The sequence below is a fragment of the Variovorax pasteuri genome (genome assembly GCF_051216435.1).
In the GTDB taxonomy this organism is placed as follows: Bacteria; Pseudomonadota; Gammaproteobacteria; order Burkholderiales; family Burkholderiaceae_C; genus Variovorax.
Map to the genome: position 1 here is coordinate 1,226,447 of NZ_JBPJZS010000001.1, position 56,602 is coordinate 1,283,048.

Annotated in this window: 47 protein-coding genes and 1 riboswitch (2 of these 48 cut by a window edge); of the genes, 14 read left to right on the forward strand and 33 right to left on the reverse strand. The window is 68.8% G+C overall.

The annotated features are described in order from the left end of the window. The 3 genes from gluQRS to ACSFBM_RS05815 all read right to left on the reverse strand — a co-directional run. Nucleotides 1–380, reverse strand: the 5' end (the start) of a protein-coding gene (gene gluQRS / locus ACSFBM_RS05805; RefSeq protein ID WP_435483517.1) for a tRNA glutamyl-Q(34) synthetase GluQRS. It extends 523 nt beyond the left edge of the window; only the first 380 of its 903 coding nucleotides appear in the window; its start codon is at nucleotides 378–380; the stop codon falls past the left edge of the window. 7 nt (nucleotides 381–387) lie between these two features. Further along, entirely contained in the window at nucleotides 388–1,479 is a 1,092-nt protein-coding gene (locus ACSFBM_RS05810; RefSeq protein WP_435483518.1) for an NAD(P)/FAD-dependent oxidoreductase, read from the reverse strand. A gap of 119 nt (nucleotides 1,480–1,598) precedes the next feature. Next, a complete protein-coding gene (locus ACSFBM_RS05815; protein ID WP_435483519.1) occupies nucleotides 1,599–2,552 on the reverse strand; it encodes a LysR substrate-binding domain-containing protein in 954 nt (317 codons plus the stop codon). Nucleotides 2,553–2,715: 163 nt separating this feature from the next. Between ACSFBM_RS05815 and ACSFBM_RS05820 the strand changes: the two genes are divergently transcribed. The 4 genes from ACSFBM_RS05820 (at nucleotide 2,716) to ACSFBM_RS05835 (ending at nucleotide 5,555) form a co-directional block, all read left to right on the forward strand. Further along, nucleotides 2,716–3,417, forward strand: a complete 702-nt coding sequence (locus ACSFBM_RS05820) for a pirin family protein (RefSeq protein WP_435435778.1) — start codon at nucleotides 2,716–2,718, stop codon at nucleotides 3,415–3,417. A gap of 80 nt (nucleotides 3,418–3,497) precedes the next feature. Further along, on the forward strand, nucleotides 3,498–3,908 hold the full coding sequence (locus ACSFBM_RS05825; protein WP_435483520.1) for a DoxX family protein: 411 nt from the start codon (nucleotides 3,498–3,500) through the stop codon (nucleotides 3,906–3,908). 131 nt (nucleotides 3,909–4,039) lie between these two features. Continuing rightward, entirely contained in the window at nucleotides 4,040–4,591 is a 552-nt protein-coding gene (locus tag ACSFBM_RS05830; RefSeq protein WP_435483521.1) for a flavodoxin family protein, read from the forward strand. Nucleotides 4,592–4,631: 40 nt separating this feature from the next. Continuing rightward, the gene (locus tag ACSFBM_RS05835; protein ID WP_435483522.1) at nucleotides 4,632–5,555 is read left to right on the forward strand and encodes a pirin family protein; all 924 of its coding nucleotides are present in this window, start codon (nucleotides 4,632–4,634) and stop codon (nucleotides 5,553–5,555) included. Between the two features lie 126 nt (nucleotides 5,556–5,681). Here the strand turns inward: ACSFBM_RS05835 and ACSFBM_RS05840 are convergent, their stop codons facing one another. The 5 genes from ACSFBM_RS05840 to ACSFBM_RS05860 all read right to left on the reverse strand — a co-directional run bounded on the left by ACSFBM_RS05840 (nucleotide 5,682) and on the right by ACSFBM_RS05860 (nucleotide 11,023). Further along, nucleotides 5,682–7,250: a tripartite tricarboxylate transporter permease gene (locus tag ACSFBM_RS05840; protein ID WP_435483523.1), complete on the reverse strand. Its 1,569-nt coding sequence runs from the start codon at nucleotides 7,248–7,250 to the stop codon at nucleotides 5,682–5,684. Nucleotides 7,251–7,254: 4 nt separating this feature from the next. Next, on the reverse strand, nucleotides 7,255–7,785 hold the full coding sequence (locus ACSFBM_RS05845) for a tripartite tricarboxylate transporter TctB family protein (protein ID WP_435483524.1): 531 nt from the start codon (nucleotides 7,783–7,785) through the stop codon (nucleotides 7,255–7,257). Nucleotides 7,786–7,940: 155 nt separating this feature from the next. After that, a complete protein-coding gene (locus ACSFBM_RS05850; RefSeq protein ID WP_435483525.1) occupies nucleotides 7,941–9,551 on the reverse strand; it encodes a sensor histidine kinase in 1,611 nt (536 codons plus the stop codon). Then, nucleotides 9,496–10,218 carry a response regulator gene (locus ACSFBM_RS05855; RefSeq protein WP_435435786.1) on the reverse strand — a complete coding sequence of 241 codons (723 nt, stop codon included), beginning with the start codon at nucleotides 10,216–10,218 and terminating at the stop codon, nucleotides 9,496–9,498. Before ACSFBM_RS05855 ends, ACSFBM_RS05850 begins: the two co-directional genes overlap by 56 nt. 13 nt (nucleotides 10,219–10,231) lie before the next feature. Beyond that, nucleotides 10,232–11,023 (reverse strand): sulfurtransferase, encoded by a 792-nt coding sequence (locus ACSFBM_RS05860; protein ID WP_435483526.1) that lies wholly within the window; start codon nucleotides 11,021–11,023, stop codon nucleotides 10,232–10,234. Between the two features lie 62 nt (nucleotides 11,024–11,085). Between ACSFBM_RS05860 and dnaE the strand changes: the two genes are divergently transcribed. Together dnaE and ACSFBM_RS05870 are read left to right on the forward strand one after the other, a co-directional pair. Continuing rightward, nucleotides 11,086–14,604 (forward strand): DNA polymerase III subunit alpha, encoded by a 3,519-nt coding sequence (dnaE, locus tag ACSFBM_RS05865; protein WP_435483527.1) that lies wholly within the window; start codon nucleotides 11,086–11,088, stop codon nucleotides 14,602–14,604. Nucleotides 14,605–14,692: 88 nt separating this feature from the next. Next, on the forward strand, nucleotides 14,693–15,049 hold the full coding sequence (locus ACSFBM_RS05870) for a YgiW/YdeI family stress tolerance OB fold protein (protein WP_435483528.1): 357 nt from the start codon (nucleotides 14,693–14,695) through the stop codon (nucleotides 15,047–15,049). Here the strand turns inward: ACSFBM_RS05870 and ACSFBM_RS05875 are convergent. The 16 genes from ACSFBM_RS05875 to ribD all read right to left on the reverse strand — a co-directional run bounded on the left by ACSFBM_RS05875 (nucleotide 15,024) and on the right by ribD (nucleotide 35,506). Further along, complete coding sequence (locus tag ACSFBM_RS05875) at nucleotides 15,024–20,282, reverse strand: AAA domain-containing protein (protein ID WP_435483529.1); 5,259 nt, start codon at nucleotides 20,280–20,282, stop codon at nucleotides 15,024–15,026. The genes ACSFBM_RS05870 and ACSFBM_RS05875 overlap by 26 nt on opposite strands. After that, nucleotides 20,279–21,508 carry a SprT-like domain-containing protein gene (locus tag ACSFBM_RS05880; RefSeq protein WP_435483530.1) on the reverse strand — a complete coding sequence of 410 codons (1,230 nt, stop codon included), beginning with the start codon at nucleotides 21,506–21,508 and terminating at the stop codon, nucleotides 20,279–20,281. Before ACSFBM_RS05880 ends, ACSFBM_RS05875 begins: the two co-directional genes overlap by 4 nt. Before the next feature lie 92 nt (nucleotides 21,509–21,600). After that, on the reverse strand, nucleotides 21,601–24,141 hold the full coding sequence (locus tag ACSFBM_RS05885) for a TonB-dependent siderophore receptor (protein ID WP_435483531.1): 2,541 nt from the start codon (nucleotides 24,139–24,141) through the stop codon (nucleotides 21,601–21,603). A gap of 88 nt (nucleotides 24,142–24,229) precedes the next feature. Beyond that, nucleotides 24,230–25,282 carry a FecR domain-containing protein gene (locus tag ACSFBM_RS05890; RefSeq protein WP_435483532.1) on the reverse strand — a complete coding sequence of 351 codons (1,053 nt, stop codon included), beginning with the start codon at nucleotides 25,280–25,282 and terminating at the stop codon, nucleotides 24,230–24,232. Beyond that, complete coding sequence (locus ACSFBM_RS05895; RefSeq protein ID WP_435483533.1) at nucleotides 25,258–25,770, reverse strand: sigma-70 family RNA polymerase sigma factor; 513 nt, start codon at nucleotides 25,768–25,770, stop codon at nucleotides 25,258–25,260. Before ACSFBM_RS05895 ends, ACSFBM_RS05890 begins: the two co-directional genes overlap by 25 nt. 102 nt (nucleotides 25,771–25,872) lie before the next feature. Continuing rightward, a complete protein-coding gene (locus tag ACSFBM_RS05900; protein WP_435483534.1) occupies nucleotides 25,873–27,603 on the reverse strand; it encodes a peptidoglycan D,D-transpeptidase FtsI family protein in 1,731 nt (576 codons plus the stop codon). Between the two features lie 97 nt (nucleotides 27,604–27,700). After that, entirely contained in the window at nucleotides 27,701–28,666 is a 966-nt protein-coding gene (gene tolA / locus ACSFBM_RS05905; protein WP_435483535.1) for a cell envelope integrity protein TolA, read from the reverse strand. Between the two features lie 3 nt (nucleotides 28,667–28,669). Then, a complete protein-coding gene (locus tag ACSFBM_RS05910; RefSeq protein ID WP_435483536.1) occupies nucleotides 28,670–29,107 on the reverse strand; it encodes a biopolymer transporter ExbD in 438 nt (145 codons plus the stop codon). Nucleotides 29,108–29,122: 15 nt separating this feature from the next. After that, a complete protein-coding gene (tolQ, locus tag ACSFBM_RS05915) occupies nucleotides 29,123–29,842 on the reverse strand; it encodes a protein TolQ (RefSeq protein WP_435435797.1) in 720 nt (239 codons plus the stop codon). Further along, entirely contained in the window at nucleotides 29,839–30,297 is a 459-nt protein-coding gene (ybgC, locus tag ACSFBM_RS05920; RefSeq protein ID WP_435483537.1) for a tol-pal system-associated acyl-CoA thioesterase, read from the reverse strand. Before ybgC ends, tolQ begins: the two co-directional genes overlap by 4 nt. Next, nucleotides 30,294–31,499 carry a pyridoxal phosphate-dependent aminotransferase gene (locus ACSFBM_RS05925; protein WP_435483538.1) on the reverse strand — a complete coding sequence of 402 codons (1,206 nt, stop codon included), beginning with the start codon at nucleotides 31,497–31,499 and terminating at the stop codon, nucleotides 30,294–30,296. The genes ybgC and ACSFBM_RS05925 overlap by 4 nt, the downstream gene beginning before the upstream one ends. Then, nucleotides 31,496–32,050, reverse strand: coding sequence for a transcription antitermination factor NusB (gene nusB / locus ACSFBM_RS05930; RefSeq protein WP_435435800.1), 555 nt, complete (start codon nucleotides 32,048–32,050; stop codon nucleotides 31,496–31,498). Before nusB ends, ACSFBM_RS05925 begins: the two co-directional genes overlap by 4 nt. Further along, nucleotides 32,047–32,511, reverse strand: coding sequence for a 6,7-dimethyl-8-ribityllumazine synthase (gene ribH / locus ACSFBM_RS05935; RefSeq protein WP_435483539.1), 465 nt, complete (start codon nucleotides 32,509–32,511; stop codon nucleotides 32,047–32,049). The genes nusB and ribH overlap by 4 nt, the downstream gene beginning before the upstream one ends. A gap of 6 nt (nucleotides 32,512–32,517) precedes the next feature. Continuing rightward, nucleotides 32,518–33,672, reverse strand: coding sequence for a bifunctional 3,4-dihydroxy-2-butanone-4-phosphate synthase/GTP cyclohydrolase II (gene ribBA, locus ACSFBM_RS05940; RefSeq protein WP_435483540.1), 1,155 nt, complete (start codon nucleotides 33,670–33,672; stop codon nucleotides 32,518–32,520). After that, nucleotides 33,669–34,334 carry a riboflavin synthase gene (locus ACSFBM_RS05945; protein ID WP_435483541.1) on the reverse strand — a complete coding sequence of 222 codons (666 nt, stop codon included), beginning with the start codon at nucleotides 34,332–34,334 and terminating at the stop codon, nucleotides 33,669–33,671. Before ACSFBM_RS05945 ends, ribBA begins: the two co-directional genes overlap by 4 nt. Before the next feature lie 44 nt (nucleotides 34,335–34,378). Then, nucleotides 34,379–35,506 carry a bifunctional diaminohydroxyphosphoribosylaminopyrimidine deaminase/5-amino-6-(5-phosphoribosylamino)uracil reductase RibD gene (gene ribD / locus ACSFBM_RS05950; RefSeq protein WP_435483542.1) on the reverse strand — a complete coding sequence of 376 codons (1,128 nt, stop codon included), beginning with the start codon at nucleotides 35,504–35,506 and terminating at the stop codon, nucleotides 34,379–34,381. A gap of 169 nt (nucleotides 35,507–35,675) precedes the next feature. On the opposite strand from ribD, the gene pilV reads away from it, so the two are divergent. From pilV to ACSFBM_RS05980, 6 genes are all read left to right on the forward strand, one after another. Beyond that, nucleotides 35,676–36,260 (forward strand): type IV pilus modification protein PilV, encoded by a 585-nt coding sequence (gene pilV / locus ACSFBM_RS05955; protein ID WP_435483543.1) that lies wholly within the window; start codon nucleotides 35,676–35,678, stop codon nucleotides 36,258–36,260. Then, entirely contained in the window at nucleotides 36,238–37,218 is a 981-nt protein-coding gene (locus tag ACSFBM_RS05960) for a PilW family protein (protein ID WP_435483544.1), read from the forward strand. Before pilV ends, ACSFBM_RS05960 begins: the two co-directional genes overlap by 23 nt. Further along, a complete protein-coding gene (locus tag ACSFBM_RS05965) occupies nucleotides 37,215–37,892 on the forward strand; it encodes a pilus assembly protein (protein ID WP_435483545.1) in 678 nt (225 codons plus the stop codon). Before ACSFBM_RS05960 ends, ACSFBM_RS05965 begins: the two co-directional genes overlap by 4 nt. A gap of 158 nt (nucleotides 37,893–38,050) precedes the next feature. Continuing rightward, nucleotides 38,051–41,437 (forward strand): pilus assembly protein, encoded by a 3,387-nt coding sequence (locus tag ACSFBM_RS05970; RefSeq protein ID WP_435483546.1) that lies wholly within the window; start codon nucleotides 38,051–38,053, stop codon nucleotides 41,435–41,437. Next, nucleotides 41,434–41,859, forward strand: a complete 426-nt coding sequence (locus ACSFBM_RS05975) for a type IV pilin protein (RefSeq protein ID WP_435483547.1) — start codon at nucleotides 41,434–41,436, stop codon at nucleotides 41,857–41,859. The genes ACSFBM_RS05970 and ACSFBM_RS05975 overlap by 4 nt, the downstream gene beginning before the upstream one ends. Then, a complete protein-coding gene (locus ACSFBM_RS05980) occupies nucleotides 41,847–42,440 on the forward strand; it encodes a GspH/FimT family pseudopilin (protein ID WP_435483548.1) in 594 nt (197 codons plus the stop codon). Before ACSFBM_RS05975 ends, ACSFBM_RS05980 begins: the two co-directional genes overlap by 13 nt. A 7-nt stretch (nucleotides 42,441–42,447) precedes the next feature. On the opposite strand, the gene nrdR is transcribed toward ACSFBM_RS05980, so the two are convergent. From nrdR to ACSFBM_RS05995, 3 genes are all read right to left on the reverse strand, one after another. Next, on the reverse strand, nucleotides 42,448–42,891 hold the full coding sequence (nrdR, locus tag ACSFBM_RS05985) for a transcriptional regulator NrdR (protein WP_435435811.1): 444 nt from the start codon (nucleotides 42,889–42,891) through the stop codon (nucleotides 42,448–42,450). A gap of 21 nt (nucleotides 42,892–42,912) precedes the next feature. Continuing rightward, complete coding sequence (gene glyA / locus ACSFBM_RS05990; protein ID WP_435483549.1) at nucleotides 42,913–44,157, reverse strand: serine hydroxymethyltransferase; 1,245 nt, start codon at nucleotides 44,155–44,157, stop codon at nucleotides 42,913–42,915. 41 nt (nucleotides 44,158–44,198) lie between these two features. After that, nucleotides 44,199–44,323, reverse strand: a riboswitch (ZMP/ZTP riboswitch). Nucleotides 44,324–44,355: 32 nt separating this feature from the next. Then, nucleotides 44,356–45,192 (reverse strand): lytic transglycosylase domain-containing protein, encoded by an 837-nt coding sequence (locus ACSFBM_RS05995; RefSeq protein WP_435483550.1) that lies wholly within the window; start codon nucleotides 45,190–45,192, stop codon nucleotides 44,356–44,358. A 596-nt stretch (nucleotides 45,193–45,788) separates the two neighbouring features. Here ACSFBM_RS05995 and ACSFBM_RS06000 point away from each other — a divergent pair. After that, a complete protein-coding gene (locus ACSFBM_RS06000) occupies nucleotides 45,789–49,625 on the forward strand; it encodes a DUF748 domain-containing protein (RefSeq protein ID WP_435483551.1) in 3,837 nt (1,278 codons plus the stop codon). Between the two features lie 198 nt (nucleotides 49,626–49,823). After that, the gene (locus ACSFBM_RS06005) at nucleotides 49,824–52,694 is read left to right on the forward strand and encodes a DUF349 domain-containing protein (RefSeq protein WP_435483552.1); all 2,871 of its coding nucleotides are present in this window, start codon (nucleotides 49,824–49,826) and stop codon (nucleotides 52,692–52,694) included. An 86-nt stretch (nucleotides 52,695–52,780) separates the two neighbouring features. Here the strand turns inward: ACSFBM_RS06005 and ACSFBM_RS06010 are convergent, their stop codons facing one another. The 6 genes from ACSFBM_RS06010 to ACSFBM_RS06035 all read right to left on the reverse strand — a co-directional run. Beyond that, nucleotides 52,781–53,365 (reverse strand): hypothetical protein, encoded by a 585-nt coding sequence (locus ACSFBM_RS06010; protein ID WP_435483553.1) that lies wholly within the window; start codon nucleotides 53,363–53,365, stop codon nucleotides 52,781–52,783. Nucleotides 53,366–53,457: 92 nt separating this feature from the next. Beyond that, on the reverse strand, nucleotides 53,458–54,249 hold the full coding sequence (locus ACSFBM_RS06015) for a M90 family metallopeptidase (RefSeq protein ID WP_435483554.1): 792 nt from the start codon (nucleotides 54,247–54,249) through the stop codon (nucleotides 53,458–53,460). A gap of 17 nt (nucleotides 54,250–54,266) precedes the next feature. Next, nucleotides 54,267–55,043 (reverse strand): UDP-2,3-diacylglucosamine diphosphatase, encoded by a 777-nt coding sequence (locus tag ACSFBM_RS06020; protein ID WP_435483555.1) that lies wholly within the window; start codon nucleotides 55,041–55,043, stop codon nucleotides 54,267–54,269. Between the two features lie 33 nt (nucleotides 55,044–55,076). Then, nucleotides 55,077–55,589, reverse strand: coding sequence for a peptidylprolyl isomerase (locus tag ACSFBM_RS06025; protein ID WP_435435820.1), 513 nt, complete (start codon nucleotides 55,587–55,589; stop codon nucleotides 55,077–55,079). 26 nt (nucleotides 55,590–55,615) lie between these two features. Continuing rightward, a complete protein-coding gene (locus tag ACSFBM_RS06030; protein WP_435483556.1) occupies nucleotides 55,616–56,221 on the reverse strand; it encodes a peptidylprolyl isomerase in 606 nt (201 codons plus the stop codon). Between the two features lie 76 nt (nucleotides 56,222–56,297). Then, nucleotides 56,298–56,602, reverse strand: the 3' portion of a protein-coding gene (locus ACSFBM_RS06035) for a tetratricopeptide repeat protein (protein WP_435483557.1). It continues 286 nt past the right edge of the window; 305 of the gene's 591 nt are visible here — the last part of the coding sequence; the start codon falls outside the window, past its right edge; its stop codon occupies nucleotides 56,298–56,300.

Sequence of the window (56,602 nt, forward strand, 5' to 3'; positions counted from 1 at the left end):
GGGTAGACACGCTCGCCGTGCCGTTCAGGTGTCTGGCCGAGCCTGGCCAGCGCCTCGCCGATGTCCTTGCGCGAGCAACCGCAGGGGTAGGCCAGGCCACGCGCCTGCAAGGTGGCCAGTGCGGCCTCGTAGCGCGCGGTGCGCTGCGTCTGCCACACGGGGGTTTCGTCGGGCAGCAGGCCGCAGGCGGCCAGTTGCTGGAGGATGTGCTCGCCCATGCCGGGCAGGCAGCGCTCGGTGTCGGCGTCCTCGATGCGAATCAGCCAGCGCGCCTGCGGGCCGCGGGCGCGCACGTCGAGCCAGCTCGCAAGCGCAGCCACCAGCGAGCCCGCATGCAGCGGCCCGGTGGGCGAGGGCGCAAAGCGGCCGGTCTCCCCCATTCCGCCATCAGATCACTGCGAGTGCCAGCGACAGGCCCGAGAGGAACGCGTCTTCCACGCGGTGGCCCGTGCACCAGTCGCCGGCCACGCCGATGCGTGCCTTGGCATCCCACAGGTGGGTGGTGCCCACCGGCACCTGCGTTTGCGCTTCGTTCCAGCACACCGCCTGGGCATGCGAGGGCGTGGCATGGATGCCGGTGATCTCGGAGAAGGCGCGCAGCAGCTTGGCCTCGATGCGCGCCGGTGCGTCGCGCAGGTGCTCCTGCGACCAGGCGGCGCTGGCCTGCAGCGTCCAGCGTTCGATGGATTCGCGCCCGGGCTTGGACGATTCGCGCGCCAGCCATGCCACGCGGTGGTGGGTGCTGCGCGCCGCATTCCATTGCGGGCCGAGGTGCGACATGGTGGGCTGGTTGGCCTGGGGGTAAGCAACCATCAGCGTCCAGCAGGGAGCGATGCGCACCGGCTCCACCTTGCGGCTCAGCGTGGCCGAGAGCTTGCCGTCGCCCAGCAGCGCGCGGGCGCGCGACGGCGGCACGGCCAGCAGCACGGCGTCGAAGCCGGAGTACACGTGCTGGGAGTCTTCCGCGCCCGCGGTGCGCAGCTGCCAGCGCTTGGGGTCGAGCGCATCGGGCTCGATCTGCGTGACCTGCGTGCCGGTGATCAGGCTGTCGCCCAGCGGCTTGGCCCAATGGGCCACCAGCGCGTGCATGCCGGGCTGGGCCACCCAATGCGGTTCGAGCGAGGGCAGGGCGGCCTCGGCCACGCGGCCGTGGGCGTCGAGCACGCGCACCAGGTTGGCGCTCCAGCGCCTGCACACGCCGGGCGCGGCCTCCAGCGCCAGTGCAAAGCGCGGATCGCGCACGGTGAAGTACTGCGCGCCGCTGTCGAAGCGGCCGAAGGGCGTGTCGATGCTCGCCATGCGCCCGCCGGGTGTGGCGTCGCGTTCGAACAGCGTGACCCTGTGGCCGGCTTGCACCAGCGTTCGGGCGCAGGCCACCCCTGCGATGCCGGCGCCGACGACGGCGTAGTGGCGCGGGGTGGCTGGGGTTCGGTGGCGGTCGGCCGGCTTTGCCGACTGTGCTTTGGCGCGAGTGGTCATGAAAGACTCTTTTCTTCTGGAGGGAATGCGGTTGGATGTGTCCGCACTCTACATCGGTCCGGCAGGGGCTTCGCCTGAGGGCACACCCTTAGCGCGGCCGCGTGGAATCTGCGTCATCCTTATCGACCCCGGTGCCGCTCCAGCAACGCACGCCGCGTGCCTTCATGCTCGAACTGCGCGAGCCACCATTCGAGCGCGCGCCCCGGCTTGCCCGCGCTGCGCACCCGCCATGCGCAATGCATGGAGCCCAGCGGCGCCTTGCGCTCGGTCTTCAGCTCGACCAGGTGGCCGGCCTCGATGTAGGGCCGCGCCATCGGCTCGGGAAGAAAGCCGCCGCCCAGCCCATGCAACTGCGCCGCGATCTTGGCCTGCATGCTGGGCACCGTGAGCACGTCCTGCCCGCCCATGAGGTTCACCGTCATCGGCGTTCCATGGCGGGCCGAGTCGGCGGCCGCCACTGCGCGGTGCTGGCGCAGCACCGCGTCGCTCAGCGGCTGCGGCAGGCGCGCCAGCGGATGGTGCGGCGCCACGGCGTAGACGAAGCGCAGCTCGCCGATCAGCCGGCTGCGGATGCCGGTGGCGGTGAAGGTCAGGCTCGCCGCGTCGATCACGGCGCCGATGGCCAGGTCGGCCTCGCCGCTGGTCAGTGCCTCGATGGTGCCCAGCAGCGTCTCGTCGCGCAGCTTGAGCCGCGTGGGCGGCTCCAGCGCGAAGAAGGCGGTGGCCAGGTCGAGCAGCGGGTCGCGCGCGATCACGCTGTCGACCGCGATGGTCAGCATCGGCTCCCAGCCGGTGGCCACACGCTTCACGCGATTGGCCACCGCGTCGATGTCGCTCAGCAGGCGCTCGGCCTCGCGCAGCAGCTCGGCGCCGGCCTCGGTCACCTTGGCCTGGCGGGCGCTGCGGTCGAACAGCAGCACGTCGAGCGCGTCCTCGATCTGGCGCACCCGGTAGCTCAGCGCGCTGGGCACCAGGTCGAGCGCGCGGGCGGCGGCGGCAAAGCTGCCGGTGGCGGCCACGGTCTGCAGCATCGACAGGGCGTCGGGGGTCAGCACATCTCGGGGGCTGGGCATGGCGGCTCCATTGATCAAATTATTTGAATGGTGCCATCAAACCGCAGCGTCTTTTCGAAGGGGGTGCGGGCCTAAAGTTCTTTACATCCGCTGCGCATCCGGCGCGGCATGCAAAGAAGGCCCGGACAGCCCCCACTGGGGCAGGGCCGCCAAGGAGTTCACGATGTTGCAAGTCCGTAAATCACAGGAACGCGGTTATGCCGACCATGGCTGGCTGCGCTCGTTCCACAGCTTTTCCTTCGCCGGCTACTACGACCCGGCCCACATGGGCTTCGGCAACCTGCGGGTGATCAACGAAGACCGCGTGGCGGCGGGCGCCGGTTTCGGCACCCACGGCCACAAGGACATGGAAATCATCAGCTACGTGCTGTCGGGCGAACTGGCGCACAAGGACAGCATGGGGAACATCGAGTCCATTCCGCCCGGCGACGTGCAGCGCATGAGCGCGGGCCGCGGCGTGATGCACAGCGAGTTCAATCACAAGAAGGACGAGACCACGCACTTCCTGCAGATCTGGATCCAGCCGAACGTGCACGGCATTGCCCCGGGCTACGAGCAGAAGGCGTTCAGCGACGCCGAGAAGCGCGGCAAGCTGCGCCTGGTCGCCTCGCCCGACGGCAGCGACGGCTCGGTGACGGTGCATGCGGACGCCCGCCTGTACGCCGGCCTGCTCGACGGCGAAGAAAAGGCCAGCCTGGCGCTCGACCCGGCGCGCAAGAGCTACGTGCACCTGGTGCGCGGCGAGCTCGAAGTGAACGGCCAGAAGCTCGTGGGCGGCGACGCCGCGATGCTCGAAGGCGAGTCGCAACTGGCACTGGGCGCGGGCAAGGACGCCGAAGTGCTGGTGTTCGACCTGGCCGCCTGATTCCCCCTGCCGGATGCCTCGCGCACCCGGCTTTTTTTCCTGTTCCCTTTCACATTTCAACAACCGAGGAGTTTTCAACCATGGCAACCACCACCAACCACCCCCTTGCTGCAGCCCAGGACACACTGGCGCTCGTCGGCCGCATCCTGATCGCCACGCTGTTCATTCCTGCCGGCTTCGGCAAGCTGATGGGCTTCGCGGGCACCGTCGGCTACATCACCAAGGTGGCGGGCCTGCCGCTGCCCGAGGTGGCGGCAGCGATCGCGATCATTGTGGAACTGGGCCTGGGCATCGCGCTGCTGGTCGGCTTCAAGACGCGCTGGACGGCGCTGATCATGGCGATCTTCACGGTGGCCACCGCACTGTTCTTCCACAAGTTCTGGGCCGACGCGACGCAGAATATCCAGTTCTTCAAGAACATGGCCATCGCCGGCGGCCTGCTGTCCTTCGCAGCCTTCGGCCCGGGCCGCTTCAGCATCGATAGAAACTAAGCTCTCCCCCAGGCGTCGCGCACTGCGTGTCGCTTCTACTCCCCCCTCGCCGGGGGCAACACCGGAGGCCCGGCAAAGCCGGTTCCTCGGTGTTGCGCGAAAAGCCCCCCACATCCATTCAGGAGCTCACCATGGCAAACATCGTCGTCGTCTTCCATTCCGGCTACGGCCATACCCAACGCGTGGCGCAGGCCGTGGCGGACAGTGCCGGTGCGCAGCTGCTCGCCATCGACGCCGACGGCAACCTGCCCGAAGGCGGCTGGGAAACCTTGGCCGCCGCCGACATGATCGTCTTCGGCTCGCCCACCTACATGGGCGGCGTGAGCTGGCAGTTCAAGAAGTTCGCCGATGCGTCGTCCAAGGTCTGGTACACGCAGGGCTGGAAGGACAAGCTCTTCGCGGGCTTCACCAACAGCGCGACGATGAACGGCGACAAGGTCACCACCATGACCTACCTGTGGACGCTGGCGATGCAGCACAGCGGCATCTGGGTCAGCATGGGCATCCTGCCGACCAACAACAAGGCGGCCACGCGCGACTCGATGAATTACGTGGGCGGCTACGGCGGCCTGCTGACGCAGTCGCCGTCGGATGCGAGTTCGGCCGAGATTCCCAAGGGCGACCTCGACACCGCCCGCGCGTTCGGCGAGCGCATTGCCGCAGTGGCAACATCACGCGGGTAATTCGATACCCAGTCCATACCCAGCCCTCACGGAGAACACGATGACCGACGCCACCCAAGACCCCCAGCTGCTCACGCCGCACGACAAGGACCTGGGTGGTGGCTTCAAGGTGCGGCGCCTGCTGCCCGCGGCGCAGCGCCGCTCGGTCGGCCCCTTCGTGTTCTTCGACCATTTCGGCCCGGCCACCGAGCAGCCCGGCAGCGAGCACGACGTGCGGCCGCATCCGCACATCGGTCTCTCCACGGTCACCTATCTCTTCAAGGGCGCGATGATGCATCGCGACAGCCTGGGCAGCGTGCAGGAAATCTTGCCCGGCGCCATCAACTGGATGACCGCCGGGCGCGGCATCGTGCACTCCGAGCGCAAGCCCGAGCGCCTGAAGGCCGACACCTACGTCAACCACGGCCTGCAGCTGTGGGCTGCGTTGCCGCAGGCGCATGAAGAAGCCGAGCCCAGTTTCGAGCACACGCCGGCCGAGGCGATTCCCGAACTGGTGGTACAGGGCGCGGATGTGCGCGTGCTGGTGGGCGAGGCCTTCGGCGCGCGCTCGCCGGTGAAGACGCTCTCGCACACCGTGTACCTCGACATCGCGCTGCCCGCGGGCGGGCGCTTCGAATTGCCTGCGCTGGCGCCCGAGCTGGCCGTGTACGCGGTCGATGCCGACATTGCCGTCGACGGCGAGCCGGTTCCCGCGCACACGATGGCCGTGCTGTCCGACGGTCAGGGCGCGGTGCTCACGTCGACCACTGCGGCGCGGCTGATGGTCATCGGCGGCGCGCCGCTCGACGGCCCGCGCTACATCACCTGGAACTTCGTCTCCAGCCGGCGCGAGCGCATCCTCGAAGCGGGCGCCGACTGGGCTGCGCAGCGCATGGGCCATGTGCCCGGAGAGACCGAATTCATTCCGCTGCCGGGCAAGCCTTTCGGCGTGCGCGAGCCGGACACGGGCACCACGCCGGTGTAAGTCCGGTAGGACCCGGTGTGACCCCGGTCTGACACCGCGCGGTTCGCGCAGACGAAAAAAAGGGCCCGACGCATCGGGCCCTTTTGTTTTTGCGTGGCGCGAAGAGCGCCACGCGGGATGAGCGGATTACTCGTTGCCGATCGCCACGGTTTCGGAGGGCGACGCACCCGACGGGGCCTTCGGCAATTCGATCACCGCATTGCGCCCACCGCGGGCACGCCAGGCCGAGAAGCCCACGCCGGCCAGCAGCAGCACGCACAGGCCGATGAAGGTGCCGCTGATCGGGCGCGTCACGAACACCGACATGTCGCCTCGCGAGAGCAGCAGCGCGCGGCGGAAGTTCTCTTCCACCATCGGCCCGAGCACGAAGCCCAGCAGGATGGGCGCGACCGAGAACTCCAGCGACATCAGCAAGGCGCCGACGATGCCGAACACCAGCACTTCCCAGATCTGGAACAGGCTGTTCTGCGTGCTGTACACGCCCGTCGCAATGAAGAACATCGCGGCCGGGAACAGGTACTTGTAGGGCACCTTCAGCAGCTTCACCCACACGCCGATCAGCGGCACGTTCAGCACCACCAGGATCACGTTGCCGATCCAGAACGAGGCGATCAGGCCCCAGAAGATGTCCGGATGCTCGGTGATGAGCTGCGGGCCGGGCTGGATGCCCTGGATCAGCAGCGCACCCAGGATCAGCGCCATCACCGCATCGCCCGGAATGCCCAGGCTCATGGTCGGGATGAAGTCGACCTGCGTCTTCGAGTGGGCCGAGGCCTCGGGGCCGGCCACGCCTTCGATCATGCCGGTGCCGAACTTGTTCGGCGTCTTCGACACCTTGCGCTCCAGCGCGTAGGCGATGAAGGTGGTGATGGTCGGGCCCGTGCCGGGCATGGCGCCGAACACCGTGCCGACGATGGTGCCGCGGATCATCGCGGGGAAGGCGCGCTTGAGCTCTTCCTTGCTCGGGCGCATGTCGCTCAGCTTGAGCGTGCCGGTGTCGCCGATGGCCTTCATGCGGTTCACGTTGAGCAGGAAGTCGGCCACGCCGAACAGGCCCATCGAGATCGCCACCAGCTCCAGGCCGTCGCTGAGTTCAGGCAGGCCGAACGCGAAGCGGAAGCTGCCGCTGTTCACGTCGGTGCCGACCACGCCGCACAGCAGGCCGAAGAGGGTCATTGCCACGCCCTTGAGCGGGGAGCCGCGCGACATGGTGGAGCCTGCCAGCAGGCCCAGCATCATGATCGAGAAGATCTCGGTGGGGCCGAACTTGAACGCGATCTGCACCAGCAGCGGCGAGGCGAAGATCATCACGATGATGCCGACCGACGCCGCGAAGAACGAGGCGATCATCGTCACCCCGAGCGCGACGCCTCCCTTGCCCTGCTTGGTCATGGGGTACCCGTCGAGACAGGTGACCGCATGCGGCGGGTGCGAAGGCATGTTCATCAGGATGGCGCCGATGGCACCGCCGTACTGCGAACCGTAGAAGATGCCGGCCAGCATCAGGATGGCGGGCACCGGGTGCATCACGTAGGTGAGCGGCAGCAGGATCGAGATGGCCTGCAGCGCGCCCATGCCCGGCAGCACGCCGATCAGGTTGCCCACCAGCACGCCGAAGAAGGACCACATCAGGTTCGAGCCCTGGAAGGCCACGCCGAAGCCGAACCACAGGTCGTGTAGCGATTGACCGATCATGATTTCAGCCTCCCCACTGGAACAGGGGGAGCTGCAGCTTGAGCGCCCACCAGAAGACGACGACCGCGATGAAGCACATCGCGAGGGACAGCAGCAAGGCCTCGGTCAGCGTGTTGTCGCGGTCGCCGAGCGCCGAGATGAACACGATGGCGAAGGTCGCCGGCAGCAGGCCGCCGTACTCGCCGAACAGCAGGAACGCGAGGATCCCCAGGATGATGCAGACGCCGCCGCGAATGTCGGGCATGCCGCCCGGGTGACCGTGCGAGGCGGCCTCTTCGCTGGCACCGGTGGCGGGCTTGTCGCCGCGCGCCGAGACGGCGATCAGCAGGCCCGTGAGCGCCAGCAGCGCGCCCAGCGCGACCGGGAAGAAGCCCGGTCCCATGTGCGCGAGCTCGCCCACGCGGTAGCCGATGCCGGCATAGACAGCGGCCAGGCCGATGACGATCAGCAGGGCGCCGCCGTAGTAGTCTTTCTTGAATTTCGATGCGGGCCGAAGCGCGTGCGAGGCCGGATTTTCACCGAGCGGGTGCTGCATAAGTCTCCTTCGTTGGGAAGGAGCGCAGTCTAGGAATCGAGGCTTTCAATCCCCTTTCGGAGAAGTCTCAAACGCCTCGCCGACCCCCAAAATACGTGTAATCACGTACCGCCGTATCCGGTGAAACCCTTGCAAAAACGGGCTTCGCGAGCCGGTCAGAAGGCGTGCAGCGGCAGCCGAAGAATGGCGCGCAGTCCGCCGCCCGTTGCGCTTTCGGGCATGTCCGCGCTGTCGAGCTCGATCTCGCCGCCGTTGCGCCGCGCATAGCTGCGCGCAATGGTCAGGCCCAGGCCCGCGCCGTGCGCGGCACCCGCGCCCACGGACGCATCGCGATGGAAGCGTTCGAACACGCTGTCGCGCCGCTCGGGCGGAATGCCCGGGCCGCTGTCGCACACCTCGGCCAGCGCGTGGGAGGCTTCGCGCCGCACGGTCACCGTGATGTTGCCGCCGCGCGGCGTGTACTTGATGGCGTTGTGCACGAGGTTGGCCAGCACCTCGTGCAGCTCGGCGGCGTTGGCCGCCACGGGCAGCACGGGCGTGTCGTCCGCGTCGTCCGCCTCGTCGGTGCCGTCGGCGTCGTCGTCAGGGGCGGCGGTGTGTTCGGCGGCGGTGTCGCCGCGCGCGTCGACCCAGCCCAGGTCCTGGTCGTTCTCGCGCGCCAGCGGCAGGTATTGCAGCACCACGCCGCGCGCAATGGCGTTGAGGTCGACCACGGCCGGCTCGGCCGGCGCGACGTCGTCCTCCGTGGTGGCATGGGCCAGCGCCAGCAGCTGCTCGCTCAGGCGGCGCGTGCGCGACAGCTGCGCCACGATGGCGTGCAGCGACTCGCGCATGCGTGCCGGGTCGGTCTCGCGCACCGCGTAGCCGGCCTGGATCGACAGGATGCTCAGCGGCGTGCGCAACTGGTGCGAGGCATCGGCCAGGAACTGCGACTGCTCGGCCACCATGCGCCGGTGGCTCGCGATGTGGTGGTTCACCGCGTCCACCAGCGGTGCCACTTCCTGCGGCACGCCGCTGGCGTCGAGCGGCTTCAGGTCGTCGCGCGGGCGCTCGCGCAGCGAGCTGCGCAGGCGGTCCAGCGGGCGCAGCGTCCAGGCCACGCCCAGCCACACCAGCAACGCCATCACCAGCACCATGCGCGTGTCGCGCAGCAGTTCCTGGCGCAGCGATTCGGCCTGCGCGTCGGTGCGCGGGCCGGTGCCCTCGGCCGCCTGCACGAGCACGCTGTACGACACGCCCGGGTGCACGTGGTCGTACACCGTCTGGCGCAGCGCGGCCACGCGCACCGGGTGCTTTTCGTGCACCGCGTCGTAGAACACGGGCGTGCCGTCGGGCGGGCGCTGCTTCATGTGTTCGGGTGGGCGGGGCAGGCCCGGCACGCCCATGAGCGTGGTCTCGGGCGAGTTCACGTCCAGCGTCTCGCCCTTGGGAATGCGCTGCACGCCGACATGCAGGTACTTGTAGCGCAGGTGCGTCGACTCGAACATCGCCTGGATCGAGAAGGGCTCCTGCACGCGCACGCTGCCGTCGCTGGCCACCACGATGCCGTTGGCCAGCGCCTGCACGGGTTCGAGCAGGCTCTGGTCGTAGGCGACCACCAGCGAGTCGGTCAGGGCGTGGTAGTCGTTCCAGCTGTCCAGCGCCAGCAGCGCGACCATGCCCGGCAGCAGCAGCGCGAGCAGGCGCGCGCGGATGCCGAAGCGCTGGGGCTCAGTCGGTGTCGGCGAGGTCGGAAGAGAGGGGCGCACGGGGGGCTGAGGATCCATCGGCAATGCTCTCGAGCATGTAGCCCAGGCCGCGCACGGTGACGATGCGCACGTCGCTGTCGGCCAGCTTGCGCCGCAGCCGATGCAGCACCACTTCGATGGCGTCGGGCCCCGCGGTGCTGTCGTTGGTGAACACCTTGGCGAACAGCTGCGGCTTGCCCACCGGCGAGCCGCTGCGCATCAGCAGCGCGGTGAGCGCGGCCTGCTCGCGCGGCGTGAGCGACAGCAGCGTGCCGCGCAAGGTGAAGGCGTGGCTTTCGCTGTCGTACGAGAGCGAGGCGCATTGCAGGCGCGGGTGCTGCTTGCCGCGGCTGCGCCGCACCAGCGCCGCGAGGCGCGCCTCGAGTTCGACCAGCTCGAAAGGCTTGGTGAGGAAATCGTCGGCGCCCAGGTTCAGGCCGCGCACCCGGTCCTGCAGGGCGCTCTGCGCGGTAAGGATAAGCACCGGCGTGCGGTCGTCGGCATTGCGCATGTCGGCCAGCACACTCAGGCCGTGCTTGTCGGGCAGGCGCAGGTCGAGCACGATGGCGTCGTACTCGGTGCCGGCCATGAAGGCCTCGGCCGTGCGCGCGTCGGGCGCGTGGTCGGCGACGAAGCCGCTCTGGGTCAACGCCCGGATCAGCCACGAGGCCATGTCCAGTTCGTCTTCCACCAGGAGGATGCGCATGGGAGGCTGCCGGTTATTTCTTCAGGCCGAGATTCAGGTCGACGTCTTCCGACGCGCGCGCGCTGGCGTCGGCCGCGCGCGCGCTCAGGTCGGGCGCCAACGCGCGCCGGCCGTCGAACACGAAGCAGTCGCCGTGGTAGTGCGCACCGCCCACCTGTTCGAAATATTTCAGGATGCCGCCTTCGAGCTGCAGCACATGCTCCACGCCTTCTTCGCGCATCAGGATCGCCGCCTTCTCGCAGCGGATGCCGCCCGTGCAGAAGCTCACCACCGTCTTGCCCGCGAAGTCGGCGCGGTGCGCCTTGAGCGCGGGCGGGAATTCGGTGAACTTGGTGATGCGCCAGTCGATCGCACCGTCGAAGCTGCCCTCGTCGACCTCGAAGTCGTTGCGCGTGTCGAGCAGCGCAATTTCACGGCCTTCGTCGTCATGGCCCTGGTCGAGCCAGCGCTTGAGCGTCGGCGCGTCCACGCCGGGCGCACGGCCGACCGAGGGCTGGATGGCGGGGTGGTCCATGCGGATGATCTCGCGCTTGAGCTTCACCAGCATGCGCCGGAATGGCTGGGCCTGCGACCAGCTTTCCTTGGCTTCCAGGTCGGCAAAGCGCGCATCGGCGCGCAAATGGGCCAGAAAAGCCCGAACGCCGTCGGCGGCGCCGGCCAGGAACAGGTTGATTCCCTCGGGCGCCAGCAGGATGGTGCCCATGAGGTCCAGGGCCTGGGCGCGGGCGCGCAGGTCTTCACGCAGCACGGGGCTGTCGTCTATGCCTACGAATTTGTAGGCCGCGATATTCAAAATCTCTTGCACGGGGGGCGATTGTAGGGATCGTTAACTCACATGGTGGAGGGAGTGCTTTCTACAATGGACCGATGTTTGTTCACCTGCGCCTGCACACCGAATTTTCCGTCGTCGACGGCACCAACCGCATCGACGAAGCCATCAAGGCCGCCGCCTCGGACCACCAGCCCGCGCTGGCCATCACGGACCTGAACAACCTGTTCGGGGCGATCAAGTTCTACAAGCAGGGCCGCAGCAAGGGCGTCAAGCCCGTCATCGGCGCCGAAGTGTTCGTCGACGGGCTGGGCAAGGAGCCCGGCGCGCTCACCCGCATCGTGCTGCTGGTGCAGAGCACCGAGGGCTACCTGAACCTGTCCGAACTGCTCGCGCGGGCCTGGACGCAGAACGTCAGCCGCGGCCAGTCGCAGGCGGCCTGCAAGCTCGAATGGATCGAGGAACTCTCGGGCGGCTTGATCGCCCTGTCGGGCGCGCAAGCCGGCCCGCTCGGCCAGCCCCTGCTGCAGGGGCAGGAAGAGCGGGCGGCCGAACTGGCCCTTCGGCTGGCCGGCCTGTTCCCGCACCGCTTCTACATCGAGCTGCAGCGCGCCGGCCGGCCCGAGGACGAGCCGCACGTGATTGCCGCCGTGAAGCTCGCCGCCCGCCTGAAGCTGCCGGTGGTCGCCACGCACCCGGTGCAGTTCGCGGCCCGCGAGGACTACGAGGCGCACGAGGCGCGCGTGTGCATTTCCGAAGGCGAAATTCTGGGCAACCCGCGCCGCGTGCGCCGCTTCACCGACGAGCAGTACTTCAAGTCGAGCGCCGAGATGCAGGCGCTGTTCGCCGACGTGCCGAGCGCTCTGGCCAACACGGTGGAAATCGCCAAGCGCTGCAACCTGACGCTGGTGCTCGGCAAGCCGCAGCTGCCGGACTTTCCGACGCCCTTCATCGCCGACGGCGTGCGCATGCCGATCGACGACTTCTTCCGCCAGGAGTCTTTCGAGGGGCTCGAAGTGCGCCTGGCGCACCTCTACCCCGACGCAGCCAAGCGCGACGCCGAACGTCCGCGCTACGTTGAACGCCTCGAGTTCGAGATCAACACCATTTTGAACATGGGGTTCCCGGGCTACTTCCTGATCGTGGGCGACTTCATCAAGTGGGCCAAGGAAAACGGCTGCCCGGTGGGCCCGGGCCGGGGCTCGGGCGCGGGCTCGCTGGTGGCCTACGCGCTGAAGATCACCGACCTGGACCCGCTCGAATACAAGCTGCTGTTCGAACGTTTCCTGAACCCCGAACGCGTCTCGATGCCCGACTTCGACATCGACTTCTGCCAGGGCAACCGCGACCGCGTGATCGACTACGTGAAGGACAAGTACGGCCGCAATGCCGTCAGCCAGATCGCCACCTTTGGCACCATGGCCGCGCGCGCGGCCATCCGCGACGTGGGCCGCGTGCTGGACATGAGCTACATGTTCTGCGACGGCATCAGCAAGCTGATTCCGAACAAGCCGGGCATGTCGGTCACGCTGCAGTACCCGCCCGAGAAAAAGATCGAGGGCGACAAGAACAACTACGCCATCGAGATGGAGCCGCAGCTCGCGCAGCGCATCGAGAAGGAAGAAGAAGTGCGCATGCTCGTCGAGCTGGCGCAAAAGCTCGAAGGCATGACCCGCAACATCGGCATGCACGCCGGGGGCGTGCTCATTGCGCCGGGCAAGCTCACCGACTTTTGCCCGCTGTACCAGCAGCCCGGCAGCGACTCGGCCGTGAGCCAGTACGACAAGGACGACGTCGAGGCCATCGGCCTGGTGAAGTTCGACTTCCTGGGGCTGGCCACGCTCACCATCCTGGAGATCGCCAAGGACTTCATCGTCGCGCGCCACAAGGGCCAGGAGAATTTCGCGTTCGAGAACATTCCGCTGAAGGACGCGGCCACCTACCGGCTGTTCTCCGAAGGCAAGACCGAGGCGGTGTTCCAGTTCGAATCGCGCGGCATGCAGGGCATGCTGAAAGACGCGCGGCCCACGCGCCTGGAAGACCTGATCGCGCTGAACGCCCTGTACCGCCCGGGCCCCATGGACCTGATTCCCAGCTTCGTGGCGCGCAAGCACGGCCGCGAAGACGTGGAGTACCCGCACCCGGCCGTGGCCGAGATGCTGTCGGAGACCTACGGGATCATGGTCTACCAGGAGCAGGTGATGCAGACCGCGCAGATCCTGGGCGGCTACTCGCTCGGCGGCGCCGACCTGCTGCGCCGCGCCATGGGCAAGAAGAAGCTCGAGGAGATGGCCGAGCACCGCGAGAAATTCCGCGCGGGCGCGCTCTCCACGCACGGCATTCCGCAGGACAAGGCCGACGAAATCTTCGACTTGATGGAGAAGTTCGCGGGCTACGGCTTCAACAAGTCGCACGCCGCTGCCTACTCGCTGCTGGCGTACCACACGGGCTGGCTCAAGGTCCACTACACGGCCGAGTTCTTCTGCGCCAACATGACCGTGGAAATGGACGACACGGACAAGCTCAAGCTGCTGTTCGAGGACGCCCAGAAGAACTTCGGCATCACCTTCGAGCCGCCGGACGTGAACCGCGGCAACTACCGCTTCGAGCCGGTCACCGACAAGGTGATTCGCTACGGCCTGGGCGCCGTGAAGGGCTCGGGCCAGCTCGCGGTCGAGGCCGTGGTGCGGGCGCGCGAGGAGGGCGGCCCGTTCAAGAGCCTGTTCGACTTCTGCGTGCGCGTCGACCGCCAGCGCATCAACAAGCGCACGGTCGAGGCGCTCATCAAGGCCGGCGCCTTCGATGCCATCCAGCAGAACCGAGCGTCGCTGATCGCCTCGGTCGACCGCGCCTTCGAATTCGCCAGCGCCACGGCCGCCAATGCGGCGCAGGTCGACATCTTCGGCGACGCCGAACACGGCTCGGCCAACGCCGAGCCCGACCTGGTCGACGCCACCCCCTGGGGTGTGAAGGAACGGCTCACGCTCGAAAAGACGGCCGTGGGCTTCTACCTGTCGGGCCACCTGTTCGACGAGGTCTCGCACGAGGTGCGGCGCTTCTGCAAGCGCGAGATCGGCGACCTGCTCGACAGCCGCGACCAGCAGGTGATCGCAGGCATCGTGAGCGACTTTCGCGTGATCAACGGCCAGCGCGGCCGGCTGGCGATCTTCAAGCTCGACGACAAGTCGGAGTCCATCGACGCCACTGCCGACGAGGCGCTCATCAATGCCAACCGCAACACGCTGAAGGACGACGAACTGGTCATCGTCAGCGGCAAGCTGCAGCCCGCGCGCGGCGGCTTCGAGGCACGCTTCCAGGTGCAGCAGGTGTGGGACCTGGCCACGGCGCGTTGCCGCTTCGGCAAGTTCCTGCGCGTGGCGGTGAACGGCAAGGCGCCCGACATCGCGCGGCTGCTGAAGGACTTTCCGCCGCGCAAGGAGCAGACCGAAGTGGGCGACCTGATCCAGGGCCTGCCGGTGCGCCTGTCGATGGCGCGGGGCGGGGCGCAGGTCGAGCTGCAGCTGGGCGAGCGCGCCAAGTTCTTCCCGACCGACGCGGCGCTGGCCAGCTGGACCGCGCAGGCGGACGCAGGCAAGGCGCTGATCGTCTACGACTGATCAAGGGCTTCGCCGACGTGGGCCCATTCGAGGGCTCGCTACGATCCTTCCTGTCTTTGCAATCCCGAAGTTCAAGGAGGAACTCGCCATGAAGAAATCAACCCTCGCATGCACGCTGGCCTTGGCGCTGGCGCTGCCCTTCGCCGCCTCGGCACAGTACGTCGGCCCGAGCTCGGTGCCGGCCATGACCGTGAAGCAATTGCTCGACACCGGCAAGGACGACCAGCACGCCACGCTGCGCGGCTTCATCGTCTCGCACGACGGCGGTGAGCACTACACCTTCGCCGACGACTCCGGCCGCATGAAGGTGGAGATCGACGCCAAGCATTTCCCGCCCGGCGTGAAGATCGACGACAAGGTGCGGGTCGAAGTCAGCGGCGAGTTCGACAAGGACCTCGTCGGCAAGGCCGAACTCGACGTCAAGCGCCTGAGCGTGGTGCGCTGACCCTGGCTTTCTCCAAGGCCTGCTCGACCTGCTCGAGCACGGCCTCGGGCGCATGCAGCCAGTCCTTGGCCAGCACCTGCATCACCTGCCAGCCGAAGGCATCGAGGATGCGGGGTCGCGACACATAGCGCTCCAGCACGTTGCGGTTCTCGTAGTGCGTGGCGGTGTCCACCAGGATGCCCAGCGCATAGTGCGTGCTGCCGTCCACGCGCACCGCCAGGTCGCAGCGAAAGCGTGACTGGCCCACCTGTTCGTCGACCGCATGGCCGCGTGCGCGCAGCGCCGCGGCGAGCTGCACCGTGACATCGTCCGCGCGCCCGTGCCGCGCCACCGGGCTCGCGCCGCGCGTGAGCGGGTTCATGCCTTCGAGCACGCGCCGCGCGGTGTCCGCATCGCCGCGCGACAGGCACTCCGCATAGCGCAGGAAGTTCTTCAGCGCCGCCGCGCCCTCGTTGTGGTCGTTGGTGATCGCCTCGTGGCTAATGGTCGAGACCACCGCCATGTGGTGCTTGGCGCGGCTGAAGATCACGTTGAGCCGCTTCTCTCCGCCGCGCTGGTTGATGGGGCCGAAGTTCATCAGCATGCGGCCCTCGGGGTTGGGGCCGTAGCAGATGCTCAGCAGGATGATGTCGCGTTCGTCGCCCTGCACGTTCTCCAGGTTCTTGATGAACAGGCCGCAGAACTGGTCGTCTTCCTCGCGCACGTACTCGGCTTCGAGCCGGGCCGCGAAGTCGGTGTCGGCCGCACCCAGCGCGTTGAGCTCGTCCTCGATCTCGCCTTGCTGCGCCTCCGAGAACGCCACGATGCCCAGGCTGCGCCCGGTTTCGCGCCGGAGCAGCTCGCGCACCAGCTGCGCGATGTGGCGCGCCTCGCCGTCGTTGATGCGGTTCTCGTACACCGCGTCGGTCACGCGGTGGAAGCTGATGGCGCGCGAGAGCAGGGCATCGACGTGCGCAGCCACCGATTCGTTCGACGGGCTGCGCGACTGCACGAGAATTTCGCCGCGCTCCGGCGCGGGCAGGCTGCGGTCCGGAATGGTGTAGAGGTTGCCGGCGTAGAAGGCCGCGTTCGAGAAGCCGATGAGCGACTCGTAGCGGCTGCGGTAGTGCCAGGCCAGCAGCGTGGCCGGCAGGTTGCGCGCGCCTTGGTTGAGCAGGCTGTCGGCGTCGAGCACGACCGCGATGCGGTCGCCTTCGCCGCTGTCATCGCCGTCATCGCTGTCCCCGCCGTGTACCGACACGGTGTCGTCCTCGGGGTCGCGGCTGGACGAGAAGAAGCTGGTCGGCGGCAGTTGCATCTCGTCGCCCACCACGATGATCTGCGGCGCGCGGTACAGCGCGGGCACGGCTTCTTCCACCGGGATCTGGCTGGCCTCGTCGAAGATGACCACGTCGAACAGGTCGGCCGCGAGCGGCAGCGTGTCGGACACCGACAGCGGGCTCATGAGCCAGATGGGCTTCATGTCGCGCACCACGCGGCCGGTGTCGCCGCTGGCCAGCTCGCGGATGGCCTTGTAGCGCATCGTCTTGCCGAACTCGTGCTCCAGCTCGCGGCGGCCCGCGTTGTAGCTCTTCTTGAAGAGCTTGCCGTCGGCGTCCAGCTGGCTGGCGGGCAGGGCGCTTTTCTGCACATGGTCGCGGAAACGCTGGCGCACCGCGGCGGCCAGCGTGCGCGCGTTGCGCTCCAGCAGCTGGCGCTCGGCGTCTCCCAGGCGCTGCGCATGGCGCGCGAGCGCGGCGCCGTCGAAGCGCGGCAGCCAGCGCTCGGTGCGGTACACGCGCTCCAGGCCTTCGCGCGCCACGGCGAACTCGATGGCGTCGGGTGGCAGCGGCAGTGTGCGCAGCGCGGCGGCCACGGCGGGGTCGGCATCGGCCAGTTCCTGCAGCGGCACGATCACGCCGGGCAGGGCATCGGCCTGCTCGCGCAGCGTGCGGGCCAGCGCTTCGAGCGCGTTCAGGGGCTGCGCGCCGGCGTCCTGGAGCAGGTCGCGCCACAGGGCGTCGAGGGTGTCGGTGCGCGCGCCGGCCGCGGCGAGTTTCTCGACGCTGCGGCTGGCGCCGGTCGCGGCTTCCGTGCGCAGGTGCACCTGGAACGCCGCGCGCAGGCTGGTGCTGTCGTCGATGCTGCGCATCTCCTGCAACTGCTGCGCAAAGGCTTCGGGGTCGGTGCAGCCGTAGCCGGACTCGATCTGCGCAAGCTGCTTGTGCAGCGCGGCGCGAGCGCCGTGCTCGGCCAGCAGTTCCTCGAGCACCTGGCTGGGCTGTGGGCGCACCGCATGCGCTGCGAAGTCGTAGCGGCGCTTCAGTTCACCGGACAACCGCCACCACGACGGCTGCAGCCAGCGCAGCAGCGAGCCCTGTTGCGCGCGCGCCTGTGCGAGGCCGGCCTCGGTGTCGCCGGGCGAGAGCTTGTCGCGCCAGTGGCCGGAGCGCTGCAGCGCGGCGTCGAGGGCCTGCTGCAGGCTGCGGCGCTCGGCCAAGGCCGTGGTCCACGCCAGGCTGCTCGGGTGTGCGGCGTCGAGCAGCGTGAGCTGCCCGCGCGCGGCCAGCGCAGCCACGCGGCGCGCGTCGGCCACCACGGCCAGCGCATCGCGCCACAGCGCCTGGTCGTCGGCCAGCGGCGGCCATGCGTCAACGAGCGCCTCGCGGCATGCGCCGCTCTGGTCGATGGCGCGCTCGCTGAGTTCGACCAGCCGCGCGAGCGGCTTCTCCTGCTTCAGCAGCGAGGGCGCCAGCTGCGCGAACACGTGCTGCGCCAGGCTGGGCGCGCCCAGGCTTTCGGTCACGGCCAGGTGCAGCCGCGACACCAGCTCCGCATGCTGGCGCCATGCCGAGAAGGCGGGCAGGGCTTCGGCCTGCAGCGGCGTGAGCGCGGGGTCGTCGGCCTTCAGCGCGATGAGCCGCGCCACCAGTTCGCGCAGCGTCACGGCGATGTGCGCGGGCACGTCTCGCATGGCGGCGTCGAAGCGTTCCAGCGCGCGCAGGTCGAGGTCCATGGCGTCGAGCACCTTGGTGCGCTCGGCCGACTCCTGCGCGAGCGCCTCGGGCGCTTCCAGCCATTGCTCGTAGGTCTTGCGCAGGTTCTGCACGAAGGCCTTCTTGTCGCCCTGCGAGTCGTGGATCATGCAGCAGAGCTCGTCCAGCCCCTGCTGCCGCAGGCGGTGGAACACCACGTCGATGGCGGCCCGTTTCTCGCAGACGAACAGCACGCGCTGGCCTCGGCCCACGTAGTCGGCAATCAGGTTGGTGATGGTCTGCGACTTGCCCGTGCCCGGCGGGCCTTGAATGATGTAGCTGGTGCCGGTGCGCGCCAGCGCGACGGCGGCGGTTTGCGTGGCGTCGCCTTGCACCACCGGCCACTGGGCGGCCAGCGGCAGGGCGGGCGGCGCCTCGGCATCGACCTGGCGCGGCTGCAGCGAGAACACGCGGTCGAAGGCCTCGCTCGCGATGTCGCTTTCGGCCAGGCCCGAATAGTCGCGCACCAGCGACATCTTGCGGTGGTTGAAGTTGCCCAGCGTCACGGCCGTGAGGTCGATGTCCCACTGGTACGGGTTGCCGGTGCTCTCGCGCAGCTGCAGCGTGGTGCGTTCGGTTTCTTCCGCCACGGAGGCGGCCATCTGCGGGGCGCGCGGCTGCGGGCGGGCGCCGACGGCGTCGCGCACCGGCAGGGGCACCGGACGCACGCGCGCATGAAAGAGCTGCAGGCCGAGCGGGCGGAAGTCGTCCTGCGCGTAGCTGAAATCTTGTGCGGCCACCGGCACCGCGGACGCCGTGCGCACGCGCGCGCGGCGCTTGAACTGTTCGAGCCGCTGGCGCGCGCGCTGGTGGATCACCGCGATTTCGGGCTGCTTCACCAGCCGCAGCTGCACGCCGGGCTCGCTCTGCGCAATCTGCGCCGAGAGCTGGGCGTGGAACTGCTCGATGGAGGTTTCGCGCAGGTCCACCGTCTCGGGCAGCACGATGCCGTAGAGCTGGCGCAGGTGGTGCCGCAGCGTGGGGTTGACCTGCGCCTCGCTCGTGGCGGCTTCGAGCAGGTACTGGTCGCGCACGCCCTTCTTGCGCGAGAGTTCGACCGGCAGCATCAGCAGCGGCGAGGCGATGCGCTCGGCCTGCTCGGCGCCGCCGGCAGCCCCTTCCTTCAGGTTGTGCCAGCGCAGGAAGGCGATGACCAGCGACATCTGCGAGAAGCCGTACTCCGAGCGGTCGCGCCGCGCCTCCTGCAGGATGCGGTCGAGCGCGCCGGGCAGGTAGGGCTGGTCCTCGAAGCGCAGCCAGCGCGCCAGCGGCACGGGGTCGCAGCTGGCGATGTCGGCGGCGAAGCGGCCGTCCCACACGCAGAGCTGGTCGACACGGATGCTGTGCATGTCGACCACCAGCGGCACGCTGGCAATGGTGAGGTTCACATGCGCCTGCGTCGGCTTGAAGTACAGCAGGCGGTTGCGCCGCGACAGGTCGAACAGGCGGTCGCGCAGGTGCAGCTGGATGGCCTGGCGGCGCTGGCTGGCGCCGTTCTTCGCGGGGGCGATGCGGTCCAGCCCCAGCCCGAGGTTCAGGTCCAGCGGCTGGTCGCGGTAGGTTTCGAGCCGGCGGATCACCGAGGGCAGGTCGCGCGCGCGCTCGTGACGGTCGAGCGCGGTCATCTCGAAGATCACGGCGGCCACCACCGGATGCAGGCGGCGGTTCAGTTCGAACAGGTTGCCCCGGTGCGCGGCGAAGCGTGTCAGCTCTTCGCCGATGGTGAAGTCCAGCCCGCAAGAGAGGCTGGCCAGCACCTGGCCCAGGCACAGGATGTCGCCGAGGGCGTCGTGGTGCGCCAGGCGCAGCTCCCACGCGGCGTAGCCGGGCAGGTACGCAGGGCGCGTGGGCACGGCGTCGGGCCCGGCATCGGCCATGACCGCGAGGTTTTCCACCGAGAGGCCGTCGTCGGCATCGATGGTGACGCGCGCTTCGCCCACCACGCGCAGCACCGACGCGGCGGGCTGCTCCAGCGGTGCGATGGCTTCGAGGTTGCGGCGCGGGTCCGCGCCCTCGGGGTGCGCGAGCACCAGCGCTGGCGCATCGGTCACGCGGTAGGCGAACACGTTGCCGAGCGCGGCGACCTTGCCTTGCTCGTGCAGCACGGAAACTTCGCGCAGCAGCGGCAGCACGAGCTTGAGCACGTCGTCGGTCTGCAGGCCGCCGTGGGCATCGGCGGTGTCCAGCAGCTGCAGAAGGGGAGCGGGGGCGGTGGTCATGCGGCGGCGGCCTGCTGGTGTTGGGTGGAGGCCTTGTCGAGCAGGGCGGTGGCGTCGCGCTTCACGCGCGTGAGGCTGCGCTTGGGAAAGCGCAGGTCTTTCACCACGCGCTGTTCGAGCGGCTCGGCGCAGCCCAGCGCTTCGGCCAGGCCGAGCGCGGCGGCGAGCGTGACGTCGTCGAGCTCGGGGTCGGCCGCGACGAAGTCGACCAGCACGCTGGCCAGGTAGTCGTGCAGCCCGGCGGGCACCGGCTCGGGCGGCGGCATGGCCGACGCGGGCGGCGCGAAGTCGGGAAAGAAGCGGCGCGCATGCGCGAGCAGCGGCTCCGACTGCAGGTACGCACGCTGCAGCAACTGCGCGATGGCGCCGCGCGTGAGCGCACCCACGCGCTGCTGGCCGAGCATGTCGAGCGTGCCCAGGTCGAGCGGGCCTTCGAGCGCGGTGGCCAGCCAGTCTTCGGCGTCGTGCTGGCGCTCGGTCCACAGGCGCATGGCGCGGGCGCGCACGAACACCTCCGGGTGGCTGGTGCCGCGCGTCTGCGTGGCCGGGTCGGCGCAGATCTCCTCGGCCTGCGCCAGGTAGCTTTCGACATTGACCTGCGTGAGGCCGGTCTCGATCTTGATGAGCGCGCTCACCGCGGGCTCGAGCGCGCCGCAGGCCACGCAGCCGCCGCGGTCGGCGAAGGCCTCGGTGTACAGCGCGTAGCGCCGCGCGGCGTGCAGGTGGCTCGCATCGGCACGCGGGTCGGCCGAGGCGGCGTGCAGCAATCGATCGACCACGTGGTACTTGCCGCCGTCGCGCGCCCACAGCAGGTAGTGCGCGAGTTCGTGGCCCAGCACGGCCTGCAGTTCGGGTCCCTGCAGGCGCTCCAGCAACGGGCCCGAGAGCACGATGTGCGCCTCGCCCGGCACGAAGTGGATCGCGGCATTCATCGCGCCGTCGCGCGCTTGGTAGAGCGTGATGCTCGCCGTGACGCCCAGGCGCTGCGCCGCGAGCCGGGCGTGCGCGTGCAGCTCGGGATGCGCCGTCGCGTCGAGCCGGTACGAGTTGCGCAGCAGTTCGGCGCGCACCGAGGCAGCGTGTTCCTCGCGTGCCTCGGCCGAGGCGGCCCAGCGCCAGACCTCGGGCTCTTGCGCCTGCAGGTGCGCGGCCAGGGCCTGCTGGTACGGCAGCGGGGTCAGGTCTTCGAGGCGGACGGCGGGTGTGGATGCGGAGGTGTCGACCATGTCTGGAGCGCCGGTAACAGTGAGTTGCCGACGATCCTAAACGAGCGGCCCACGCCCTCCGTTCCCCGCCTTGTCCTTGCCGCGCCCTGCACCTACCAGCTGTAGCCGGCCGTCACGTACACGCTGCGGCGCTCGCCGTAGTAGCAGCCGGTGGACGAGAGGCAGGTGGCCACGTAGGTCTTGTCGGCCACGTTGGCCACATTCAGCGCCAGGCGCACGCCCTTCCATGCGGGCCGCACGCGGCCCAGGTCCCAGCGCACCGCCGCGTCGAACAGCGTCACGCCCGGAATGCGGAACTGGTTGGCGTTGTCGCCGTAGGTGGCGCTGGTATGGCGCACGCCGCCGCCCACGGTCAGGCCGGCCAGCGCTTCGTTCTGGAAGGCGTACTCCAGCCAGAAGGCGGCCTGGCGCTGCGGCACGTAGGCGAAGCGGTTGCCCTGGATGCTGACGCCGGCCGCGTTCGGGTTGGCGCGCGTCACGCGGCTGTCGGTGTAGGCATAGGAGGCGATGGCGTCCAGCCCCTTGAGCACCTGGCCGCGCGCCTCGAGCTCCAGCCCGCGCACGCGCACTTCGCCGGTCTGCTCGCTGAACGAGCGGCTCTGCGGGTCGGGCGTGAGCACGTTCTGCTGCGTGAGTTCGTACGCCGCCGCGGTCAGCAGGGCCTTGGAGCCCGCGGGCTGGTATTTCACGCCCACCTCGGTCTGCTTGCCGGTGGTCGGCTGGAACACGTTGCCCAGGCGGTCGGTGCCGGCCGCGGGCTGGAACGAGGTGGAGTAGCTCAGGTACGGCACCACGCCGTTGTCGAAGCTGTACATCAGCGCGGCGCGGCCGGTGAACTTGCCGTCGCGCTGGTCGGCGGTGGCCAGGCGGCGCGGCGTCATGGTGAGCGTGCGGGTGTCCGTGATGGCGCGGTCCTGCCGCCCGGCGAGCACCAGGCTCCAGCGATTCCAGTGCATCTGGTCCTGCAGGTAGAAGCCGCTCTGGCGGCGCCGCTGTTCGATGTGCGTGGCCACCGAGGGCACCTGGCCGCTGTCGCGCCCGTACACCGGCAGGTAGGCGTTGAACGGCGTGGTGATGATGCGCAGGTTGGTCTCGTCGAACGAAGATTTCTCGTCGGAATAGTCCACGCCCACCAGGGCGGTGTGGCGCACCGGGCCGGTCGTGAAGTCGGCCTGCACCTGGGTGTCGACCGTCATGAGCTTGGCGGTCTCGGGAAAGGCCCACGCATAGCGCAGCAGCGACGACGGGTTGCAGGCGGCCAGGCAGAAGGCCTGCACGCGCTGCGTGTACGCGTCGACCTTGCCGTAGCGCAGGTTCTGGCGCAGCGTGAAGGTGTCGTTCAGCTTGTGCTCGGCCTCGTAGCCGACGAAGTGCTGGCGGTTGTTGAAGCGGTCGTAGCCGGGCTCGCCGACGAAGGCGCGCGTGGGCAGCGCGGCGTAGCGGCTGGTGTCCAGCGTGCCGGCCGAAGGCAGCGCGGGCGCGCCGCCGCCGCCGGGCGAATCGAGCGTCTGCCAGTGGGCCATCAGCGTGATGCGGGTGGCGTCCGAAGGGCGGAAGGTGAGCGACGGGGCGAAGTAGCTCTTCTTCTCCGACACGTAGTCGTAGGCGGTATTGGCTTCGCGGTGCAGGCCGACCAGGCGGTAGCTCCACACGCCGTCGTCGTCGATGGCGCCGCCGAAGTCGAAGGCCGTCTGCCGGCGGTTGTGGCTGCCGAGCTGCACTTCGACCTGGCGCACGGTTTCCAGCGTCGGGCGCTTGCTCACCATGTTCACCAGGCCGCCGGGCGTCGACTGGCCGTAGAGAACGGAGGACGGTCCCTTCACCACTTCCACGCGCTCCAGCCCCCAGGGCTCGATGCGCGGCTGCGAGTAGCCGCGCGCGCCGAAGGGCAGGCGCAGGTTGTCGAGGTAGCGCGCCGGCGGCGTGAAGCCGCGCAGCGTGAGCCAGTCCAGCCGCAGGTCGGTGTTGCCGTACTGCGCGACGATGCCGGGCGTGTAGCGCAGGCTCTCGACCAGCGTGGTGGCGCCTTGCGAATCCATCTGGTCGCGCGTGACCACCGAGACGGACTGCGGGGTTTCCAGCAGCGGGGTGTCGGTCTTGGTGCCGCCGGTGCTGCGTTGCGCCACGAAGCCCTTGCCCGGGCCCTTGCCGCTTTCTTCTTCCGCGTTGGCGGTGACGGTCACCGGCGCGAGCGAGCCCGCGCGCTGGCCCGTGACGCGCACTTCCGACAAGGTCTCGGAGGTCTGGCCGCGCTGCAGCGCATACACGTTGCCCGCGCCGCGCACGGCCTGCAGCCCGGTGCCGGCCAACGCCATGGCAAAGCCTTCGTCGACCGTGAAGCGGCCGCGCACGCCGGAGCCGTTCAGGCCGGCGGTCATGGCCGCGTCGCTCGACAGCAGCACGCCGGCCTGGCTCGCGAACTGGCTCAGCACGGTGCCCAGCGGGCCGGCGGGAATGGCGTAGTCGCGCGACGCGGCGGGCTGGGGCTGCGCCTGTGCCATGGCGGGCAGGGCCTGCACCGCGGCGACCACGGGCAGCAAGGCCGCCGCGCCACGCAGCGCCCGCGCTAGCTGCCGGTTGGTGCGTGGACGGGAGGGGCGGGAAGAAGGGCGGTTCGGCAAGGGCGCGGGCATGGCGGCTTTCGGGCAAAAAGGAGGTTGGTACTTGTCTTGCCAACCGGCGCCGCCAAAAGGGAACCCGCCCGCCGAAAAAATTCTTGAATCAGCGCTTCGGCGCGTCCGGCGCCGCCTCGACCACCGTCCACCACGGCGTCGGCCGGCGCACGCGCACCGGCAGCGTGGCCTGCAGCGCCGAAAGAATGCGCTCGGTGTCGGCCAGCGGGTAGGCGCCCACGATGCGCAGGTCGGCCACCTCGGGCGCGCAGCCCAGGTAGCCCGGCCGGTAGCGGGCCAGCTCGGCGATGAAGTCGCCCAGGCGCATGCCGTCGGCCACGAGCATGCCGCGCGTCCAGTCTTCGGCGTAGCCCGCCACGGGCTCGGGGGCCTCGACGCGGTCGGCAAAGAGGCGGGCCTGCTGCCCGGCCACCAGCGTGAGCGACTCGCCGCCCTCGCTCGGGCGCGAGGCGACGGCGCCTTCGAACACCGCGAGCCGCACCGCGCCGCCTTCTTCGTGCCGCACCGCGAAGCGGGTGCCCAGCGCGGTCAACCGGCCCTGCGGCACGTCGACGACGAGCGGGCGGAAGGGGTTCACGGGGCTGGCGTCGTCGTGCCCGCTGGTGACCAGCACTTCACCCTTGTAGAGCACGATGCGGCGCAGGCTCGGCGAGAAGTCGACGTCGAGTGCGGTGGCGGTGTTGAGCCACAGGCGGCTGCCGTCGGCCAGCACGAGCTCGCGCCGCTCGCCGGTGTCGGTGCGGTGGGCGGCGACCCAGCCTTGCCAGGGCAGGTGGCGCGAAGCCATCCAGCCCGCGATGCCCGCCACCGGCAGCAGCGCCAGTGCGCGCAGCACCGAGCGCCGCCGGCCGGCCGTGGCCGTGCCGCGTTCGAGCGCCCTGCGCGCCGGCAGGCCGGACAGCGCCCTGAACTCGCCCGAGATGCTTTCCACGCGGTGCCATGCGGCGCGCTGGCGCGGGCCGGCATCGAGCCACGACTGCCAGCGGCGGCGGTCGGCGTCGCTCACGGCGGTGTCGTGCAGCACGGCGAACCATTCGGCGGCCTGTTGCAGGTCTTCGAAGGCCGGTGCCTGGGACGGTGCGGGTACCGCGTCGTGCGGCGGGAGGCCCAGGCTCCTCATGAATTCGTCAGCAGCAGGCATTGCAGCATGGCCTGTGCCATGTATTTCTTGACCATGCGCTGCGACACCTTCAGCTGCGCGGCGATCTCGGCGTAGCCCAGACCGTCGAGCTGTGCCAGCAGGAAGGCGGTGCGCGCCTTGGGGTTGAGCCTGTCCAGCATGGCGTCGATGCGGCACAGCGTTTCCAGCGCCAGCACCCGTTCCTCGGGGGAGGGCGCGAGCGGTTCGGGCAACACGGCCACGGCCTCGAGCCAGGCGCGTTCGATGTCTTGGCGGCGCCAGTGGTTCACCACCACGCCATGCGCCAGCGTGCGCAGGAAGGCGCGCGGCTCGTTCAGCACCTGCGCGTCGCGCGACACCATCAGGCGCACGAAGGTGTCGTGGGCAAGGTCGGCCGCGCACGACGCGCCGCCCAGCCGCCGGCGGAACCAGCCCAGCAGCCAGCCATGGTGTTCGCGGTAGATCGCATCGATGGATGCCGGCTCGGACGGAAGCGGAAGGACGGACACGGGACGGCGGCGGAACGCGCGAAGATGAGAATAGTTCGCATTCTATCCATCTGCCTACGTTCGATCTACTGCGGGCCACATCGGCCCGCCCTGCTGCCGCGCTCAGTGCGCCATCGGCGCCACAGCCAGGTCCGGCACCACGTTCAGGATGCGCAGCGTCTGCTGCACCACCTGGCTGAACACCGGCGCGGCCACCAGGCCGCCGAAATACTTGCCCGCGCCGGGCTCGTCGATCATCACCGCGACGATGATGCGCGGCTTGTCGATGGGCGACATGCCGGTGTACCAGGCGCGGTACTTGTTGCTCGCATAGCCCTTGCCGACCTGCTTGTGCGCGGTGCCGGTCTTGCCACCCACCGAGTAGCCCTGGGTCTGCGCGAGCGGCGCGGTGCCGCCGGGCGCGGCGGCCAGATGCATCATCTGGCGCACCTCGCTGGCCACCAGCGGCGAGAACACCTGCACACCGACCGGCTCCTCGCCGGTGTTCTTCAAGAGGCTCACCGGAATCACCTCGCCGTCGTGCGCGAAGGCGGTGTAGGCGTGCGCGATCTGGAACAGCGACGCCGACAGGCCGTAGCCGTACGACATGGTGGCCTGCTCGATGGGCCGCCACGACTTCCACGGCCGCAGCCGCCCCGTGACCGCGCCGGGGAAGGGCGTCTGCGGCTTCTGGCCGATGCCCACGGCGGTGAGCGAGTTCCACATCTCCTGCGCCGACATGCGCTGCGAGATCTTGGTGGCGCCGACGTTGCTCGATTTCTGGATCACGCCCTGCACCGTCAGCACGCCGAAGTTCTCGTCGTCGTGGATGGTCGCGCCCGACACGGTGATGCGCCCCGGGTTGGTGTCGATGATGGTGTTGGGCGTGACACGGCCCAGCTGCAGCGCGGTGGCGACGGTGATCGGCTTCATGGTCGAGCCGGGCTCGAACACGTCGGTCATGGCGCGGTTGCGCAGCTGCTCGCCGGTGAGGGCGTGGCGGTCGTTGGGGTCGTAGCTCGGGTAGTTGGCCATGGCCAGCAGCTCGCCCGTGCGGGCGTCGACCACCACCACGCTGCCCGCGCGCGCCTTGTTGGCGACCACGGCGTCGCGGATCTTCTCGTACGCCACGAACTGCACGCGGTCGTCGATGCTCAGCTGGATGTCGTGGCCGGCGGTGGGCGGCACCTGGTCCTCGGTGTCCTCCACGATGTGGCCCAGCCGGTCCTTCAGCACATGGCGCGAGCCCGACTTGCCGGCCAGCTCGTTGTTGAACGCGAGCTCCACGCCCTCCTGGCCGATGTCCTCCACGTTGGTGAAGCCGGCCAGGTGCGCCGCCGCCTCGCCCTCGGGGTACTGGCGCCGGTAGTCGCGGCGCAGGTAGACGCCCTTGATGCCGAGCGCGGCCACCTGCTTGGCAATGGGCTCGTCGACCTGGCGCTTGAGCCAGACGAAGCTCTTGTCTTCGTCCTCGAGCTTCTTGTCGATGTCCTTCAGCGGCATGCCGAGCAGCTTGGCGGCCTGCTTGAGCTTTTCCTGCGTGGCGGGGTCGTCGCGCTCGATGTCTTCCGGAATGGCCCAGATGCTGGGCGCCGGCATGTCGGAGGCCAGGATCAGCCCGTTGCGGTCCAGGATGCGCCCGCGGTTGGCCGGCAGCTCCAGCGTGCGCTGGTAGCGCACTTCGCCCTGGTGCTGGAAGAAGTCGTTGTTGAAGATCTGGACATAGGCGGCGCGGCCGGCCAGCAGCAGGAAGCCGAAGGCGATGCTGGCCACGATGAACTTGCTGCGCCACACGGGAGTGGGGCTGGCGAGCAGTGGACTGCTGCCGTAGCGGATGCGGCCGTTGGGATTCATGAGCCCTGATTATCGAGTTCCGGGTGACGTGCAAGTCACCCGGAAGGGCCTCGTTTTCTTAGCTGCGCGTTAGACGCGAGCCAGACGCGCGCAGAGATCAGCGCTTGGGGCGCAGCGACACGATCAGCGACGGGAAGATGCGCCCGTCGGTGTCGCGCGGCAGCTTGTCGGTCTTGCGCAGGCCGCGCTCGGCCGCGTCGTCCCAGCCCGGCAGGCCGCTCGACTTGCTCAGCTTCACGCCGACGATGGTGCCGTCGGGCGCCAGGCTCACCTCGAACTCCGCGGCCGGATTGCCGTTGACGGTATCGGCATCGGGGAATGTGATGTTCGGCCGCACGGCGGCGGCGATGCGACCGGCATAGCCGCTGGACGGCCCGGACGTGCGCATGGCCGTGCCCTTCGCGTCGTCGGCGCCGCTGGCGCCCGCAAGGCCCTGCATGCGCTTGAGCGTGGCGGCACGGTCGGCCGCGGCCTGCTTCGCGGCGGCCTCGGCCTTCTTGGCTTCGGCCTGCTTGGCCTCGGCTTCCTGCTGCTTCTTCTGGTCGGCGAGCTTCTTCTGCTGCTGCTCCTTCAACTGCGCCTGCTTCTTGTCGGCCTCGTCCTCCGCGCGCTGCCTGGCTTCGAGCTCCTTCTTCTTTTGCTCCTGCTGCTTTTCGAGCTCGCGCTGCTTCAGTTCCTTTTGCTCCTTGAGCTTCTTCTCACGCTCCAGGGCAATGTCGGGCGCTTTGGGCGCGGGAGCGGGATCGGGCGCCTTGGCCACCGGGGGCGGAGGAGGCGGCGGCGGCGCTGGCGTTGGCGCCGGTGTGGGAGCAGGTGCGGGCGGTGGCGGCGTGGGAACCGGGGCGGGCGCCTGCGGTGCCTGCAGGCGAGGCGCGGCCTGCTGCACCGTGGACGACCACAGCTCCGCATCGACAGCGCCTTCGTCGGCCTCGCTTTTCCAGCGCACGCCCCAGGTGAGCGCGGCGATCAGCAGGCCGTGCGCAATGAGGGCCAGCACGATGGCGCGCGGCGTGCCGCGCTGCGGCGGCGGCGCGAACTCGGGGCGATCCAGTGCGAGCGACATGCCTTATTTGCCGCCCGTGGTCGTGACCGACAGGCCCACGCGCTCGACGCCGCTGCGCTTGAGCTGGTTCATGGCCTTGACCACGGTCTCGTACTTCACCGACTTGTCGGCGCTGATGACCACCGGACGGTCGTTGTCGCCGCCCTGGGCCTGCTTGGCCACGGCGCCGATCTGGGTCATGGGGATCGACGTGCCGCCGGTGCCGGTGGACGGGTCTTTCTTGATCTGCACCTCGTCGTCGCTCTTGATGACGATCTCGATGGGCTTGTCCGGCTGCTTGTTGGCGCGGTCGACCGTGGGCAGGTTGATCACGCTCGGCGTGATGAGCGGGGCGGTGACCATGAAGATGATCAGCAGCACCAGCATCACGTCGATGAACGGGACCATGTTGATCTCGTTGATCGTGCGGCGTCCTCGGCCCCGGGATGAAACGGCGGGCATGCGTTGCGCCTCCGCTCAGCGGTTGGCCGGAGCCACCGACGACGCGCCGCCCGCGCCCGGGTTGGACGACAGGTTGCGCTGCAGGATGTTGGAGAACTCCTCGATGTAGGTCTCCAGGGCGATGGCGATCTTGTCGATCTCGCGGGCGAAGCGGTTGTAGCCGACCACCGCCGGAATGGCGGCGAACAGGCCGATCGCCGTGGCCACCAGCGCCTCGGCGATGCCGGGGGCCACGGTGGCCAGCGTCACCTGCGTGAGCGCGGCCAGGCCGGTGAAGGCATGCATGATCCCCCAGACCGTGCCGAACAGCCCGACATACGGGGACACCGAGCCCACGGTCGCCAGGAACGAGAGGTTCTGTTCGGCCGCGTCCAGCTCGCGCTGGAAGCTTGCGCGCATGGCGCGGCGGGCGCCGTCGAGCAGCGTGGGGGCGTCGGTGACGTGGCGCTCGCGCAGCTTTTGATATTCGCGCATGCCCGAGGCGAAGATGCGCTCCATGGGGCCGGCGAACTTGGCGTTCTGCGCGGCCGAGGCGAACAGTTCGTTCAGGCTGGTGCCCGACCAGAACTCACGCTCGAAGTCGTCGTTCAGTGCGCGCATGCGGCGCAGCGAGAAGTACTTGCGGATGATCGCTGCCCAGCTGGCGATCGAGACGATCACCAGCAGCAGCACGACCAGCTGCACCACGAAGCTCGCGTGGAGCAGGAGATTGATGATGGAAAGATCTTGGTTCATGGCTTGATAGGTTGAGTCATGGAGCCGCTGTAGCGCTCGAGGGTTCCCGTGACTTGTTTCGGTATGCGCGCTGGACGCAACGTGGCGGCATCCACCCAGCCGATGCGGATCGTGCCTTCGCACAGCAAGACAGGCGCCTCGGCACGTGTTCGCTCTTGCTCTGTTTTTGATAGCACGCGCTGACCGATTATCAACGACGCAGTGCCCAATTGTTGGAGATCGGCTGTAACCAGCAGTTCGTCGTCGAGCCGGGAAGGGCGGTGGTACTTGAGCTGCGTTTCGCTCACCACGAACTGGCCGCCTGTGTCCTCGCGCAGCCTGCGCTGCTCGATGCCCAGGGAGCGCAGCCACTCGGTGCGGGCGCGCTCCATGAACTTCAGGTAGTTGGCATAGAACACGATGCCGCCGGCATCGGTGTCTTCCCAGTAGACGCGGATCGGGAACGCGTAGCTCATTGCGCCTTGTGGTCAGCCCGGTCGGCCATGGCGCGCAGGCGCTCGATGGCTTCCCGCAGGTGCGCCATCGAACTGGCGGTGGAAAAGCGCACGAACTTCGCGGTTTCGGCCGTGCCGAAGTCACGCCCCGGCGTGATGGCGACGTGGGCGCGCTTCATGGTCTCGAAGGCGAAGTCCCAGCTGCCCGAGATGCCCAGCTTTTCAGCGAAGCCCGTGCAGTCGGCCCAGGCGTAGAAGGCGCCGTCGGGCACCACGGGCACGTTCAGGCCCAGTGCGTCGAGTTGCGGAATGAACCAGTCGCGGCGCGCCTTGAACTCGGCGCGGCGGCGTTCGTACTCGGCAATGCTGGCGTCCTCGAAGCAGGCCAGCGCCGCATGCTGCGACACCGTGCTCGCGCAGATGAAGAGGTTCTGCGCCAGGCGCTCGACCACCGGCACCAGCGCCTCGGGCACCACCAGCCAGCCCAGGCGCCAGCCGGTCATGTTGAAGTACTTGCTGAAGCTGTTGATGCTGATGACGTTGTCGTCGATGGCCAGCGCGGTCTGCCCGAAGGCGTCGTCGTACGACAGGCCGAGGTAGATCTCGTCGATCAGCGTGATGCCTCCGCGCTGCGACACCACCTCGTGGATGCGGCGCAGCTCGTCGGGCGCGATCGAGGTGCCGGTCGGGTTCGACGGCGACGCGAGCAGCACGCCGCGGGTCTTGTCGGTCCATGCCGCCTTCACCTTGTCGGCGGTGAGCTGGAAGCGCTCTTCGGCCGTGGTCGGCACCAGCACCGCCTTGCCGTCCGCCGCGCTCACGAAATGGCGGTTGCACGGATAGCTGGGGTCGGGCATGAGGATCTCGTCGCCCGATTCGATCAGCGCCAGGCAGGCCAGCTGCAGCGCGGCCGAGGCACCGGCGGTGACGACGATGCGCCGTGCCGGCACATCCACATTGAAGCGCTGGCGATACCAGCCGCTGATGCGTTCGCGCAGGAGGTCCAGGCCGGTGGCCTGCGTGTACTGCGTGGCACCAGCGCGCACGGCGCGCAGGGCGGCTTCCTGCACCAGCGGCGGGGCGGTGAAGTCGGGCTCGCCGATGTTCAGGAAGATCATCGGCCGGTCGGTGTGGGCGACCTCGCGCGCCAGGGCGCCGGCCGCCTTGGCCACCTCCATCACGTAGAACGGCTCGATGCGCTGGGCGCGCGTCGAGATCCTCACGGGCGTGCCTTGCCCGACGCGCGGTCGGTTTCCACTTCGAGGGGACGCAGCTGCGGCGCCAGGCCGTTGAGCACGGCGTTCACGTACTTGTGGCCGTCGGTGCCGCCGAATTCCTTGGCGAGTTCGATGCACTCGTTGAGCACCACGCGCCAGGGCACGTCAAGGCAGTTCTGGAACTCGTACACGCCGATCCACATCACGGCGTGCTCCACGGGCGAGATCTCCTCGAACTTGCGGTCCAGCAGCGGGCGGATCAGCGCGTCGAGCTGCTCGGCGCCTTCGATCGAGCCGTGCAGCAGCGCGTCGTAGTGCGCGGCGTCGGCCTTGTGGAAGCCCGCGAGGTCGCGCGTGAAATGGTCGATGTCCGTCGGGTCGTTGCGGCCCACCAGGTGCTGGTAGAGCGCCTGCAGCGCGAACTCGCGCGCGCGGCTGCGGTTGGACTTGGCCGAAGCCTTGCGCGCACCCGTGCTGGTGAGGCCGACGCGCGACTGGCGCGGCTTGTCGCCTGCGGCGGTGACGGGCTTGAGGGGCTTGGAGGTGTCGTCGGTCATGAAAGGGTGGCCAGCAGTCGCGCCATTTCGACCGCCACGCGGGCCGCGTCGCGGCCCTTGTCGGTCTGGCGGGCAACGGCTTGCTCTAGGTTCTCGGTGGTGATGATCGCGTTGGCGATGGGCAACTTGTAGTCGAGCGAGACGCGGCTCACGCTCGCACCCGATTCGTTGGCCACCAGCTCGAAGTGGTAGGTCTCGCCGCGGATGATGCAGCCCAGCGCCACGAGCGCGTGGTAGCCGCCGCGCTCGGCCAGCGCCTGCAGGGCGATCGGCACTTCGAGCGCGCCGGGCACGTGCAGGTGGTGAATGTCGGATGCGCTCACGCCGAGCGACTCGAGCTCCGCGAGGCAGGCCGCGGCCAGCGCATCGGTGATGTCGGCATTGAAGCGCGCCTGCACGATGCCGATGCGCAGCCCTTTTCCGTCGAGCGGCTTGCTCTCGCCCTTGTTTGCACCTTGCATGGTTGTTCAGTCCTTCGTGAGATAGCCGGCAATTTCGAGGCCGTAGCCCGCGGCCATGCTCGGCATGCGACGCGGCGTGCCCAGCAGGTTCATCTTGTGCACGCCGCATTCGCGCAGGATCTGCGCGCCGATGCCGTAGCTGCGCAGGTCCATGCGGCCACGCTCGGGGGCTTGCGCGGGGCGCGCGGTGCCGTCGAACTGCGCGAGCAGCTCGCTGCCGGTTTCGCCGCAGTTCAGCAGCACGGCCACGCCCTTGCCCTCGGTCGCGATGTGCGAAAGGCTGGCGTCCAGGCTCCACGAGTGCAGCGAGCGATTGATTTCGAGCGCATCGAGCACCGACAGCGGTTCGTGCACGCGCACCGACACCGTGTCTTCGGGTGCCCAGGTGCCGCGCACCAGCGCCAGGTGCACGCCGCGGCTGGGCTTGTCGATGAAGGCGTGGGCCGTGAAGGCGCCCCAGGCGGTCTGAATTTCACGGCAGCCGACCTTCTCGACCAGCGATTCGACGCGGCTCCTGTGCTCGATGAGCGCGGCGATGGTGCCGATCTTCAGGCTGTGCTCGGCCGCGAAGGTCTGCAGGTCGGGCAGGCGGGCCATGGTGCCGTCTTCGTTCATCACCTCGCAGATCACGGAGGCGGGCGAGCAGCCGGCCATGGCGGCCAGATCGCAGCCAGCTTCGGTATGGCCGGCGCGCATCAGCACGCCGCCGTCCACCGCCTGCAACGGGAAGATGTGGCCGGGCTGCACCAGGTCGGCGGCCACGGCGTTGGGCGCCACGGCGGCCTGCACGGTGCGCGCGCGGTCGGCGGCCGAAATGCCGGTGGTCACGCCTTCGGCGGCCTCGATGGACACCGTGAAGGCGGTCGAATGCTTGGCGCCGTTGCGTTGCACCATCGGCGGCAGCTGCAACCGCTCGCACATCTCGCGCGACAACGTCAGGCAGATCAGGCCGCGGGCATGGCGTGCCATGAAGTTGATGGATTCGGCCGTGATGTGGTCGGCCGCGACGACGATGTCGCCTTCGTTCTCGCGGTCTTCCTCGTCCACCAGGATCACCATGCGGCCGGCGGCGAGCTCGGCCACGATTTCCTCGACCGGCGAGATCGGGGCGGGGGCGCGCGCGGCGCGGGGAGCGCCGATCGGCGTGACGGAGGCGTTCATTCGGCTGTGTCCTTGGAATACGTGGAAGCAGGGGGCACCAGCACGCCCGCCTGGAGCATGCGCTCCACGTAGCGCGCCACGGTATCGATTTCGAGGTTGACCTTCGAGCCGGCCTTCAGGCCGCCGAGGGAGGTGTTCTCGACGGTGTGCGGGATCAGGTTGATGCTGACCTCGGCGCCGTCGGCGATGTCGCTCACGCTGTTGACGGTGAGGCTCACGCCGTTGATGGTGATCGAGCCCTTGTAGGCCAGGAAGCGGGCCAGCGCGGGAGGCGCGACCACGCGCAATTGCCAGCTTTCGCCGACCGGCTCGAAGAAGCTCACGCTGCCGATGCCGTCCACGTGGCCGGACACGATGTGCCCGCCCAGGCGGTCGCTCGCGCGCAGGGCCTTCTCGAGGTTGACGCGGCCGCCTTCGTCGGTCAGGCCGGCGGTCTTGTCGAGGGACTCGGCCGAAATGTCGATGGTGAACTGCTGTCGCTCGGGGACGAGCGTGGTGACGGTCATGCAGGCGCCGTTGAGCGCGATGCTGTCGCCGAGCCCGACGTCATCGAGGTAGCCGTCAGGCACCGCAATGCTGAGTCTTTTGCCGTAGGAGGAGGAGGTGCCGAGGTCGTGAATGGCGGCGATGCGCCCCACGCCGGTGATGATTCCGGTGAACATATCCCCGCATTTTCGCAGAGAACGAGGCCTGTTCGGGGTAAACGCTAGAACGCGTCCTTTCCGGCTACCCGCGCCACCACGCGCAGGTCGGGTCCGAGCAGGTCCACCGACTTGAATTCCAGGGGCACAACGCCTGCCAGCGAGGTGAGCGGGCCGCCCGCATGGATGTGGCTCGCGATGTCCATGCCGCTGCCGATCAGCTTGGGCGCCAGGTACACCAGCAGCTCGTCGACGCAGCCTTCGCGCAGCATCGAGCCATTGAGCTTGTGGCCCGATTCGACGTGCAGTTCGTTCACGCCGCGCGCCGCCAGGTCTGCCAGCAGGGCCGGCAGGTCGACCTTGCCATCGGCGTTGGGCAGGCAGGTGACGGTGGCGCCGCGGGCTTCGAGCGCCGCCGCCTTTTCTTCGTTGCGGCTGGCCGCGTAGATCCAGACCGGGCGGCCAGCTATGAATATGTGAGCATCGGGCGGTGTCTGGAGCCGGCTGTCCACCACGACCAGATGCGGCTGGCGCGGGGTGTCGACCAGGCGAACGTCCAGCCGCGGGTTGTCTTCCAGCACCGTGCCGACACCGGTCAGCACCGCGCTGGCGCGGGCGCGCCAGGCGTGGCCGTCGGTGCGGGCGGCCTCGGCGGTGATCCACTGGCTCACGCCGTTGTCCAGGCCGGTCTTGCCGTCGAGCGAGGCAGCGACCTTCATGCGCACCCAGGGCTGCTTGCGGACCATGCGGCTGAAGAAGCCGATGTTGAGCTCGCGCGATTCGGCCGCACCCGGACCGACCTCGACCTCGACGCCCGCCGCGCGCAGTCGCTCGAAGCCCTGGCCCGCGACCAGCGGGTTCGGGTCTGCCAGCGAGGCGACCACCCGGCGAACGCCGGCCGCGATCAACGCGTCGCAGCACGGGCCGGTGCGGCCGTGGTGCGAGCAGGGCTCGAGCGTGACGTACGCCGTCGCGCCTTCGACCGAGCGGCCTTGCGCCGCGGCGTCGCGCAGCGCCATCACCTCGGCATGCGGGCCGCCGGCCTTTTGCGTGTGGCCCTGGCCCAGCACGCGGCCTTCAGCGTCGCACAGCACGCAGCCCACGCGCGGGTTCGGATCGGTCAGCAGCAGTGCCGACGTGGCCAGGCGCAGCGCGGTCGCGATGTGCAGGGCGTCTTGTTCGTGAGAGGGCATGAGGGCTCGAGCGGAAGAAGTTGGCAGCGGTGTGGCTGGATCATACGAGCGGCATTCGAACGCGGACGAACGGTACGCGCCGCGATGCCGGTGCCCGCTTAGGCTCGGTTTTCGATGGCGCGAAACAGAGGCGACCCAAGTTGCACACGCGCAGGGAGGACATCGGCCTATGGCTTCAAGAAAGCATTTCAGCGCGGGCTTTTCGCTCGTGGAGGTACTCGTTTCCATCGTGGTGTTGAGCATGGGATTGCTCGGCGCCATGGGCATGCTGATGGCGGCCGCCCGCACCAGCAACGAGGCGGCAACGTTCACGGCGGCCGTCAACCTCGTGCGCGACCTGTCGGAGAAGGCGCGCATGAACAAGGGCGTGGCGGCGAGAAACGACGCCGCGAACGCCTATCTGCTGGCGCACTGGACCGAAGCCACGGCGCCAGCAGCCGCGGGGCCGTCGTGCGCCACGGTGGGTGCGCCTTGCAAGGCCGCGCAGCTTGCCGCCTGGGACCTGCGCGAATGGAAGCAGCGCGTCGCCGCCGGGCTGCCCGATGCGCGCGTCAGCGTGTGCTTCGACGAGGCGCCGTGGAGCGAAGCGGCGGGTGCCTATGTGTGGCCCTGCAGTCATACCGGCCGCAGCGTGGTCGTCAAGCTTGGCTGGACGCCGCGCGGCACGGCGGTGACCGGGCAGACGACGCCCGCGCCCCGGCTGGTGATGCAACTGGTGCCAGGTGCGTCCGATGACGGCCAGGTCGGTTCCTGAGTCCGCACGGCGCGCGCGCCACTGCGGCGTGGCGCTCGTCGAACTGCTGGTCGCGATGGGCCTTGCGCTGTTCGTGGTGCTCTGCGCCACGGCCGCATTCGTCGGCAGCAAGCAGCTGTTCACCGCGGATGCCGAGGCGCAGGCGGTGGAAGACACCCTCCGGTTCGCCGGCTTCGTCGTCAAGGGCATCGTTCGGCAGGCGGGCTACGCCGACTATGCGCCGGACCGCGTGGACGCCGATGGCGCAATCCCCTTGCCGATCATGAGTAAGGTCATGGAGTCGGATGACCTCTGGGAGCTGCACATCGTGGGGGCGCGCAACGCCCGCGTGGGGGGCAAGGACGAAAGCTACGGCACCCACAACAGCCGGGGCGTCAATGGCAGCGATTCCCTGCTCGTGCGCTTCTTCGGCCGCAGCCGCGCGGACGGCGATGCCACCGAGCCCGACGGCACTATGGTCGACTGCATGGGCTTCCCCCAGCCGGGTCCCATGCCGGGCCAGCAGACGTCCGCGGACCGCGCATGGAGCTTCTTCTACGTCGCCAATGCCACCGACGGCGAGCCAGAGCTCTACTGTAAGTACCGCAGCGACGAGAACGGGAGCTTCCGCGCGGAGCCGCTGGCGCGGGGCGTCGAGGTGTTCAACGTCGTCTATGGCCACGACAGCGACGGCGACGGCGTGCCTGAGCGCTGGCTCGACGCGGCGCAGCTGGAGGCCCGCGCGCCGTCTGCCGCGAAGGCGGCTGCCGAATGGCGAAAGGTGGTGGGACTGCGTTTCGGCCTGGTGGCGCGCAGCGCGCGCGCCAACGGCTGGCCGCGTGGGGCGGACGAGGTGCTGTATCCGCTGGGCCGCGAGTTTCCCGGCGTGAACTTCAGGCCCGCGGCCGACGGGCGGCTGCGTCGCGTGGCCACGTTCACCGTGATGCTGCGCAACCCGCTGAAAGACGCCACGCCATGAACCGCGCCATGAGCCGCGCCATGAGCCGCGCCGCTGGGGGCCCGGCGCGCGGGTTCTCGCTGATCGTCGTGCTGCTGATGCTGCTGGTGGTCACGGTGCTCGGGCTCGGGGCGGCACAGACCTCGCTCGTGAGTGAGCGCGGCGCCCGCAACGACCGCGACACCGAGGTGGCGTTCCAGGCCGCCGAGGCCGCACTGCTCGACGCCGAAGCCGATGTGCTTGGCCCCAACGACGACAGCCGCCAGCGCCTGTGTGTTTTCAACAGCAGGGACATCGCGGCCTTCGCGGCGGGGTGCGGTGCCGGCGGCGATCGCCAGGGGCTGTGCGCGCCGGTCGCACCGGGCACCGAACCCGCGTGGATGGGCGCGGATTTCTCGGCCGATGCCGGCACGTCGGTGGCCTACGGGGCCTTCACCGGCCAGACCTATCTCATCGGCGGCACAGCCACGGGACCGAGCGCCGGCGCGGTGTCGGCCCGGCCGCCGCGCTACATCGTCGAGGCCGTGCGCAGCCATGGCGGCTGGCAGGCCGACCAGCTCCGGAGCGCGAGCGCCGATGGTGCCCGCTACCTTTTTCGCGTGACGGCCATCGGCTACGGCGTGCGCGAAGAAACGCAGGTGGTTTTGCAGACCACCTTGTTCAAACCGGCGGCCAGCTCCGGCTGCCCTTCGTGAGAAGCGAATCGATGCGTTGCCTTCGAACTCCGTGCTTGGCTGTGCGGGCCTTCTGCGCACTCTGCGCTATTTGCGCCATCTGCGCCATCTGCGCGGCCCCCCACGCCCATGCCGCCACGCCGCCCGACGCGGTACTGCCGAGCGAGCCGCTGGCTTCGTTGGCGTCGCGCGTCGATCCCAATGTCGTGCTCGACATCGCGCTCGATGCCTCGAATGCCGGCGCAGCCTACCGCGGCGAGTTCGACGCAACGGTGCGCCACTCCGGCTTGTGGGACCCCATGGGCTGCTACAGCTACGCGAGCACCGACGGCTACTTCAAGCGCGAGGCCACGGCAGGCCAAGGCGCCGGCGGCGAAATCGTCTGCAACCGCCAATGGAGCGGCAACCTGTTGAACTGGGCCGCGACATCCAGCATCGACGGTGTGCGGCTGGCGCTGACCGGGGGCGACCGCGCGGTGGACGAGGTCGATCGAACGGTCTTGCGGCGGGCTGAACTGCCAGCCAGCTTCTATCGCAGCGTGCACTTTCCCGACAAGGTCTTGAAGGCGCGCGCGGAACTGTTCACGCCGTTGACCACGGGCGACGCCCTCCATTTCAACAATTGCGGCGATCAGGTCTTCGTCGGGCCTTCCGCCACGGGTTCATGCGCCGAGCCCGGAAGCGACCGGCGTCACGGCGCGTACCTGGCGCGCGTGGCGGTGTGCACCCCGGACGAAGCGGCCACACGCGGCGCGCTGTGCCTGCGTTATCCGAGCGGCCATCACAAGCCGGTCGGCGTCGTCCAGACCCATTCGGAACACATGCGCTTCTCGGTCTTCGGCGCTCTGGCGGGCGGTGCGTTGCTCGCGCCGATGAAGCACACCGGTCCGCTGAAGGTCGATGCGGCCTTCGACAAGGTGGCCAACACGCAGGCGGAGTGGGATGCCGTCACCGGTGTCTTCAAGACGGGACCGGGCCCGGCGAAAGGCGTCGTCGATGCGATCCATCGCGTCGGCCGCGGCGGTGTCTACGGCCAGCCCGACGCCGTTCGCACGCTGTTCGACGAGTCACTGCGCTACCTGCAGGGCATCGGTCTTGGCCGTGGCGTGGCGGACCCGGTGGCGGTCGGTTGCCAGAAGAACCACGTGGTCGTCATCGGGCATGCGCCACAGCACGACGACCGGCCCGACGACGGTGGCTGGAAACGCCTGGTGGGCGCATTCGCGGAGGACGAGGCGCTGTCCTCGGCGCGTCCGTCCGGCATCGTGGGGCTCGCCTACCGGGCCAACACCCAGACGATTCGTGACGACCACCCGGACGTGCGCGCACGCACCTTCGTCATCGACACGGGGCAGCGCGTCAGCGGGCTCTCGCTGGCAGCAAAGTACGGCGGCTTCGTCGACACCAACGGCGATGGCAACCCTTTGCGGACCTCCGACGGGCTGGGCCGCCCGGATGTGAAAAGCAATGCCGAGTGGTCGGAAGGCCTGGGTGGAGACGGCCAGCCACAACCCAGGACGTACTTTCTTGCCGGTGAGCCTTTGCAGATGGCGACGGCGATGCGACGGGCCTTGGCACGGGCCGCGCAGCCTGACGCGGACGGCATGGGCGCCGGCGCGATCTCGTCGTCAGGCCTTTCGAAGGAGGGCTCCAGTCTCTTTGTGTCCCAGTCCGCGGGACAGCGCGGGGCGGGCACCCTGCTGTCGTTTCCATTGACTTACGACGCCGTCACAGGTGCCGTGCGCCGTCGCGATCTTCCCGATTGGGACGCCGGCGCCTTGCTGAGCGGCAGCCCGGCGGCCAGACCGGCCGTGCCGGCGCGCGATCCGGCGAGCCGGCGGATCTTCACCTTGTCTGCGGCCGGCGCAGGCATGCCGTTCGAATGGCGCGCGCTCGACGGGGTGTCGAGGGGCCACCTGAGCGCAACGTCCCATGCCGATCCGGCTGCATCTGATGACTTGGGCCCCGATCGGCTGGCCTATCTGCGAGGCGACCGGCGCCGTGAGGCGTCTGTTGCCGGCGGCGTCTTTCGCGTGCGCGATTCCGTCATGGGGCGCGTGGCTCACTCGGTTCCTTTCTTCGCGGAAGGCCGTGGTGGCCGTGTTCCGGCGGTGTACGTCGGCGCCAGCGACGGCATGCTCCATGCGTTCTCGGCCCGCACCGGCGAGGAGCTTTTCGCCTATGCGCCGCGCGCGCTCTTGCCCCGGTTGGCGGCCTACACCTCGCCGGACCATGTGCCTCGGAGCCTCGTCGACGGCTCTGCGACGGTGGCCGATGTGCAGCAGGCCGACGGCGCCTGGCGAAGCGTGCTGGTCTCGGGCATGGGCGGCGGTGCCACCGGTGTGCTTGCGCTCGACGTGAGCAACCCGGCCCATTTTTCCTCGAGCCATGTGATGTGGGAGTTCGGCGCCGCGGACGACGCCGACATGGGGCACCAGACACAGGCGCCACGCATCCTGAAGTTCCGCACCACCGCGGCGACGCGCACCGAGCCGGCCAGGCACCGATGGTTTGCCGTGGTGCCGTCCGGCTTCAACAACGCCAACCCGGAAAAACGCGCCGCCCTGTTCCTGTTGTCGCTCGACAAGCCCGCGAACGCGCCGTGGGTGCTGGACGTGAACTACCACAAGATCGTGTTGCCGGCGCCTACGGACGCCACCGTGGTGAATGCCCTGGGCGCACCGGGCGACTACGCGGGCGCCGACGGTGTCACGCGTTTCCTGTACGCGGGCGACACGCAGGGCAATCTGTGGAAGTTCGCCTTCACCGCCAATGCGCCGTGGCGCGCGGGCAATGCGTTGCCGTTCAAGGAGCAGCCGCTGATGGTCGCGTGGGGCGAGGGCGCCAGGCGCCAGCCGATCACCGTGGCGCCGAAGGTCGGCATCGGGCCGTCCGGTGGAGCGATCGTGCTGTTCGGCACCGGCAAGTTCGTGAGTCCGGAAGACCTGGGCCGCTCGAGCCGTGGCGTGCAGACGGTCTATGGCGTGTACGACAACGGCGAGGCCATCGGGCTGCGCGCCGCGCGCACGCAGCTTCAGCCGCGGCGCGCGATGGCGGCCGGCGGATCGGCTCCCTTCTCCATCGTCGGCGACGCGTTCGCATACGGCGCCTTCGACAGCAAGACTTCTGCCCGGCGCGGCTGGTATCTCGACCTGCCCGAGTCCCGAGACAAGGGCGAGCGCGTGGTCGCCGAGCCCGTCTTGAGCGACGGCCTGCTGTTCTTCAACACGCTCATTCCCCCCGCCACGGCATGCGGCGGTGGCGGCGGACGCAGCTGCGCGGTGAATGCCCTGACCGGCCTGTCCAAGGGCGGCACCTGCGTGCCCTCGGACGCCGGCATTCCCGGCACACCGCAGGTGGTGCAGTTGGGGGAGAGCGTCTACAGCGCCGCCGACGTGTTCGGGCGCCGTACGCACACCCGCCGCCTGGCCGTCATCCAGGCGGGCGGGCGTGGCGGCAAGAGCGGTTTCTCGACGGCTCAGCCCGTAGCGGGCGGCACGGTCTCGCAGGTGGCAGGGCGCCTGAACTGGCGCCAGGTTGTCGATGCCCGGGAGGCGAGGCGATGAACGCGGCTGCGCATCGCGCGCGTGGATTCACGTTGATCGAAGTGATGATGGTCGTTGCGATCACCGTCATCTTGGCGGCCATTTCGTACCCTTCGTACATGGACGTCGTGCGCCAAGGGTGGCGCAGCGAGGCACGCGCCGCCCTGATGCAGCAGATGCAGCACCAGGAGCGCCACTACACGCAGGCCGGCCGCTATCGGCACTACACGGGGGATTCGGGCGATTCGAGCGGCGGCGGTGCGGCGGGCAAGTACATCATCGAGAGCGGCAACTGCGAGGGACTCGGCAGCATCGACAGTTGCATCCGGCTGACTGCGAGCCTGAAGCCCGCGTATGCCGATCCGCAGGTTGGCGCACTCTGGATCGACAGCACGGGCGCCAAGGGCTGCAACGGCACGCAGCGCACGAGGTGCTGGCAGTGAACGCCGGGGCATGCAGGGCGGGGCCCGCGGGCGGATTCGCGCTGCTGGAACTGATGGTGGTCGTGGCCATCGTGGCGGTGCTCGCCGGCATCGGCATGCCGAGCTTTCGCCAACTGCTGCTCAACCAGCGCCTGGCCGGAGCGGCGCAGGCTTTCAATGCCGCCTTGAGCCTTGCGCGCATGGAAGCCATCCAGCGTTCCCGCAGTGTGCGGGTGACCGCGCTCGCGGGCAGTGACTGGTCCGGGGGCTGGGTCGTGACAACGGGTGCGCGCGGGGCCACCGGCCCCGATTCACCCACGACGCTGCGCCGCTTCGACGGGTTACCGGACGGTGTCAGCGTGGATGCATCGCTCGGCGACGGATTTGCGCAGGGCGTGCGCTACGACAGCAACGGATTCTCGCGCCAGGCCAACCGTGCGGGCTTCGGTGCGGGATGTCTCACGCTGAAGGCCGACACGGGCCGCAGGGCGTCAATCGTGGTGTCGGCATCGGGGCGGGCCCGGGTCTGCAATCCGGACCAGCAGGGAGACTGCGGCACCGGGGTCTGCGGCAAGGCCGCCAAAAAAGAGGAGCGCGGCTGAGTGAGCGTCAGATGTCGCGCAGCAATTGCCTGAATTCGTCCACGTCCTCGAAGCTGCGGTACACCGAGGCAAAGCGCACATAGGCGACCTTGTCGAGCTTCTTGAGCTCGCGCATCACGAGTTCGCCGACCTTCGTCGACTCGATTTCGCGCAGGCCGCTGGCCAGCAGCTTCTGCTCGATGCGCAGCAGGGCGTTGTCGATCTGCTCGATGCTCACCGGCCGCTTGCGCAGCGCCAGCATCATCGAGGCGCGCACCTTGGCCGAGTCGAAATCGGCACGGCTGCCGTCCTTCTTCACGACCACGGGGAAATTGACGTCGGGCCGCTCGTAGGTGGTGAAGCGCTTGTCGCAGGCGCCGCACTGGCGGCGCCTGCGAACGAAGTCGGCATCTTCCGAAACGCGGGTTTCGACAACCTGCGTCTCAAGATGACCGCAAAAAGGGCATTTCATGCGGTCAGGTCTTCGGGTCGATCAGCGGTAGACAGGGAAGCGGCTCGTCAGCGCGTGCACCTTGGCGCGCACTGCGTCGATGTTCGCCGCATCGCGCGGGTTCTCGAGCACGTCGGCGATCAGGTTGGCGGTGGCGCGGGTCTCTTCGTCCTTGAAGCCGCGCGTGGTCATGGCGGGGGTGCCGATGCGCACGCCGCTGGTGACCATCGGCTTTTCGGGGTCGTTGGGGATCGCGTTCTTGTTGATCGTCATGTGGGCGCTGCCCAGCACTGCTTCGGCTTCCTTGCCGGTGATGCCCTTGGCGCGAAGGTCGACCAGCATCACGTGGCTTTCGGTGCGTCCGCTCACGATGCGCAGGCCGCGCTGGGTGAGGGTGTCGGCCACGATCTGCGCGTTCTTGACCACCTGTTGCTGGTAGGCCTTGAACTCGGGCGCCATCGCCTCTTTGAACGCGACGGCCTTGGCGGCGATCACGTGCATCAGCGGGCCGCCTTGCAGGCCCGGGAAGATGGCACTGTTGATGGCCTTCTCGTGCTGCGACTTCATCAAGATGATGCCGCCGCGCGGGCCGCGCAGGCTCTTGTGGGTGGTGGAGGTGACGATGTCGGCGTGCGGCACCGGGTTGGGGTACACGCCCGCGGCCACGAGGCCGGCGTAATGGGCGATGTCGACCATGAAGATCGCGCCCACATCCTTGGCCACCTTGGCGAAGCGTTCGAAATCGATGCGCAGCGAGTAGGCCGAAGCACCCGCGATGATCAGCTTGGGCATGTGTTCATGCGCCTTGCGTTCCATCGCGTCGTAGTCGATGGCTTCGTTGGCGTCCAGGCCATAGCTCACGACGTTGAACCACTTGCCGCTCATGTTCAGCGGCATGCCGTGGGTCAGATGGCCGCCTTCGGCCAGGCTCATGCCCATGATGGTGTCGCCAGGCTTCAGGAAGGCGAGCATCACGGCTTCGTTAGCCGAGGCGCCGCAATGCGGCTGCACGTTGGCGGCGTCGGCGCCGAAGAGCTGCTTGACGCGGTCGATGGCCAGCTGCTCCGCCACGTCGACGTGCTCGCAACCGCCGTAGTAGCGCTTGCCCGGGTAGCCTTCGGCGTACTTGTTGGTGAGCTGCGAGCCCTGGGCGGCCATGACGGCCGGCGAGGCGTAGTTCTCGCTGGCGATCAGCTCGATGTGATGTTCCTGGCGCGCGTTTTCGGCTTGAATTGCGGCCCAGATTTCGGGATCGGTCTGTTCGACCAGGATATTGCGTTGGTACATGGCAGTCCTTTGAAGACGAGGTCCTTGTTCTTCAACCAAACAAGGGCTGCCCAGGCGAACGGCTGAACGCCCGATGTGGTCAGGCGGCACGCTTCCCAGTGGTATTCCACGTCAGCGCGGGGCACCTTGGCGGGTGCTGCGCCTATCGCCAGTCGCGTACCCGCCGAGTGTAGCGCACCACACCCGGCAAGATGAATGTCAGGAGACGGAAGACAGCAGGGCCACCTTGGCCGGCTCGGCTTCTTCAGGCTTGGCCGGTGCCACCACCGGAAGCGGCTGGGCACGCACGCCCGGCGGCGTGACCGTGGTCGACGGCGCGCGACCGTTGGCCACCTGCAGCAGGCGCTCGTGCTCGGCCATGACCTTGCCGGCGTAGCCGCCGTCGTCCTCCAGGTTGGCCGCGCCCACGTAGTAGCGCAGGCCGCCTTCGAGCGAACCGGCGCGGGCGATGCATTCCTGCAGCACCTTGACGCCCACGCGCATGTTGGTCACGGGGTCGAAGGCGGTGAGCGTGCCGCCCGCGCTTTCGTACTTGTCGCCGTGCACGCGGGTCATGACCTGCATCAGGCCCTGTGCGCCGACCTGGCTCTGGGCGAACGGGTTGAAGCTGGACTCGACGGCCATGATCGCGAGGATCAGCGTCGGGTCGATCTTCGTGCGCTTGCCGATGCCGTAGGCCTCGGCCACCAGCACGCTCAGCGGCTCGGCGGCCACGCGGTACTTCTTGCTCAGCCAGTAAGCCACGGCGGCCTGCTGCTTGGGCAGGTCGCTGGGGCTCGCGGCCGTGGTCCGCTCGATGGCGGTCGGCTCCAGGTCGGTGGCTTCCGGTGCCGGCTTGCGCGATTGCAGCCAGCCCATCAGTTGCTCCTCGCCGGTCTTGCGCAGGTCGGGCCGCGCCACGAGGGCGAGGGCCGCGAACACGATGGCCAGACCGACCAGTGCAAACCCGTTGTGGGTGATCTCAAAAAAGCCGTCTGCCACATCGGACACGAAGGTCCTTAGCCCGCGGGCTGTGGCATCAAACGCCTTGTTCATCGCTCTTCCTTTCTGTGCGGCACCCGAAACGCAACGCCGGTGAAGGCGAGGGATGAAGGCAGCGGCGCTTGGATTGGTACGAATCAGGCTCCGCGCATGGAGTGAAGGGGGTTGGGAGCGCGGTGGCCTGATCAAGCCGGTTGGGATTCGGCAGCGGATTCAGGGGGCTCTGCCGCATCGGGCGGTCAGAGCAGGGCGGATTCTAGCGTGGCTAAATACCCGGTCAAGCATAAGGAATTGAATTTTTATGCTAATGAGTGCTTAAAAAAGTGACGGTTTCGGAGCGTTTCTGCTTAGGGGAAATCCCTTTGTAAAACGCGTTTGCAATCCAAGGGAGCGCCGCCTAATCTGAACGGGCCTGAGGTTTCAGGCGTTTTTCCGAGGTCCCGCAGCCCGAGGTGCAAGTCGAAGGCTCAGCGTCCGAGGAACCACGGTGGCAATCTCTTGCTGCCAGCACGGTGGGAACCATCGACTTCCTGTCGCGCGAATCGATGGCATGGGTCTTGTGCCCGCCATCAAGCCCGACGACAAGACAGCAAGTCGAGTCGCCGGGCTTTCTTGTTTCTGGGTGCACCTCTTTGCGGCACACTCCCGCGATGGATGCAGCTTCGATCAAACAAAACAAATGGGTGCGGCGTGGGATCGTCGCTTTGCTGGTTCTGCTGGCGTTCTGGGTCGTTGCCTGGCTGGCCGTGCCCCCCATCGCCAAGAGCCAGATCCAGAAGATCGCGAGCGAGAAACTCGGCCGGCAGGTCACCGTCGGCAAGATCGATTTCAAGCCCTGGACGCTCGAGCTCACGCTGAACGACCTGCGCATCGCGACCGCAGACGGCAGCAAGCCGCAGGTGGCCGTCGCCCGCATCTACGCCGACGCCGAACTGCAGTCCATCTTCCGTTTCGCTCCGGTGATCGACACGGTCACCGTCGACGCGCCGGCCATCCTGCTCACGCACCTGGCCGACGGCAAGTACGACATCGACGACATCCTGGCCAAGCTCTCGGCCGGCCCGCCGTCCGACCCGAATGCCAAGCCCGCGCGCTTCGCCATCTACAACATCGCGATCAACGGCGGCTCGGTCGACTTCGACGACCAGACCGTCAAGCGCAAGCACGAGTTGCGCGACTTCGTGCTCAAGGTGCCGTTCCTCAGCAACCTCGACTCCAAGCGCGACATCAACACCGAACCCAAGCTGGCCTTCGTGCTCAACGGCAGCAAGTTCGACTCGGCCGCCTTCACCGCGCCTTTCTCCGACAGCCGCAAGACCGATGCGCAGGTGCAGTTCAAGGGCCTCGACCTCGTGCCGTACCTGGGCTACATGCCGGGCGGCCTGCCGGTGCGCCTGCAGGCGGGCAGCCTGGACGCCGACCTGAAGATCGCCTTCGAGCACGGCGCCACCAACGGCCTGAAGATCACCGGCACGGTCGAGGCGCACACCACCAAGGTGGCCGATGCGCGCGGGCGCGACCTGCTGGGCTTCGAGTCGCTCAAGCTGGCGCTGGCCGATGTGCGTCCGCTCGAATCGGTGTTCCATCTGAGCGAGATCGCCCTGGTGAATCCGCAGCTGGCGGTGGCGCGCGATTTGGCGGGCCAACTCAACCTGCTCGCGACCGACCCCGCGACGGGTGCGACCGAGAAAGTCGCGCCCCTGCCTGCGGCCGCGGCCAGCGCCCCGGCGGGCAAACCGGCTGAAAAGCCGGTGCTGAAGGTGCAGGTCGACAAGCTGGCCCTGAGCGGCGGGCGCATCGGCTGGCGCGACGAAACCGTCAAGCCGGCCGCGGCCATCGACGTGACCGCGCTCGGCTTCGACGTCACCGGCGTCACCTGGCCGATGGAAAAACCGGCCGAGTTCAGCGGCAGCACCGCCATTGCCGGCGCCTCGCTCAAGTTCAAGGGCCGCGCCACCGACAAGGTGGCCGACGTGCAGACCGAAGTCGACGCGCTGCCGCTGTCGCTGGCTGCACCCTACCTGGCGCAGAGCCTGGAGCCCACGCTGGACGGCAAGCTCAGCGGGCAGATCGACATTGCCTGGGCCCAGCCCGACCTCAAGTTCAAGGCGCGCCGCCTGTCCGCCGACGGCCTGGCGCTGACGCAGGCCAAGACGGCGCTCGCCAGCGTCGGGCGCTTCGAGCTGGTCGATGCCGAGGCCGACATGACGAAGCACACCTTGAACGTGGCCTCGTTCACCGCCACCAACCCCAAGGTGCGCATCGAGCGCGACAACGAGAAGCACTGGATGTTCGAGCGCTGGCTGAAGGCGCCCGCCGGCGCTGACGGCGCGAAGCAAGCCGACGCCAAGGTCGCCGCGCCCAAGCCTGCCGCGGCCGAAACGCCGCAGCCCGGCGCCAACACCAGGCCATGGGCGCTGACCATCGGCACGCTGGCGGTCGACAACGGCAGCCTGTCGTACTCGGACAAGGCGAGCGCCACGCCGGTGGCCGTCGAAGTCACGGCGTTCAAGCTCAACGCCCAGAAAATTTCGCCGAACACCGACGTCGTTTCGCCGCTGCAGGTGTCGGGGCGCATCGGTTCCGCCGGCCGCTCGGCCGATCCGGGCCGCTTCGACTACAAGGGCAACATCGTGCTCAAGCCGCTCGCGGCCGAAGGCCGGCTCGAGGTGGCGTCGTTCCCCGCGCATGCCTTCAAGGCCTACTACGCGGACGCGCTCAATGTCGACATCCGCCGTGCCTTCGCGAGCTACCGCGGCACCGTGCGCTATGCGACCCTGCCGGCGGGCATGAGCATCAAGCTGGCCGGCGACACCGCGCTGGACGACTTCCGCGCCAACAGCGTGTCGCTCACCCAGTCGCCCGGCTTCGACCGCAACACCAACCAGTTGCTGAGCTGGAAGACGCTGAGCCTGCGCGGCCTGCAGGTCAGCATGGCGCCGAACGCGGCGCCGAGCGTCGATGTGCGCGAGACCACGCTCACCGACTTCTTCGCTCGCGTGATCGTCGATCCCACCGGCCGGCTCAACCTGCTGAACCTCACCAAGAAGGGCGAGGCCGAAGCCGACGCCGCAGCCGTGGCCGCCACCGGCGACGCCAGCACACGCAAGGGCCCGGGCGGCACGAACACCACGACCCGTGCGGCACCGGCCCGGCCTTCGGGCGGCGCCCCGGTGTCGGCCGAGGCCATGGTCGGCGGCGCGCCCGAGCCGGCCAGGCCGGTGGCCACCACCACGGCGCAAGCCGCGCCGGCCGTGCCTGCCGCCGACGGCAAGCTCGCCCCGGTCATCAACTTCGGCCCGATGAGCCTGGTCAACGGCAAGATCGACTTCACCGACCTGTTCGTCAAGCCCAACTACTCGGCCGACCTGAGCGAACTGACCGGCAAGCTCAGCTCCTTCTCGTCGAGCCCGCCGAAGGGCGAGGGCGGCCGGCCCGCGCTGGCCGACCTCGAACTGCGCGGCAAGGCACAGCAGACCGCGGCGCTGGAGATCACCGGCAAGCTGAACCCGCTGGTCAAGCCAATCGAGCTCGACATCACCGCCAAGATGCGCGATCTCGATCTGGCGCCCCTCTCGCCGTATTCGGTGCGCTACGCCGGCCACGGCATCGAGCGCGGCAAGATGAGCATGGACGTCACCTACAAGGTGGCGCCCGACGGTCAGCTCACGGCCACCAACAAGCTGGTGCTCAACCAGCTGCAGTTCGGCGACGAGGTTGCTGGCGCGCCCGCCAGCCTGCCGGTGCGCCTGGCCGTGGCCCTGCTGGCCGACCGAAACGGCGTGATCGACGTCGACCTGCCGCTCAGCGGTTCGCTCAACGACCCGCAGTTCAGCATCGGGCCGCTGATCTGGAAGGCCGTGGTCAACCTGATCGTCAAGGCCGTGACGGCGCCGTTCAGCCTGCTCACGGGTGGCCTGGGCGGTGGCAGCGGCGAATCGAGCGCCATCACCTTCGAGGCCGGCGCTTCCGACCTCAGCCCCGCCGCGAAGGAAGGCCTGGACAAGGTCGCCAAGGCGCTGACCGACCGGCCCACGCTGCAGATGACGGTGGTCGGTACCTCCAGCCTCGACAAGGAGCGCGACGCCTACCAGCGCCAGCGCGTGCGCCAGCTGACCTATGCCGAGAAGCGCCGGGTGGCGGTGCGCGGCGGCCAGACGGGCACCGACATACAGCCGGTCACCGACGCCGAGTACCCCGCCCTGCTGACGGCCGTCTACAAGCGCGCCGACATCACCAAGCCACGTAACCTTGTCGGGCTGGCGAAAGACCTGCCCCTGAAGGACATGGAAAACCTGCTGTTCGCCAGCGTGCCGGTCGACGAGGAGTCGATGCGCCAGCTGGCGGTCGAGCGTGGCGCGGCCGTGCGCGACTACCTGCTCGCGAAGAAGGTGCCGAGCGAGCGGCTGTTCCTGGGCGCCGTGCGCACCACGGCCAGCGGCAGCGACTGGAAGCCGGGCGCAGAACTCAGCCTGACAATGAAGTGAAGCGCAGTGCCGGGAAGGGACTTGGTTTTTTCCCGAGCTCGCTATATATGTAGTCCGTTAACCTCCACGCCCACAACCCGGTGTTCGCCCTGTTTCAGGGCGAAATTCAGCGGCCAACCGCAAGTGGGTGAAAATGTCGATGTGCGCCGGCCTTTGCCGGCGCCTTCGCTTTCTCTACCCAGACAACGATTTCGCGCAGTGACCTCTACCTCTTCCAAGCCAAACGACCTCCAAGCCCTCGACACGCTCACCGGCGGCGCCTTCACCGCGCCGACCTCCGGGGAGCGTTCCGCGCGCATCCGCGACTGGCTCGCGGGCAACCCCGCGCCCGAGCAGATGCAGGAGGTCTTCAAGGAGCTGAGCGGTCGCGACAAGGGCGCCGCGCGCCTGCTGCGCGAAAAGCTCGACGAAATCAAGCGCGCCAAGGGCCAGGAGGCCATTGCCGCCGAATGGGCGCAAAAGGCCGAGGCGCTGCTGGGCCAGTCCAAGCTCAACATCGCCGATGCACTGGCCTGGCAGCGTGACGCCGCCAAGGCCGGCGCGCCGCTGTCGCGCGAACCGCTGGCCGGGCTGAAAGCCAGGCTGGCCGAGCGCGTGAAGGGCATCGAAGACCTGCAGCACCGCGCCCAGGTGCATCGCGAAGCCGCGGTGCTGCTGGCGCAGCGCTTCGAGGTGTTGTCCACCAAGGGCTGGAAGGACGCCCAGGGTGCCGAAGAATCGCTGCGCGCCGACGTTGCCCATTGGCAGCAGCAGGCCACTGAGATCACGGCCGACGCCAACTGGACCAGCCTGGACGCCAAGTTCGCACCGCAGCTCGACGCCTCGAAGTCGCAACTGCTGGTGGTGTCCGACGCCTTCCATGGCGCGCTGGCCCAGGCGATTGCCGCCGCCGCCGACGCCTCGGCCCCGCTGCCGCCAGTGCCCGTGTGGGCCGACGAGCTGCGCGCCGCGCGCGGCGAAGTCGTCGCCCCCAAGGCCGCCGCCGCGCCTGCGCGCCCCGCCGCACCCAAGGTCGACCCGGCCGTGCGTGCCGCCGCGCAAGACGCGGTGCAGGCTGCGCTCGCCAAGCTCGAACAGGAAACCGCCGAAGGCCACGGCAAGGCCAGCGCCGGTGCCGCCGCCGCGCTGCGCGCGGTGCTCAAGGAGCACGGCAAGATGGTCGATGCCGCGCTCGAAGCACGCGTGCATGCCGCGCTGGTGGCTGCCGGCGAACTCGAAGGCTGGCAACGCTGGAGCGCCGACAAGGTCCGTGAAGACCTCGTCGCCAAGGCCGAAGGCCTGCTCAAGCGCCCCGAAGGCCAGGCCCTCGGTGGCCGCAAGATGCAGGAAACGCTGCGCGCCCTGCGCGACCAGTGGAAGCAGTCCGACCAGGGCGGCGTGCCGAACCACGCGCTGTGGAAGCGCTTCGACGAAGCCTGCAACGAAGCCCACAAGGTGGTCGAGGCCTGGCTCGAAAAGGTCCGCGCCGATGCAGCCGAGCACCGCGCGCACCGCGTGGCGCTGATCGAAGAGGTCAAGGCCTGGGCCGCCGAACACGCCGGCGCCACCGACCTGAAGGCGCACAACCGCGCGCTGCACCAGTTTGCCGACCGCTGGCGCGATGCCGGTCACGTGGGCGAGAAGCTGTTCGCCGAGCTGCAGCCGCAGTGGAACGAAGCCTTCGGCGCCGCCCGCGCACCGTTCGAGACGGCGCAGAAGGCCAGCGTCGAACGCCGCCAGGCCATGATTGCCGAGGCCGTCGAGCTCGGCGCCCAGCCCGTGCTGCGCATCGACGCCGTCAAGGCACTGCAACAGCGCTGGCAGGCCGAGGCACAGGGTGTGCCGCTCGACCGCCGCCATGAACAAAAGCTGTGGGACGCCTTCCGCGCACCCATCGACGAAGCGTTCAACCGCAAGACCGCCGAGCGCGAAAAGGCATCTTCGGCCATGAGCGATCACGACCGCTACGTGCTCGACGCCTCCAAGGCGCTCGACGCAGCCAATGCCGGCGGCGACGTGCAGAAGATCCGCGCCGCCATCGCCCGCCTCGAAGGCGCGCTGCGCGGTGAAGCACCGCCGCCCGCACCGGCACCCGCGCCGAAGGCCGAGCGCGCCGCCGCTTCGAGCGACGGTCCGTCGGTCGGCGCGACCGAGATCGTGGCCCCCGGCCAGGCCGCCGCCGAGTTCGGAGAAAGCGCCGAGCAGGCGCCCAGCCCGAGCGACGCTGAAGCTTCGCCCGGCACGCACGCGGATGCGGCAACCGCGGCTCCGGCCGATCTGGTGGCACCCGCCGATGGCGCCGATGCGTCTGCCCGCGCCGACGAATCGGCACACGAGGCTGGTGAGCCTGCCGCGGTCGAAGCACCTGCCGCGGCGCCGAAGCCCGCGCCCAAGCCCGTCGTGGCCATGCGCGGCGACGACCGTCCGAGCAGCAAGAAAAACGAAGCAGCGCCCGCGGCACGCGGTGCGGGTGGCCGATTCGGCGACCGGCGCGACGGCGGCCGCCCCGGCCCCGGAGGCCCGGGTCGCCCCGGCGGCGATCGCGGTGCGCCTCGCTCCGATGCGCGTGGCGACCGCGGGGACCGTTTCGGCGATCGTCCGCCGCGCTTCGAAGACCGCGGTCCTCGCCTGGGCGACGCCGCCTTCCGCGCACAGCGCGAGGCGCTGGAACGTGCCGACATGGCACTGCGCAAGCTGGCGGCGCAAGCCCACGGCGAAGCGCTGACCCAGGTGCTGGGCGCATGGGAACAGCGCGACGCCAGCCGCCTGCCGAGCGTGCAGGAGCTGGGTCGTGCGGTGTCGCCCGCCGTTCGTACCGGTTGGTCGCAAGCGCTGGGCGCTGCGCCGTCGGCTGCCGCCAACGATGCCGCCGAAGCGCTGCTGCGCCTCGAAATGGCCGCCGAAGTGCCGACGCCGGCCGAGCAGCTCGATGCGCGCCGCGCGCTGCAACTCAAGCTGCTCACCAAGCGGGGCGACCCGGCACCGAGCCAGACCTGGGGCCAGGACGCCGGCAAGGTGCTGGCTGCCGCGCACGACGCCACCAGCGCGCGCCGCCTGCAGAACGCGCTGAAGGCGCTGCTGCGCAAGTAAGCAGGCCGCAAGGCTGCGGCCATGAAAAAGACGCCCCGCGGGGCGTCTTTTTTTTTTGGGTCGATTTCAGTCGGCCGCGGTCAGGCTCAGACCTTCTCTCCGATCACCGGCGTCTGCACCGCCGCCGCCTGGCTGTTGCCGAGCCTGCGCCGCAGGAACAGCCCGCCGATGCCCAGCAGCAGGGCGATGGTGCCCACGATGAGCGTGCCCTTTTCCGTGGCGTTCGAGGCCGCGGCCTTGTCCTTGCTCTCCATGATCTGCTGCACGTCGGCCAGCGCCACCACCGGCTTGCCCTTGAGCTTCACCTCGTAGACCAGGTTGTTGTCCGAAGGATCGATGCGCACGTCGACGGCCTCGTCGATCAGCGGCTCGAGCTTGCTGCGGCCGATCGCGTAGTCGACACGCCATTTCTCGGTGCTGCCGTCGGCCAGCTTGGCGTCGAGCACGAAGTAGTGGCGCGTGGTGCTGCCGCCGCGGCGGCGCTTGGTGGTTTCGGTGATTTCGCTGCCGCTGACGATGGTGCCGCTCTTCGCCACCAGGTCTTCCACCGCCGTGCCGTGCGTGTCGGCGCCGGCCTTGAACTGCGCGTAGCCCGCCCACCCCAGGATGCCGATGCCGACGACCAGCGCGAGCCACGCCTTGCCGGTCACTTGATACAACCAATCCCTCATGTTTTTACCTTTTTAACGAGTTGTTGACCCGTCGATGGTAAAGACTGTTCCGCTATCAACTAGATAGCAAACAAATGAGGGTGGACGTGCGTTCAGGGCTGTTTAGGCCGAAAGAATTCATCGAAGATCGCCAGCACTTCGGGGAAGTCGCGTTCGAAGTTCGGCCGGTTCACGAAATAGGCCTCGCAGGCCACCGCGAAGAACTCGCTGATCGATGTGGCGCCGTACGCGTCGAGCCACGGCGGCTCGGCGCCGAAGCGGTCCGCCATGATGGTTTGCTCGCGGAAGCCCTCGTAGGCAGACTGCAGCACGGCGCGCCACACGGCGCGAGACTCGCGGGCGCTGCGCTGTCCCGCAAAGCCGGGCGGCAGCGGCGGGCAGCCGTTGGCGTCCCCGTTGCGCATGTCGATCTTGTGGGCGAATTCGTGGATCACCACGTTGTAGCCGCGCTCGGTGGTCAGGCTGCTCGCCAGCACGTCGTCCCAGCTCAGCATGACCGGGCCGCGGTCCATGGCCTCGCCGGCGACCACCTCGCCGTACTCGTGCACCACCTGCGCGTCGTCGATCACCTTGCGCCTTGCCACCACCTCGGAGCGGTGCACCACGATGCCGATGAAGTCGTCGTACCAGTTGAGCCCGCCCTTCAGGTGCAGCACGGGCAGCACGGCTTGCGCGGCGATGGCCAGCGCCACTTCGTTGGTGATGGTGAAGCCCTTGGCGCCATGGAATTCCTTGTCGCGCAGGAATTCCGCGGTGAGGATGCGAAGGCGCTGCCGGTCGGGCTCGGGCAGGGCGCCCAGGAAGGCATAGCGCCTGAGCGCAGCCTGCCAGGCGGCTTCGGGGATCGGGGGCAGGGCGCGCAACCGGCGCAGCCACTTGAACATCGGCGGCGGCGGCGCGTCTAGCGCAGATCGACGCGCTGCGCGCCGGCGGTGGAAAGACAGAGCAGCTGCGCGCGCGGTGGATGCGCTGCAACGTCCCAATCGCTCAGCACGACACGACGCAGGCCGTGGCCCAGGTCGTGGTCGGCGGGGCGGTGGGTGTGGCCGTGCACCAGCGTGTGGGCACCGGCCTGCTGCAGCCAGTTGCGCGCGGCGTCGGTGTCGACGTCGGCCCAGACGGTCGAGGGGTTGCGCTTGCGGTCTTCGCTCTGCACGCGCATGGAACGCGCGAGTGCGCGGCGTTCTTCCAGCGGGCGCGCGAGAAACGCGGCCTGCCACTCGGGCGTGCGAACCTGTGCGCGGAACTTGAGGTACTCGGTGTCTTCCAGGCAGAGGATGTCGCCGTGGCTCAGCAGCCAGCGCTGGCCGTGCAGCGCCAGCACCGTGGGGTCGTCGAGCAGCGTGAAGCCGCATTGCGCCGCGAGCGCGGGGCCGACCAGGAAGTCGCGGTTGCCGTGCATGAAGAACACCGGCAGGCGTTGCGCCGTGCGGCGCAGCAGCTCGGCGCACTGCGCCTCGAAACCGGGCTGGGCGGCCGAGTCGTCGCCCACCCACACTTCGAACAGATCGCCGAGGATGAACAGCGCATCGGCCGGTGTGGTCTGGAGGTAGCCCTGCCAGGCCTCGAAGGTGGCAGGCTCGCCGGCCTGCAGGTGCAGGTCGGAGATCAGGTCGACGGTGCGCCACGCGGGCGGCGCCACCAGCTCTGGAAAAGCCGGGTTCGCCACCGTACTCATGCCGCGTTCATGCCGCACCGTGCCCGCAGGTCGTCATTCAGCGATGACGACGGCCTTTTCGATCACCACGTCTTCGAGCGGCACGTCGTCGTGGAAGCCCTTGCGGCCCGTCTTCACGGCCTTGATCTTGTCGACCACGTCGGTGCCGTTGATGACCTTGCCGAACACCGCATAGCCCCAGCCCTGCGCCGAGGGGGCGGTGTGGTTCAGGAAGCCGTTGTTGGCGACGTTGATGAAGAACTGCGCGGTGGCCGAATGGGGCGCGCTGGTGCGGGCCATGGCCACGGTGTAGTTGTCGTTCTTGAGGCCGTTGTTGGCCTCGTTCTCGATCTCGGCGCCCGTGGGCTTTTGCTGCATGCCGGGCTCGAAGCCGCCGCCTTGCACCATGAAGCCGGGGATCACGCGGTGGAACACCGTGTTGTCGTAGTGGCCCTTCTTCACGTACGAGAGAAAGTTCTCGGCCGACTTCGGCGCTTTTTCAGCGTCGAGTTCGAGCGTGATCACGCCGTGGTTCTTGATGTGCAGTTCGACCTGGGGGTTGCTCATGAGGGACTCCTTCTTCGGAAAATGGATCACTTCGCCAGCAGCGAAGCGGACTTGATGGTGATGGCTTCGAGCGGCACGTTCTGCATGCCGCCCTTGTTGCCGGTGGCCACGCCGCGGATCTTGTCGACCACGTCGGTGCCGGCCACGACCTTGCCGAACACCGTGTAGCCGTAGCCATCGGGGTTGGGCGCGTTCAGCGAGTCGTTGTTCTTCACGTTGATGAAAAACTGCGAGGTCGCGGAATTGGGGTTGCCGGTGCGGGCCATGGCAACGGTGTACTTGTCGTTCTTCAGGCCGTTGCTCGCTTCCAGGGGAATGGGCGCGCGCGTGGGCTTTTGCTGCAGGTCGGCCGTGAAGCCGCCGCCCTGGATCATGAAGCCGTCGATGACGCGGTGGAACACCGTGCCGTCGTAGTGCTTGTCCTTGACGTACTGCAGGAAGTTCTCGACCGACTTGGGCGCCTTGGCGGCGTCGAGCTCGAGCACGATGTCGCCGGCCGAGGTGGCGAGCTTGACGCGCGGCGCGGCGGCCGTCTGCGCGTGGCCGGTGGCGGCGAACGTGAGCGCGGCGGCCAGCACGAGCGCGCTGCGGCGGCTGAACAGGTTGAACCTGGAGGAGGCGTGGATCGTCAAGTGAGGCTCCGTGTGCGAATGAAGAGGCGTAGGCCGTGCAGCAGGCGCCCGTGGGCGCCCATGCCGGCGGCGGCGGTTACTTGCTGGTGCGCCCGACCGGCTTGCGCAGCACGGCGGGTGCTGCGGGCAGGGCGGCGGCGTCGGCTTCGGCCTTCGTCGAGAAGATCTGGCGGATCAGCGAGAGCTTGGGCGCGACGCTCGGGTTGGTGCTGGCGAACTGTTGCGCGCGAACGTATTCCTGTGCGGCGAGGCGGGCATACACGTCGCCGAGGTTCTCGTGCGCCGTGGCGTAGTTCGGGTTGAGCTTGATGGCCTGCTCGAGCGCGGCGCGGGCCTGGTCGAACTTGCTTTGCGAGGCGTAGAGCGCGGCCAGGTTGTTGT

Bases quoted from the DNA above. Each gene is read 5' to 3' on its own strand.
- ACSFBM_RS05810 (WP_435483518.1), bottom strand. From the start codon at position 1,479: ATGACCACTCGCGCCAAAGCACAGTCGGCAAAGCCGGCCGACCGCCAC.
- ACSFBM_RS05815 (WP_435483519.1), bottom strand. From the start codon at position 2,552: ATGCCCAGCCCCCGAGATGTGCTGACCCCCGACGCCCTGTCGATGCTG.
- ACSFBM_RS05820 (WP_435435778.1), top strand. From the start codon at position 2,716: ATGTTGCAAGTCCGTAAATCACAGGAACGCGGTTATGCCGACCATGGC.
- ACSFBM_RS05825 (WP_435483520.1), top strand. From the start codon at position 3,498: ATGGCAACCACCACCAACCACCCCCTTGCTGCAGCCCAGGACACACTG.
- ACSFBM_RS05830 (WP_435483521.1), top strand. From the start codon at position 4,040: ATGGCAAACATCGTCGTCGTCTTCCATTCCGGCTACGGCCATACCCAA.
- ACSFBM_RS05835 (WP_435483522.1), top strand. From the start codon at position 4,632: ATGACCGACGCCACCCAAGACCCCCAGCTGCTCACGCCGCACGACAAG.
- ACSFBM_RS05840 (WP_435483523.1), bottom strand. From the start codon at position 7,250: ATGATCGGTCAATCGCTACACGACCTGTGGTTCGGCTTCGGCGTGGCC.
- ACSFBM_RS05845 (WP_435483524.1), bottom strand. From the start codon at position 7,785: ATGCAGCACCCGCTCGGTGAAAATCCGGCCTCGCACGCGCTTCGGCCC.
- ACSFBM_RS05850 (WP_435483525.1), bottom strand. From the start codon at position 9,551: ATGGATCCTCAGCCCCCCGTGCGCCCCTCTCTTCCGACCTCGCCGACA.
- ACSFBM_RS05855 (WP_435435786.1), bottom strand. From the start codon at position 10,218: ATGCGCATCCTCCTGGTGGAAGACGAACTGGACATGGCCTCGTGGCTG.
- dnaE (WP_435483527.1), top strand. From the start codon at position 11,086: ATGTTTGTTCACCTGCGCCTGCACACCGAATTTTCCGTCGTCGACGGC.
- ACSFBM_RS05870 (WP_435483528.1), top strand. From the start codon at position 14,693: ATGAAGAAATCAACCCTCGCATGCACGCTGGCCTTGGCGCTGGCGCTG.
- ACSFBM_RS05875 (WP_435483529.1), bottom strand. From the start codon at position 20,282: ATGACCACCGCCCCCGCTCCCCTTCTGCAGCTGCTGGACACCGCCGAT.
- ACSFBM_RS05880 (WP_435483530.1), bottom strand. From the start codon at position 21,508: ATGGTCGACACCTCCGCATCCACACCCGCCGTCCGCCTCGAAGACCTG.
- ACSFBM_RS05885 (WP_435483531.1), bottom strand. From the start codon at position 24,141: ATGCCCGCGCCCTTGCCGAACCGCCCTTCTTCCCGCCCCTCCCGTCCA.
- ACSFBM_RS05890 (WP_435483532.1), bottom strand. From the start codon at position 25,282: ATGCCTGCTGCTGACGAATTCATGAGGAGCCTGGGCCTCCCGCCGCAC.
- ACSFBM_RS05900 (WP_435483534.1), bottom strand. From the start codon at position 27,603: ATGAATCCCAACGGCCGCATCCGCTACGGCAGCAGTCCACTGCTCGCC.
- tolA (WP_435483535.1), bottom strand. From the start codon at position 28,666: ATGTCGCTCGCACTGGATCGCCCCGAGTTCGCGCCGCCGCCGCAGCGC.
- ACSFBM_RS05910 (WP_435483536.1), bottom strand. From the start codon at position 29,107: ATGCCCGCCGTTTCATCCCGGGGCCGAGGACGCCGCACGATCAACGAG.
- tolQ (WP_435435797.1), bottom strand. From the start codon at position 29,842: ATGAACCAAGATCTTTCCATCATCAATCTCCTGCTCCACGCGAGCTTC.
- ybgC (WP_435483537.1), bottom strand. From the start codon at position 30,297: ATGAGCTACGCGTTCCCGATCCGCGTCTACTGGGAAGACACCGATGCC.
- nusB (WP_435435800.1), bottom strand. From the start codon at position 32,050: ATGACCGACGACACCTCCAAGCCCCTCAAGCCCGTCACCGCCGCAGGC.
- ribH (WP_435483539.1), bottom strand. From the start codon at position 32,511: ATGCAAGGTGCAAACAAGGGCGAGAGCAAGCCGCTCGACGGAAAAGGG.
- ribBA (WP_435483540.1), bottom strand. From the start codon at position 33,672: ATGAACGCCTCCGTCACGCCGATCGGCGCTCCCCGCGCCGCGCGCGCC.
- ACSFBM_RS05945 (WP_435483541.1), bottom strand. From the start codon at position 34,334: ATGTTCACCGGAATCATCACCGGCGTGGGGCGCATCGCCGCCATTCAC.
- ribD (WP_435483542.1), bottom strand. From the start codon at position 35,506: ATGCCCTCTCACGAACAAGACGCCCTGCACATCGCGACCGCGCTGCGC.
- pilV (WP_435483543.1), top strand. From the start codon at position 35,676: ATGGCTTCAAGAAAGCATTTCAGCGCGGGCTTTTCGCTCGTGGAGGTA.
- ACSFBM_RS05960 (WP_435483544.1), top strand. From the start codon at position 36,238: ATGACGGCCAGGTCGGTTCCTGAGTCCGCACGGCGCGCGCGCCACTGC.
- ACSFBM_RS05965 (WP_435483545.1), top strand. From the start codon at position 37,215: ATGAACCGCGCCATGAGCCGCGCCATGAGCCGCGCCGCTGGGGGCCCG.
- ACSFBM_RS05975 (WP_435483547.1), top strand. From the start codon at position 41,434: ATGAACGCGGCTGCGCATCGCGCGCGTGGATTCACGTTGATCGAAGTG.
- nrdR (WP_435435811.1), bottom strand. From the start codon at position 42,891: ATGAAATGCCCTTTTTGCGGTCATCTTGAGACGCAGGTTGTCGAAACC.
- glyA (WP_435483549.1), bottom strand. From the start codon at position 44,157: ATGTACCAACGCAATATCCTGGTCGAACAGACCGATCCCGAAATCTGG.
- ACSFBM_RS05995 (WP_435483550.1), bottom strand. From the start codon at position 45,192: ATGAACAAGGCGTTTGATGCCACAGCCCGCGGGCTAAGGACCTTCGTG.
- ACSFBM_RS06000 (WP_435483551.1), top strand. From the start codon at position 45,789: ATGGATGCAGCTTCGATCAAACAAAACAAATGGGTGCGGCGTGGGATC.
- ACSFBM_RS06010 (WP_435483553.1), bottom strand. From the start codon at position 53,365: ATGAGGGATTGGTTGTATCAAGTGACCGGCAAGGCGTGGCTCGCGCTG.
- ACSFBM_RS06015 (WP_435483554.1), bottom strand. From the start codon at position 54,249: ATGTTCAAGTGGCTGCGCCGGTTGCGCGCCCTGCCCCCGATCCCCGAA.
- ACSFBM_RS06020 (WP_435483555.1), bottom strand. From the start codon at position 55,043: ATGAGTACGGTGGCGAACCCGGCTTTTCCAGAGCTGGTGGCGCCGCCC.
- ACSFBM_RS06025 (WP_435435820.1), bottom strand. From the start codon at position 55,589: ATGAGCAACCCCCAGGTCGAACTGCACATCAAGAACCACGGCGTGATC.